The sequence below is a fragment of the Nocardioides daejeonensis genome (assembly GCF_003194585.1).
In the GTDB taxonomy this organism is placed as follows: Bacteria; Actinomycetota; Actinomycetes; order Propionibacteriales; family Nocardioidaceae; genus Nocardioides; species Nocardioides daejeonensis.
Map to the genome: position 1 here is coordinate 508,765 of NZ_QHKZ01000002.1, position 55,982 is coordinate 564,746.

52 protein-coding genes (2 of these 52 only partly in view) are annotated in these 55,982 nt (G+C 70.4%); 23 read left to right on the forward strand and 29 right to left on the reverse strand.

Translation table 11 applies throughout. From position 1 onward, the window contains the following. Positions 1 to 192, forward strand: partial view of an exopolysaccharide biosynthesis polyprenyl glycosylphosphotransferase gene (locus tag DNK54_RS07150; protein ID WP_110206249.1) — the end only. The gene continues 1,170 nt to the left of window position 1, outside the view; 192 of the gene's 1,362 nt are visible here — the last part of the coding sequence; its start codon lies off the left edge, out of view; it ends in the stop codon at positions 190 to 192. Here the strand turns inward: DNK54_RS07150 and ligD (DNK54_RS07155) are convergent. Next, positions 186 to 1,118: a non-homologous end-joining DNA ligase gene (ligD, locus tag DNK54_RS07155; protein ID WP_110206250.1), complete on the reverse strand. Its 933-nt coding sequence runs from the start codon at positions 1,116 to 1,118 to the stop codon at positions 186 to 188. The two genes, DNK54_RS07150 and ligD (DNK54_RS07155), sit on opposite strands and share 7 nt — an antisense overlap. After that, entirely contained in the window at positions 1,111 to 2,046 is a 936-nt protein-coding gene (gene ligD, locus DNK54_RS07160; protein ID WP_110206251.1) for a non-homologous end-joining DNA ligase, read from the reverse strand. Before ligD (DNK54_RS07160) ends, ligD (DNK54_RS07155) begins: the two co-directional genes overlap by 8 nt. A 275-nt stretch (positions 2,047 to 2,321) precedes the next feature. Here ligD (DNK54_RS07160) and ku point away from each other — a divergent pair, with 275 nt between their 5' ends. Genes ku through DNK54_RS07180 form a run of 4 tightly spaced genes read left to right on the forward strand, consistent with a single transcriptional unit; the run spans position 2,322 to position 6,091 of the window. Then, the gene (gene ku / locus DNK54_RS07165; RefSeq protein WP_110206252.1) at positions 2,322 to 3,179 is read left to right on the forward strand and encodes a non-homologous end joining protein Ku; all 858 of its coding nucleotides are present in this window, start codon (positions 2,322 to 2,324) and stop codon (positions 3,177 to 3,179) included. 48 nt (positions 3,180 to 3,227) lie between these two features. Further along, positions 3,228 to 3,704 (forward strand): hypothetical protein, encoded by a 477-nt coding sequence (locus tag DNK54_RS07170; protein ID WP_110206253.1) that lies wholly within the window; start codon positions 3,228 to 3,230, stop codon positions 3,702 to 3,704. Further along, positions 3,701 to 4,174 (forward strand): hypothetical protein, encoded by a 474-nt coding sequence (locus DNK54_RS07175; RefSeq protein ID WP_110206254.1) that lies wholly within the window; start codon positions 3,701 to 3,703, stop codon positions 4,172 to 4,174. The genes DNK54_RS07170 and DNK54_RS07175 overlap by 4 nt, the downstream gene beginning before the upstream one ends. A 54-nt stretch (positions 4,175 to 4,228) precedes the next feature. Then, a complete protein-coding gene (locus DNK54_RS07180) occupies positions 4,229 to 6,091 on the forward strand; it encodes a glycoside hydrolase family 15 protein (protein ID WP_110206255.1) in 1,863 nt (620 codons plus the stop codon). Here the strand turns inward: DNK54_RS07180 and DNK54_RS07185 are convergent, their stop codons facing one another. The 4 genes from DNK54_RS07185 to DNK54_RS07200 all read right to left on the reverse strand — a co-directional run bounded on the left by DNK54_RS07185 (position 6,092) and on the right by DNK54_RS07200 (position 14,041). Next, positions 6,092 to 6,988 carry an SDR family NAD(P)-dependent oxidoreductase gene (locus DNK54_RS07185; protein WP_110206256.1) on the reverse strand — a complete coding sequence of 299 codons (897 nt, stop codon included), beginning with the start codon at positions 6,986 to 6,988 and terminating at the stop codon, positions 6,092 to 6,094. Positions 6,989 to 7,040: 52 nt separating this feature from the next. Continuing rightward, entirely contained in the window at positions 7,041 to 8,192 is a 1,152-nt protein-coding gene (locus tag DNK54_RS07190) for an ABC transporter permease (RefSeq protein WP_110206257.1), read from the reverse strand. Continuing rightward, complete coding sequence (locus DNK54_RS07195; RefSeq protein ID WP_110206258.1) at positions 8,189 to 9,088, reverse strand: ABC transporter ATP-binding protein; 900 nt, start codon at positions 9,086 to 9,088, stop codon at positions 8,189 to 8,191. Before DNK54_RS07195 ends, DNK54_RS07190 begins: the two co-directional genes overlap by 4 nt. 87 nt (positions 9,089 to 9,175) lie before the next feature. Further along, positions 9,176 to 14,041, reverse strand: a complete 4,866-nt coding sequence (locus DNK54_RS07200) for an NAD-glutamate dehydrogenase (protein WP_110206259.1) — start codon at positions 14,039 to 14,041, stop codon at positions 9,176 to 9,178. A 64-nt stretch (positions 14,042 to 14,105) separates the two neighbouring features. Here DNK54_RS07200 and DNK54_RS07205 point away from each other — a divergent pair, with 64 nt between their 5' ends. The 3 genes from DNK54_RS07205 to DNK54_RS07215 are packed head-to-tail and all read left to right on the forward strand — an operon-like array spanning position 14,106 to position 15,528. After that, positions 14,106 to 14,573 (forward strand): DUF2505 domain-containing protein, encoded by a 468-nt coding sequence (locus DNK54_RS07205; RefSeq protein ID WP_110206260.1) that lies wholly within the window; start codon positions 14,106 to 14,108, stop codon positions 14,571 to 14,573. After that, positions 14,570 to 15,049 (forward strand): DUF2505 domain-containing protein, encoded by a 480-nt coding sequence (locus DNK54_RS07210; protein WP_110206261.1) that lies wholly within the window; start codon positions 14,570 to 14,572, stop codon positions 15,047 to 15,049. Before DNK54_RS07205 ends, DNK54_RS07210 begins: the two co-directional genes overlap by 4 nt. Continuing rightward, the gene (locus DNK54_RS07215; protein WP_110206262.1) at positions 15,028 to 15,528 is read left to right on the forward strand and encodes a DUF2505 domain-containing protein; all 501 of its coding nucleotides are present in this window, start codon (positions 15,028 to 15,030) and stop codon (positions 15,526 to 15,528) included. The genes DNK54_RS07210 and DNK54_RS07215 overlap by 22 nt, the downstream gene beginning before the upstream one ends. On the opposite strand, the gene DNK54_RS07220 is transcribed toward DNK54_RS07215, so the two are convergent. The 3 genes from DNK54_RS07220 to DNK54_RS07230 form a co-directional block, all read right to left on the reverse strand. Continuing rightward, entirely contained in the window at positions 15,482 to 15,724 is a 243-nt protein-coding gene (locus DNK54_RS07220; protein WP_110206263.1) for a hypothetical protein, read from the reverse strand. The genes DNK54_RS07215 and DNK54_RS07220 overlap by 47 nt on opposite strands. 72 nt (positions 15,725 to 15,796) lie before the next feature. Then, complete coding sequence (locus DNK54_RS07225; RefSeq protein ID WP_110206264.1) at positions 15,797 to 16,213, reverse strand: DUF6912 family protein; 417 nt, start codon at positions 16,211 to 16,213, stop codon at positions 15,797 to 15,799. Further along, the gene (locus tag DNK54_RS07230) at positions 16,210 to 17,667 is read right to left on the reverse strand and encodes a WS/DGAT/MGAT family O-acyltransferase (RefSeq protein ID WP_110206265.1); all 1,458 of its coding nucleotides are present in this window, start codon (positions 17,665 to 17,667) and stop codon (positions 16,210 to 16,212) included. Before DNK54_RS07230 ends, DNK54_RS07225 begins: the two co-directional genes overlap by 4 nt. Positions 17,668 to 17,770: 103 nt before the next feature. Between DNK54_RS07230 and DNK54_RS07235 the strand changes: the two genes are divergently transcribed. Beyond that, entirely contained in the window at positions 17,771 to 19,105 is a 1,335-nt protein-coding gene (locus DNK54_RS07235) for a hypothetical protein (RefSeq protein WP_204164454.1), read from the forward strand. Here DNK54_RS07235 and DNK54_RS07240 read toward each other — a convergent pair. Both DNK54_RS07240 and DNK54_RS07245 read right to left on the reverse strand, forming a co-directional pair. Beyond that, positions 19,068 to 20,324 (reverse strand): CpaE/TadZ family protein, encoded by a 1,257-nt coding sequence (locus DNK54_RS07240; RefSeq protein ID WP_110206267.1) that lies wholly within the window; start codon positions 20,322 to 20,324, stop codon positions 19,068 to 19,070. The two genes, DNK54_RS07235 and DNK54_RS07240, sit on opposite strands and share 38 nt — an antisense overlap. Further along, a complete protein-coding gene (locus DNK54_RS07245; RefSeq protein ID WP_110206268.1) occupies positions 20,321 to 20,959 on the reverse strand; it encodes a CpaB family protein in 639 nt (212 codons plus the stop codon). Before DNK54_RS07245 ends, DNK54_RS07240 begins: the two co-directional genes overlap by 4 nt. Before the next feature lie 100 nt (positions 20,960 to 21,059). Here DNK54_RS07245 and DNK54_RS07250 point away from each other — a divergent pair, with 100 nt between their 5' ends. Continuing rightward, positions 21,060 to 21,329: a helix-turn-helix domain-containing protein gene (locus DNK54_RS07250; protein ID WP_110206269.1), complete on the forward strand. Its 270-nt coding sequence runs from the start codon at positions 21,060 to 21,062 to the stop codon at positions 21,327 to 21,329. Here DNK54_RS07250 and DNK54_RS07255 read toward each other — a convergent pair. Genes DNK54_RS07255 through DNK54_RS07265 form a run of 3 tightly spaced genes read right to left on the reverse strand, consistent with a single transcriptional unit; the run spans position 21,311 to position 25,813 of the window. Further along, positions 21,311 to 22,705 (reverse strand): DUF5719 family protein, encoded by a 1,395-nt coding sequence (locus tag DNK54_RS07255; protein WP_162602335.1) that lies wholly within the window; start codon positions 22,703 to 22,705, stop codon positions 21,311 to 21,313. The genes DNK54_RS07250 and DNK54_RS07255 overlap by 19 nt on opposite strands. Then, positions 22,702 to 25,500 (reverse strand): glycosyltransferase, encoded by a 2,799-nt coding sequence (locus DNK54_RS07260; RefSeq protein ID WP_162602336.1) that lies wholly within the window; start codon positions 25,498 to 25,500, stop codon positions 22,702 to 22,704. The genes DNK54_RS07255 and DNK54_RS07260 overlap by 4 nt, the downstream gene beginning before the upstream one ends. Positions 25,501 to 25,555: 55 nt before the next feature. Next, positions 25,556 to 25,813, reverse strand: a complete 258-nt coding sequence (locus DNK54_RS07265) for a WhiB family transcriptional regulator (protein WP_110206272.1) — start codon at positions 25,811 to 25,813, stop codon at positions 25,556 to 25,558. 189 nt (positions 25,814 to 26,002) lie between these two features. On the opposite strand from DNK54_RS07265, the gene cofD reads away from it, so the two are divergent. From cofD to DNK54_RS07280, 3 genes are read left to right on the forward strand one after another with little or no spacing between them, the layout of a single operon-like run. Then, on the forward strand, positions 26,003 to 26,998 hold the full coding sequence (gene cofD / locus DNK54_RS07270; protein WP_110206273.1) for a 2-phospho-L-lactate transferase: 996 nt from the start codon (positions 26,003 to 26,005) through the stop codon (positions 26,996 to 26,998). After that, the gene (cofE, locus tag DNK54_RS07275) at positions 26,995 to 27,978 is read left to right on the forward strand and encodes a coenzyme F420-0:L-glutamate ligase (RefSeq protein WP_239459969.1); all 984 of its coding nucleotides are present in this window, start codon (positions 26,995 to 26,997) and stop codon (positions 27,976 to 27,978) included. The genes cofD and cofE overlap by 4 nt, the downstream gene beginning before the upstream one ends. A 47-nt stretch (positions 27,979 to 28,025) precedes the next feature. Then, the gene (locus DNK54_RS07280; RefSeq protein WP_239459970.1) at positions 28,026 to 28,808 is read left to right on the forward strand and encodes a DUF3105 domain-containing protein; all 783 of its coding nucleotides are present in this window, start codon (positions 28,026 to 28,028) and stop codon (positions 28,806 to 28,808) included. Between the two features lie 57 nt (positions 28,809 to 28,865). On the opposite strand, the gene DNK54_RS07285 is transcribed toward DNK54_RS07280, so the two are convergent. Next, positions 28,866 to 29,933, reverse strand: coding sequence for a nucleotidyltransferase family protein (locus DNK54_RS07285; protein ID WP_110206274.1), 1,068 nt, complete (start codon positions 29,931 to 29,933; stop codon positions 28,866 to 28,868). 45 nt (positions 29,934 to 29,978) lie between these two features. Between DNK54_RS07285 and DNK54_RS07290 the strand changes: the two genes are divergently transcribed. Continuing rightward, entirely contained in the window at positions 29,979 to 30,686 is a 708-nt protein-coding gene (locus DNK54_RS07290) for a TIGR03089 family protein (RefSeq protein ID WP_110206275.1), read from the forward strand. A gap of 5 nt (positions 30,687 to 30,691) precedes the next feature. Here the strand turns inward: DNK54_RS07290 and DNK54_RS07295 are convergent, their stop codons facing one another. The 9 genes from DNK54_RS07295 to DNK54_RS07335 all read right to left on the reverse strand — a co-directional run bounded on the left by DNK54_RS07295 (position 30,692) and on the right by DNK54_RS07335 (position 42,824). Continuing rightward, positions 30,692 to 33,610 (reverse strand): FG-GAP-like repeat-containing protein, encoded by a 2,919-nt coding sequence (locus tag DNK54_RS07295; RefSeq protein ID WP_110206276.1) that lies wholly within the window; start codon positions 33,608 to 33,610, stop codon positions 30,692 to 30,694. Between the two features lie 331 nt (positions 33,611 to 33,941). Next, positions 33,942 to 34,733: an ABC transporter ATP-binding protein gene (locus DNK54_RS07300; protein WP_110206277.1), complete on the reverse strand. Its 792-nt coding sequence runs from the start codon at positions 34,731 to 34,733 to the stop codon at positions 33,942 to 33,944. Continuing rightward, positions 34,730 to 35,614 (reverse strand): ABC transporter permease, encoded by an 885-nt coding sequence (locus DNK54_RS07305; protein ID WP_110206475.1) that lies wholly within the window; start codon positions 35,612 to 35,614, stop codon positions 34,730 to 34,732. The genes DNK54_RS07300 and DNK54_RS07305 overlap by 4 nt, the downstream gene beginning before the upstream one ends. Continuing rightward, the gene (locus DNK54_RS07310) at positions 35,607 to 37,619 is read right to left on the reverse strand and encodes a glycosyltransferase (protein WP_110206278.1); all 2,013 of its coding nucleotides are present in this window, start codon (positions 37,617 to 37,619) and stop codon (positions 35,607 to 35,609) included. Before DNK54_RS07310 ends, DNK54_RS07305 begins: the two co-directional genes overlap by 8 nt. After that, on the reverse strand, positions 37,619 to 38,800 hold the full coding sequence (glf, locus tag DNK54_RS07315; protein ID WP_110206279.1) for a UDP-galactopyranose mutase: 1,182 nt from the start codon (positions 38,798 to 38,800) through the stop codon (positions 37,619 to 37,621). The genes DNK54_RS07310 and glf overlap by 1 nt, the downstream gene beginning before the upstream one ends. Positions 38,801 to 38,833: 33 nt before the next feature. Beyond that, entirely contained in the window at positions 38,834 to 39,787 is a 954-nt protein-coding gene (locus tag DNK54_RS07320) for a glycosyltransferase family 2 protein (RefSeq protein WP_110206280.1), read from the reverse strand. A gap of 40 nt (positions 39,788 to 39,827) precedes the next feature. After that, on the reverse strand, positions 39,828 to 40,739 hold the full coding sequence (locus DNK54_RS07325) for a glycosyltransferase family 2 protein (protein ID WP_239459971.1): 912 nt from the start codon (positions 40,737 to 40,739) through the stop codon (positions 39,828 to 39,830). Between the two features lie 16 nt (positions 40,740 to 40,755). Next, on the reverse strand, positions 40,756 to 42,111 hold the full coding sequence (locus DNK54_RS07330) for an LCP family glycopolymer transferase (protein ID WP_239459972.1): 1,356 nt from the start codon (positions 42,109 to 42,111) through the stop codon (positions 40,756 to 40,758). Positions 42,112 to 42,317: 206 nt separating this feature from the next. Beyond that, the gene (locus DNK54_RS07335) at positions 42,318 to 42,824 is read right to left on the reverse strand and encodes an acyl-CoA thioesterase (RefSeq protein ID WP_110206476.1); all 507 of its coding nucleotides are present in this window, start codon (positions 42,822 to 42,824) and stop codon (positions 42,318 to 42,320) included. A gap of 40 nt (positions 42,825 to 42,864) precedes the next feature. Between DNK54_RS07335 and DNK54_RS07340 the strand changes: the two genes are divergently transcribed. The 8 genes from DNK54_RS07340 (at position 42,865) to DNK54_RS07375 (ending at position 50,748) form a co-directional block, all read left to right on the forward strand. Next, the gene (locus DNK54_RS07340; RefSeq protein ID WP_110206283.1) at positions 42,865 to 44,031 is read left to right on the forward strand and encodes an LCP family protein; all 1,167 of its coding nucleotides are present in this window, start codon (positions 42,865 to 42,867) and stop codon (positions 44,029 to 44,031) included. Between the two features lie 9 nt (positions 44,032 to 44,040). Continuing rightward, the gene (locus DNK54_RS07345; RefSeq protein ID WP_110206284.1) at positions 44,041 to 44,448 is read left to right on the forward strand and encodes a CoA-binding protein; all 408 of its coding nucleotides are present in this window, start codon (positions 44,041 to 44,043) and stop codon (positions 44,446 to 44,448) included. Continuing rightward, positions 44,445 to 45,551: an LCP family protein gene (locus DNK54_RS07350; protein ID WP_162602337.1), complete on the forward strand. Its 1,107-nt coding sequence runs from the start codon at positions 44,445 to 44,447 to the stop codon at positions 45,549 to 45,551. Before DNK54_RS07345 ends, DNK54_RS07350 begins: the two co-directional genes overlap by 4 nt. Positions 45,552 to 45,637: 86 nt before the next feature. Next, positions 45,638 to 46,849: an alanine racemase gene (gene alr / locus DNK54_RS07355; protein ID WP_110206286.1), complete on the forward strand. Its 1,212-nt coding sequence runs from the start codon at positions 45,638 to 45,640 to the stop codon at positions 46,847 to 46,849. After that, a complete protein-coding gene (locus DNK54_RS07360; protein WP_110206287.1) occupies positions 46,846 to 47,811 on the forward strand; it encodes a D-alanine--D-alanine ligase family protein in 966 nt (321 codons plus the stop codon). The genes alr and DNK54_RS07360 overlap by 4 nt, the downstream gene beginning before the upstream one ends. Continuing rightward, on the forward strand, positions 47,808 to 48,869 hold the full coding sequence (locus tag DNK54_RS07365; RefSeq protein ID WP_110206288.1) for an acyltransferase family protein: 1,062 nt from the start codon (positions 47,808 to 47,810) through the stop codon (positions 48,867 to 48,869). Before DNK54_RS07360 ends, DNK54_RS07365 begins: the two co-directional genes overlap by 4 nt. After that, positions 48,866 to 50,089 (forward strand): sensor histidine kinase, encoded by a 1,224-nt coding sequence (locus tag DNK54_RS07370; protein ID WP_110206289.1) that lies wholly within the window; start codon positions 48,866 to 48,868, stop codon positions 50,087 to 50,089. Before DNK54_RS07365 ends, DNK54_RS07370 begins: the two co-directional genes overlap by 4 nt. After that, entirely contained in the window at positions 50,086 to 50,748 is a 663-nt protein-coding gene (locus DNK54_RS07375; protein ID WP_110206290.1) for a response regulator, read from the forward strand. The genes DNK54_RS07370 and DNK54_RS07375 overlap by 4 nt, the downstream gene beginning before the upstream one ends. Positions 50,749 to 50,888: 140 nt before the next feature. On the opposite strand, the gene purE is transcribed toward DNK54_RS07375, so the two are convergent. From purE to DNK54_RS07400, 5 genes are read right to left on the reverse strand one after another with little or no spacing between them, the layout of a single operon-like run. Beyond that, positions 50,889 to 51,491, reverse strand: coding sequence for a 5-(carboxyamino)imidazole ribonucleotide mutase (gene purE, locus DNK54_RS07380; protein WP_110206291.1), 603 nt, complete (start codon positions 51,489 to 51,491; stop codon positions 50,889 to 50,891). Between the two features lie 2 nt (positions 51,492 to 51,493). Then, positions 51,494 to 52,669: a 5-(carboxyamino)imidazole ribonucleotide synthase gene (locus DNK54_RS07385; RefSeq protein ID WP_275426251.1), complete on the reverse strand. Its 1,176-nt coding sequence runs from the start codon at positions 52,667 to 52,669 to the stop codon at positions 51,494 to 51,496. Between the two features lie 18 nt (positions 52,670 to 52,687). Next, positions 52,688 to 53,695: an adenylate/guanylate cyclase domain-containing protein gene (locus DNK54_RS07390; protein WP_110206478.1), complete on the reverse strand. Its 1,008-nt coding sequence runs from the start codon at positions 53,693 to 53,695 to the stop codon at positions 52,688 to 52,690. Further along, on the reverse strand, positions 53,685 to 54,203 hold the full coding sequence (locus DNK54_RS07395; protein WP_110206292.1) for a PH domain-containing protein: 519 nt from the start codon (positions 54,201 to 54,203) through the stop codon (positions 53,685 to 53,687). The genes DNK54_RS07390 and DNK54_RS07395 overlap by 11 nt, the downstream gene beginning before the upstream one ends. A gap of 12 nt (positions 54,204 to 54,215) precedes the next feature. Further along, positions 54,216 to 55,001, reverse strand: coding sequence for a biotin--[acetyl-CoA-carboxylase] ligase (locus tag DNK54_RS07400; protein WP_110206293.1), 786 nt, complete (start codon positions 54,999 to 55,001; stop codon positions 54,216 to 54,218). Positions 55,002 to 55,074: 73 nt separating this feature from the next. Here DNK54_RS07400 and DNK54_RS07405 point away from each other — a divergent pair, with 73 nt between their 5' ends. Further along, positions 55,075 to 55,982 carry the 5' portion of an acyl-CoA carboxylase subunit beta gene (locus DNK54_RS07405; protein ID WP_239459993.1) on the forward strand. The gene runs 682 nt beyond the window's last position, so the window shows 908 of its 1,590 coding nt (coding positions 1-908); it begins with the start codon at positions 55,075 to 55,077; its stop codon lies off the right edge, out of view.

Here is a 55,982-nt window from a genome sequence, read left to right on the forward strand (position 1 = left end):
GACGTGCACCGCAGGCTCGCCGTACACCCGGGGCTGACCGGACTCTGGCAGGTCTCCGGTCGCTCGGACCTGTCGTGGGAGGAGACGGTGCGGCTCGACCTGGAGTACGTCGACAACTGGACGCCCGCGCTCGATCTGCGGATCCTGTTCCGCACCGTGCGTGCGGTGCTCGGGCACCGCGGGGCCTACTGAGCTCCCGGACCGGGCTCCGACCTGCCGTCCCCGAGCGCGCCGGCGAAGAGGTCGCCGTACTCCTCGACGCGCGCAAGCACCTCGGTGAAGAGACACTGCTCGATGCCGAGCGGGTCCTCCGCGCCGTCCACGATCTCGGCCCAGGAGCGTGGCGTGGCCACCCAGGGGCGCTCCCGCCCCCGCAGCGAGTAGGGAGAGATGGTGGTCTTCGAGCCGGCGTTCTGCGACCAGTCGAGGAACACCTTGCCCGCGCGTCGACTCTTGGTCATCGTGGCGGTGATCAGCTTCGGGTGCGCGGACTCGAGCTCGTCGGCCACCTCGTGCGCGAGCGCCGTCGTCTCGTCGGGCGTGAGGGCACCGGCCAGCGGCGCGTAGAGATGCAGCCCCTTGCTGCCGCTGGTGACCGGGTACGACGGCAGCTCTCGCTCTGCCAGTGCGTCCCGCACCAGCAGGGCGACCTCGCAGCACTCCGGCAGACCCGCTGGCTCCCCCGGATCGAGGTCGATCACCAGGCGGTTCGGCGGCAGGGGCTCACCATCGGGATCGACGGTCCACTGGTGGGTGTGGAGCTCCAGGCTGGCCAGATTGACCAGATAGGCGAGCGCCGCGACGCCGTCCACGACCGGGAAGGTCAGCTCGCCGGCGTCGCCGCCTCGCGACCCTGTGGTCGGCACCGATGCGCGGCTCAGCCACGACGGAGCGCCGGCCGGGAGGTTCTTCTCGAAGAACGACGCCTGCTGCACGCCGTGCGGCCAGCGGATGCGGGTGACGGCCCGCCCAGCGAGATGCGGCAGCAGCACGGGAGCGATCCGCACGTAGTAGTCGAGCACCTCGGCCTTGGTCGTGCCGGTGACCGGGTAGAGGACCTTGTCGAGGTTGGTGATCCGCAGCGTCCGGCCGTCGATCTCGGCCCTGATCTCACTCATCGCCGGCCGCCAGGAGGTCGACGGGGTCAAGGTCGGCGCGCACACCCTGGAAGGAGGGCTGACGCAGGCGCAGCCCGGCGCTGAGGCCGAGCGACTCCACGTCGACCACGATCTGCGGACGCACCCAGTGCGTGCCCTGCGCATCGATGGCGGGCACCGCGTCGGCGAAGGGCGAGGTGTCGAGGGCGAGTGGATCGAGGAGCTCCCGCAGGCGGGGTCCCACCTTGCCCGCGATCCCACTTCCGACCCGGCCCCGGAAGCGCAGCCCCTCGGCTGTGGGCTGCCCTACCAGGAGCGCCCCGAGCCGATGTGGCGAGCCGACCTCGGGCCGCCAGCCGCCCACGACCCAGGAGCTGCGGGAGCGATGCGCGAACTTCAGCCAGTGCCTGCTGCGGGCCCCTGGCTCGTAGCGCGACGACAGGCGCTTGCTGACGATGCCCTCGAGTCCCTGGTCACGGGTGGCGTGCCACAACAGGTCCCCGTCGTCGTACGTCGCCGGCACCTGCCAGTGCGCGTCGTCCAGCCCCAGTCCGGCAAGCACCTCGCGGCGTACCGACAGCGGTTCCCGGGTCAGGTCGCGGCCGTCCGCGCGGAGCACGTCGAAGACGAGGTACGTCGCGGGCGTGCGCTGGGCCAGACGTGCCGTCTGGCGTGGGTCGCGGGCATGCATGCGGTTGGCGAGCGTGCCGAAGTCGGGGCGACCCTCCAGCAGCGTGATCACCTCACCGTCGAGCAGGAGGTCGCGCCGCGGCAGGCCCGCGAGCTCCGGCCAGGCAGCGGTGACCTCGTTCTCGTTGCGCGAATGGAGCCGAGCCTCTCTGCCCGTTCCCAGGTCCGCGAGGATCCGCATGCCGTCCCACTTCACCTCATGGCTCCATTCGGACCCGCCCGGGACCCGATCGCCACGCGTGGCCAGCATCGGTCGCATACGCCGCATCGTAGGCGTTCGACAGCGCCCGAACCGCGCGTCGCCGTGGTCGAGCTTGTCTTCGGTGGTCGGGCTCCGGTGGTCGAGCTTGTCGAGACCTGAAGTGTCGGGGCGTGGGAGGAGGCTGGACAAGAAGATCCAAGACGCACCACCAGCAGTCGACCTCTACCCAGCACCCTTCCACCTCGACACCAGCCAGTGGGAGCGAGCAGGTCCCGACCGCTGACGCCCACTCGACGGGTGCTTGCGCGCACGCGGCGCCGTACGCTGGGGGGATGAGGGCAATCTGGAAGGGCGCTGTGTCGTTCGGGCTGGTCTCGGTGCCGGTGAAGCTCTACTCGGCAACCGAGAGCCACGACGTCTCGTTCCGGCAGGTGCATGTGGCCGACGGCGGCCGGATCCGCTACCAGCGCATCTGCGCCATCGACGGGGAGGAGGTCCCCTACTCCGACATCGCCAAGGGGTACGAGACCGAAGACGGCGAGATGGTGATCCTCACCGATGACGATCTCGCCGAGCTGCCATCGGTGTCGAGCCGCGAGATCACCGTCGAGAAGTTCGTGCCGAGCTCCCAGATCGACCCGATGCTCTTCGAGAAGTCCTACTACCTCGAGCCCGAGAAGACCGGCGCGAAGCCGTACGCGCTGCTCCGTCAAGCACTCGCCGACGCCGACCGCATGGCTGTCGTCACTGTTGCGCTGCGACAGCGCACCTCGGTCGCCGTGCTCCGGGTCCGCGACGAGGTGATCGTGCTGCAGACCATGATGTGGCCCGACGAGATCCGCACTCCCGACTTCACCGTCGAGACCGGCGAGGTCAAGGAGTCGGAGGTCAAGATGGCGCACATGCTCGTCGAGACCCTCGCCGGTGACTTCGATCCCGAGGAGTTCCAGGACGACTACGCAGCCGCCGTCGAGAGCCTCGTGAAGACCAAGGTCGAGGGCGGGGAGGTGACCCGCACGCCGACGGCGACCAAGAGCTCCGGCGAGGTGGTCGACCTGTTGGCAGCACTGCAGAAGTCCGTCGCCGCAGCCAAGGAGGCACGCGGCGAGAAGACCGAGGACGAACAACCGAAGAAGACCGCCAAGAAGAGCGCCGCGAAGAAGAGCGCGGCGAAGAAGAAGGCCAGCTGAGCGCCGGGCAGGCCGGAACCACACGCTTGCCGCAACCGTCCCAGTGACATGAAGCTCATCTCGGGTCTCCTGCTCCCGCTGGCGTTGCTCCTCCTGCTGGGAGGGTGCGGCGACCGAGGCGAGGAGAAGAGGACGGAGCGTCCCGTGACCACCACCACCGAGGTCGTCCCGGAGCAGCCGCGCCTGCTCGCCACCTGGTCCGAGGCCCAGGCCCGCGAACAGGCAGGCTGGCTCACGGCCAACGTGGCTCCGCGCCTGCTCGAGGACGACGAGGTCACGCAGTTCATCGACGGACTCCCCGAGGCGTTCGCCGCAACAGCCGACGAGCTTCAGGCAGTCGACCCGACGACGACCGCCCTCCTCGTCGCCGGATTCAGCGAGTGCGCCAACGCCGGGTTCGCCGAGATCGTCGGGGGCACCGTCAGCTATCAGGTCCGCAAGACGGCCAAGCACACCTGCGTCTGGGCTCCCACCCGGGTGCAGGTCTTCGCGGTGGCCCGCGGCCTCACCCTGTCTGCCTCATGAGGACGCTCCTCACCACGCTCGCGCTGCTGGCGGCGTCCGCGGGCTGCAGCCCGGCCGACCCGCCCATCCACGACCCCGACCGCCCGGCTCACGGGCCGCCGCCGACCGTCATCACCTCTTGGTCGCAGAGCGCGGACGATGCCGACGACGAGTGGCTGGCAGCGCACATCGAGCCGATGCTGATGGAGTCGGACGCGGAGCGCGATCGCTTCCTCGGCTCCCTCCCCCCGCCGTACGCCGACGAGGCGGCAGTGCTCCGCACCGTCGACCTGAGCCGCTACACCTTGCTGGTTGCGGGCTTCCGTCGGTGCGGGAACGTCGCCGAGGTGCAGCTGGCAGACGGCGTCGTCCTCCACACGGTCCGTCGTACGGACGAGATCGCCTGCGACTGGTCGCCGACGGAGGTCCAGGTGTTCCGTGTCACGGGCACGGGCCTCTCCCTGGGGAACCGTTCCGCTCCCGCTCCCTGACCAGCGTCGATGCAGACTGGTTCATGTCTGTGCCGCCGACGGAGAGGAGCCGGGATGCCCGCCATCGAGGAGTACGCCCTCATCGGCGACCTGCACACCGCCGCCCTGATCAGTCGCGAGGGCTCCATCGACTGGCTCTGCCTCCCGGACTTCGACGATCCGGCCTGCTTCGCTGCACTCCTCGGCGACGAGTCCGCCGGCTCCTGGCAGCTGCGGCCGGTCGCCGGCGGGCACGTCGTGTCACGCAGCTACGAGGACGACACGCTGGTGCTGCGGACCCGCTGGGAAGCCCCGGACGGCGTCGTCGACGTGGTCGACTTCATGCCGCCCCGCGACCGGGCCGTCGACCTGGTCCGCATCGTCGAAGGGGTGCGCGGCCAGGTGTCCATGCGGACGGCGGTGCGACTCCGTTTCGACTACGGACGAGTACGCCCGTGGATCCGCGCCGGCGAGCACCGGGTCGGGGAGCGCCGTCCCGGCACGCCCGAGGAGCGTCCCGCACACGGGGTCACCGAGACGACACGCATGGTCTCCGCAGTAGCCGGCCCCGACAGCGCCTGGCTCAACAGCGACGTGCCGGTCCACCACACCGGCGACCACCTGGAGGCGGAGTTCCGCGTGGAGCCGGGCGACCGCGTCGCTTTCGTGCTCACCCATCAACGCTCCCACCTGCCGCAGCCCGACGTGGCGGATCCCGTCACTGCGCTGGCACAGACCCGCCGCTTCTGGCGCACCTGGGCGAGTTCGTGCACCTATCGAGGCCGTTGGGAGCCGGAGGTACGTCGCTCCCTCCTCCTGCTCAAGGCGCTCACCTTCGCCGACACCGGCGGAATCGTCGCGGCCGCAACCACGTCTCTGCCCGAGGAGATCGGCGGAGTCCGCAACTGGGACTACCGCTACTGCTGGCTGCGCGATGCCACCTTCACGCTGCAGGCGTTCCTTGCGAACGGCTACAGCGACGAGGCGCGGGCATGGCGCGACTGGCTGGTGCGGGCCGTCGCGGGCGATCCGGCAGGACTGCAGATCATGTACGGACTCGACGGCACCCGCCGGATCCCCGAGCAGACCCTCGACTGGCTGCCCGGATACCGGGACTCGCGACCGGTGCGCATCGGCAACGCCGCTGCCGACCAGCACCAGCTCGATGTCTGGGGTGAGACGCTCGATGGGCTCTACCTGGGCCGCCAGGCGGACCTCGACATGACCGACGCCGCCTGGGACATGCAGCTCGCCCTCCTCGATTGGCTCGCGGACCACTGGGTCGACCCCGACAACGGACTGTGGGAGATGCGCGGTCCGCGCCGCCACTTCGTGCACTCCAAAGCGATGGCGTGGGTGGGCTTCGAGCGCGCGATCCGCACCGTCGAGGAAGGCCATCTCTCCGGTGACATCGACCGGTGGCGCAAGACCGCCGACGAGATCCACGCCGAGGTGTGCGCGCGCGGCTTCGACCCCGAGCGGAACACCTTCACCCAGTTCTACGGCTCCCGCGGTCTCGACGCCTCTCTCCTGCTCCTCCCCCGTGTCGGCTTCCTGCCATGGGACGACCCGCGGATCGTCGGCACCGTCGACGCCGTCTCCCGCGAGCTCGACCGTGACGGCTACCTGCTCCGCTACGACCCGACGGCCGACGGCGGTCCCGACGGTCTCCCCGGCGACGAGGGCGCCTTCCTTGCCTGCAGCTTCTGGCTGGTCGACGCCCTGCACGGCATCGGCGAGCAGGAACGCGCCGAGCGACTCTTCCGTCGACTGCTCGACCTTCGCAACGAGGTGGGCATGCTCGCCGAGGAGGTCGACCCCGCGACCGGTCACCATCTCGGCAACACTCCGCAGGCGTTCAGCCTGGTCGGCCTGGTCAACAGCGCCCGCCACCTGGGCGAGCACCGCCGCAGCGACTCCCGCGACGCCTGCGGCTGATCAGCGGCTCTCGGTCGTCGCCGGAGCGGCGGCCGCGGCTCGCGCGGCGGCCGAATCCGGGAACTGCCGGGCACCCATCCAGGCGAGCGCGTCGGTCAGGCGAGGCGCCACCAGCGTGACCACCTCGGTGAGCTTCGCGACCGGAACCGAGATCGTGATGGGCCGCTCCTCCAACGCCCGCACGATCACGTGCGCTGCCTGCTCCACCGACATCGCGGGTGCCGTGGAGTAGGCCTCGGTAGCGGCGATCATCCCGGTCCGCACCAGCGGCATCCGCACGTTGGTGAAGGTGACGTTGTCGCCGAAGGTCTCCCGACCCGCGATCCGCGAGAACGTGTCCAGCGCAGTCTTCGACGCGATGTAGGCGGAGAACTTGGGTGCCTTCATCTGCACACCCCAGGTGACGATGTTGACCACGTGCCCGAACCGCTGGGCACGCATCGCCGGAAGCAGGCCGAGGATCAGCCGCAACGGGCCGAAGTAGTTGATCGCCATCGTGCGCTCGAAGTCGTGGATCCGCTCGTAGGAGAGCTCCAGCGACCGGCGGATCGACCGGCCGGCGTTGTTGACCAGGTAGTCCACCGCGCCGTACCGAGCCAGCACCTCCTCGACGAAGGAGGCGACCGCCTCCTCGTCGGTGAGATCCACGGTCCACGCCTCTGCGGTGCCGCCGCGCTCCTCGACCGCGCGGCGCACCCGCTCGAGCTCCTCGGCTCGGCGGGCGACCAGCAGCAGCCGACCACCGCGCTCCGCCACGGCGTACGCCGTCGCCTCGCCGATCCCCGACGAGGCCCCGGTGATCAGCACGGTCCGGCCCTCGAGCGGGCTGGGCAGGCCCAGGACCGCGCCCGCAAGACGTCGCGCCACCGCGACCGGCGTCTGGAACAGCAGGTTCATGCCTCGACCCTACTGGCGGGACCGCTGTCAGGTTCCGCAACCAGCCCGATGCTCAGACCGTCTCCCATCGGAAGAGCTTGGCGGCCAGCAGACAGACCGCGATCGTGAAGGCCAGCAGGATCCCGATCGCCGGCAGCGCCGCCAGCGGGCCCTCGCCGCGCACCATGACGTCGAGCATGCCCTCGTTGAGGTGATAGAGCGGGAGCGCCTTGGCCAGCGTCTGCAGCCACTGCGGCGTGATGTCGAGCGGGAAGAAGGAGCCGGAGAGGAAGGCCATGGGCAGCACCAGGAAGTTGGCCATGTTCACCGCCCCTTCGGTCGTCTTCGCCACGGCCCCGGCCAGCAGACCCACCGCCATGAAGCAGAGCGTTCCCGCAATCACCACCGGGATCGTCATCCACCAGGAGCCGGTGAGCTGGAGTCCGAAGGCCACGGTGCCGAGCAGCAGGAAGACAGCGGCCTGCGCCAGCGCGATGGCGACCGTCACGAAGACTCGCGCGGCGACGATGGTGCGGGTCCGCACGGGCGAGAGCTGCAGGCGACGCATCAGCTTGCTCTGCCGCCAACCCTGCAAGGTGGCGGCAGCCCCGAAGGCGGCGCTCATCGCCACCGCCCAGCCGAGCAGACCGGGCGTGACGAACTGGATGGTCGAGAGCGAGTCGTCCTCGACCTGACGAGGGACGAACTCCCAGGTGGGCGGCTTGCCGGACGCCGCGACGTTCGCGCCGTCGACGAACGCCCGCAGGGTTCCGGCCGTCCGCGCGGCGGCCGTCTGATCGGTCGCCGTGTAGTGGGCGACCAGCTTGTTGCCGTCCATCTCGACGGCCCCGTCCACGTCACCCTTGCGGACCTGCGCCAGGGCATCCTCGCGGTCGTCGGTGTGCGAGACCTTGAAGGTGTCGTCGAATGCCTCCTTGGCGTCACCGCTCAACTGGTCCAGCAGCGGCACGTCGCCGATCAGCACGATCTCCGAGCGCGGTGCGTCGTTCGAGGCCAGCAGGCCACCGAAGAGGCCGAGGAACATCAGCGGGAAGATCAACGCGAAGAAGAGCGCCGCCTTGTCGCGGAGGAAGCCCTTCGCCATCGCCACCGAGAGCGCCCGGAAGCCGGGGCCCTGACTCTGTCGGGACGGCTGCCGCCCACTCGCTGCGGCGCTCCCCTCGCCTGGTGCCTCGGCGCGACTCTGCGGCGTCTCCTCGCTCATGCGCGGTACTCCCGTCCGGTCAGCTCCAGGAACACGTCCTCGAGCGTGGCGCCGTGCACCTGGAGACCCTCCAGTGCCTGCCGCTCCGCCAGCCAGGGCAGAAGCGTGGACGGCCTCTGCGTGGTGAGCACCAGGCTGCTCTCGTCCGTCTCGACGGCGTCCACCCCCGGCGCCGTGCCGGCCACCTCCGGCTCGAGCAGGTGCCGGGCGACCGCCACCCGTACGGGCGCGTCGAGACCGCGCACCAGCGCGGCGGGCGAGTCGAGCTTCAGCAGCCGACCGTGGTCCATGATCCCGACCCGGTCGCAGAGCACCTCGGCCTCGTCCATGTAGTGGGTGGTCAGCACCACGGTGCGCCCCGAGTCGGTGAGCCCGGAGAGCAGCTCCCACAGGTTGCGTCGCGCCTGCGGGTCCAGGGCCGCCGTCGGCTCGTCGAGGAAGACCACGTCGGGGTCGTGCACCAGCGCACAAGCGATCGAGAGCCGCTGCGCCTGGCCACCCGAGAGCTGCTCGGTCCGCGTCTCGGCCTTCTCCCCCAGGCCGACCCGCTCCAGCCAGTCGTCGGCGGCCGCCGACGAGGCGGCGTAGAGGGCTGCGAAGGTGTGGATCTGCTCGCGAGCCGTCAAGCGCTCGAAGAACGCCGACGCTTGGAGTTGCACACCCATCCTGGGGAGCAGCGCGGGGTTCCGCGGCCACGGTGACTCCCCGAGCACACGCACCGTGCCGGCGACCGGCCTGCGCAGCCCCTCGATCATCTCGAGCGTGGTCGTCTTGCCGGCGCCGTTGGGCCCGAGGATCCCGAAGAACTCCCCCTCAGCGACCTCGAAGCTGACGTCGTCGACAGCCCGGAGGTCGCCGTACTCCATGCATAGACCCTCGACCTCGATCGCTCCCATGTCCCAGCACGTTAGTGGGTCGCGACAACCGATCGGCGCAGTCACTCCCGCGTGGTGCGCATCCTTCGCCGGCCCGTTGCCGGCCCGTCACCCGCCCGACACCAGCGAGCGCACGAGCCGCAGCCCGACCGACATCCGCGCCAGGTCGGCGTCCTCCTCGGCGCAGATCTCGGCGACCGTGCGCACGACCCGGTCCACCACCTGCTGGTTGCCCTTGCGCCAGGCCGCCACCCGCTCCTGCGCCGCCGCCCCGGGGTCCGTCTCCGCGAGTACGTCGGCGGTGAGCCTCGCCTGGGCGCCCAGCAGGTCGTCGCGCAGGGCGCCCCGCGCGAGGCTCTGCCATTTGTCACGCCGCGGCAGGTGCTCGACGCGATGCCTGAGCGCCTCGAGGCCCAACGCGCTCTCCAGGGCGAGGTGCACCCGCGCGACCTCCTCGGCGGCCACCTCGGTGCGCAGGCTGGTCTCCACCACCGGCATCAGCGAGACGCCCATCTCCAGCAGCGGCATCAGCTCGGAGAACTCCTCGGCTCCGCGCTTCTCCCACCACGCACACTCCTCGCGGTAGCTCTCCTGCCCCGGCTCGGGGAGCAGCGTCGGCAGGGCCTCCAGCAGCGCCTGGATCGGCGCCGCGAAGCGATCCACCGCAGCCGCGGTGTCCAGCGGCAGCCGCAGGTTGTTGAGCAGCCAGCGCGCGACGCGCTCCACCTGCGTACGCATCCCGATCCGCAGCATGGTCTGAGTCGCAGCCGCCATCTGGTTGTCCCGCGCGTCGACCTGAGCCCGGAACGCGTCGGCTCCCAGGATCTCGCGGGCCGCGAAGCTCGCTCTCACCAGATCAGCGATCCCCGCCCCGGTCTCGGCCGCGAGCCGTGGCCAGTAGGTGATGCCGGCGCCGTTGACGAGATCGTTGACCACCTGGGTGACCACGATCTCGCGGTGCAGCGGGTGCTGCCGGATCGGACCCTCGAAGCGCTCCCGCATGGCGGGCGGGAAGTAGCCGGCCAGCCCAGCGCTCAGGTACGGGTCGTCGGGAACGTCCGTCTCGATCAGCTCGTCGGCGAGCACGATCTTGGTCCAGGCCAGCAGCACGCAGAGCTCCGGCGTCCAGAGACCCTGGCCTCGGTCGATCCGGCGCTTGACCTCTCGCGAGTCAGGCAGCGCCTCGAGCTCGCGGTGGAGCACACCTCGACGCTCGAGTGCCTTCATCCAGTCCTCGTGCACGTGCAACAGCTCGGGGGCGTGCTGAGCGGCGTTGGCCAGCGCCAGGTTCTGCTCGTAGTTGTCTCCCAGCACCAGAGCCGCAACGTCGTCGGTCATCTCCGCCAGCAGCTCGTTACGCTGCTTGCCGGTCAGGTCTCCGGCGGCAACCACGCCGTCCAGCAGGATCTTGATGTTGACCTCATGGTCGGAGGTGTCCACGCCGGCCGAGTTGTCGATGAAGTCGGTGTTGAGCCGGCCTCCGGCGGCGGCGTACTCGATCCGGCCGCGCTGGGTCATGCCGAGGTTGCCTCCCTCCCCGACGCACCGAACCCGCAGGTCGGCGCCGTTCACCCGGATCGGGTCGTTGGCCTTGTCGCCGGCCTCCGCCTGGGACTCGGTCGAGCCCTTCACGTAGGTACCGATCCCGCCGTTCCAGAGCAGGTCGACCGGCGCGGTGAGCACGGCCCGCATCAGCTCGTGCGGGGTCATCGAGACCACGCCGTCGTCGATCCCGAGCGACTCGCGCATCTGCGGTGTCAGCGGGATCGACTTCGCGGACCGGGAGAAGACTCCGCCACCCTCCGAGATCAGCGTGCGGTCGTAGTCCTGCCAGGAGGAGCGGGGCAGGTCGAAGAGCCGGCGGCGCTCGGCGTACGAGGTGGCGGCATCGGGGGTCGGGTCGAGGAAGATGTCGCGATGGTCGAACGCGGCCACGAGGCGGGTGTGCTCGGAGCACAGCATCCCGTTGCCGAAGACATCGCCGGACATGTCGCCGATGCCCACACAGGTGAAGTCCTCGCGCTGGCAGTCCACGCCCATCTCACGGAAGTGACGGCGTACCGAGACCCAGGCACCGCGCGCGGTGATGCCCATCCCCTTGTGGTCGTAGCCGACCGAACCGCCGGAGGCGAAGGCGTCGCCGAGCCAGAAGCCGTAGTCGGCGGCGACCGAGTTGGCGATGTCGGAGAAGGATGCGGTGCCCTTGTCCGCGGCCACCACCAGATACGCGTCGTCCCCGTCGTGGCGTACGACGTCGCGGGGCGGCACGGTCGCTCCGTCGACCAGGTTGTCGGTGACGTCGAGGAGGCCGGAGATGAAGGTTCGGTAGCAGGCCACACCCTCGGCCAGCCACGCCTCGCGGTCGCTGGGGTCGGGGAGCATCTTCGCCACGAAGCCGCCCTTGGCGCCGACCGGGACGATCACCGTGTTCTTCACCATCTGCGCCTTGACCAGCCCCAGCACCTCGGTACGGAAGTCGTCACGCCGGTCCGACCAGCGCAGCCCGCCGCGGGCGACCGCGCCGAAGCGGAGATGCACACCCTCCACCCGCGGAGAGCAGACGAAGATCTCGTACGTCGGCCGGGGCTCCGGGAGGTCCGGGATCGCGGCGGGGTCGAGCTTGAGCACCAGGTAGGGCTTGGGAACGCCGTCGGTGCCGGGCTGGAAGTGGTTGGTGCGCAGCGTCGCCCTGATCACCGCCCGGTAGGAGCGCAGGATCCGGTCGTGGTCGAGCGAGACCACCGCGTCCAGTCCTTCGCGCAGCCGCTCCTCCAGCGCCTCCACCCGCGCCGCCCGATCCGCGTCGTCGGCTGCGGCCCCAGGCGCGAACCGTGCCTCGAAGAGCTCGCTCAGGGCGCGGGTCAGCTCCACGTTCGCCAGCAACGCCTCCTCGACGTAGTCCTGGGCGAAGGGGCTCCCGCCCTGGCGTAGGTACTTGGCGACCGCCCGGAGCACGCTGACCTGTCGCCAGGTGAGTCCTGCAGCCAGCACCAGCGCGTTGAACCCGTCGATCTCCCCCAGTCCCGCCCAGATCGCCCGGACGGCGTCTTGGAAGAGCTCCTTCGCGTTGCCGGGAAGCCGTTCCCCGTAACGCAGCCCGAACTCGTAGAGGTGGGTGGGCCGCGTCAGCCCGACCAGCTCGTAGGGTCGCTCGTCGACGACCTCGACCCCCATCGAGGTCAGCATCGGCAGCACCTGGCTGAGCGAGAGGGGCGTGCCGATGCGGTAGAACTTGAGCCGAGCCTCGCCCAGCGCTCCGTCGACGACCTCGTGCAGCGCGAGGTCGATCCCGTCCTCGCCCTCGATGGCCTCGAGCCGACCGAGGTCGGCCGACCCCGCTCGCGGGGTGAAGTCCTCCTTGTAGGCCTCGGGGAACGAGTCCCCGTAGAGCCGACTCAGCCGGGCGCCGCGCTGCTCGCCGAACTCGGCACGTACGGCGCTCGCGAAGTCGTCGTCCCACGAGCGGGCGGCCTCGACCAGCCGGCGTTCCAGGTCACCGAGGTCGACCTCCTCGACGAGCGCGCCGCGCGGCGGGCGCACCACGAAGTGCACCTGGGCGAGGTGGGACTCGCTGACCCGCACCGTGAACTCCACCGACTCGCCGCCCAGGCGCTGCTTGAGGATCGCGGCAAGGCGCTGTCGGACCGTGGTGTTGTAGCGGTCCCGGGGCAGGTAGACGAGGCAGGAGAAGAAGCGGCCGTAGACGTCGCGGCGTACGAAGAGCCGCAGCTGGCGCCGCTCGCGGATGTAGAGCACGGACTCCGCGATCTCGGCCAGCTCGGCGACCGGAGTCTGGAAGAGCTCGTCGCGCGGATAGTTCTCCAAGGTGTCCATCAACGCCTTGCCGGCATGGCTGCCCGGCTCGAGGCCGATCCGCCGCATCACCTCGGTCGCCTTCTCGCGCAGCAGCGGGATCCGGGTCAGCGACTCGGTGTAGGCCGAGGAGGAGAAGAGGCCCAGGAACCGATGCTCGCCGACGACCTCGCCGCTCCCGTCGAAGACCTTGACGCCGATGTAGTCCAGGTAGGCGTTGCGATGCACGGTCGCACGCGAGTTCGCCTTGGCCAGCACCAACAGCTCGCGGTCGCGGGCCCGCTCCTGCACGGGCACCGGCAGCCTGCCGAAGGCGCCGGAGAGGTCGGGGTCCGAGCGCAGGATGCCGAGCCCGGTGCCCGGCACCGCACGCAGTCGCAGCGCTCCGGGCTCGTCCGGATCGTCCTCCAGCCGGTAGTCGCGGCTGCCCAGGAAGGTGAAGTGGTCGTCGGCGAGCCAGCGCAGCAGCTCGCTCCCCTGCTCGATCTCGTGCTCGGGCACCGGTGGCGGCGCGCTGCTGAAGCCGTCGACGACGGAGAGCACACGCTCACGCATCCGATCCCAGTCCTCCACCGCGTCGCGGACGTCGCGCAGCACCTCTCGCAGGCCGTCCTCGATCGCCCGCACCTCGTCGGCTTCGTCGACGCGGTCGATCTCGATGTGCATCCACGACTCGCGGATCGCCTGCGCATCGCTGGTCTCGGCGGTGCGCTCGTCGGCGACCCGGACCCCCTGAAGGCTGCCGGTGATGTCGCGGACCACCTCGAACTGCGGATGCACGATCTGGTGCACGTCGTGCTTCTGCCGGCCCAGTTCCATCGACACGGAGTCGACGAGGAACGGCATGTCGTCGGTGACCACCTGCACCACGGTGTGTCCGTCTGCCGACCAGCCGCTCTCCGCCTCGGTCGGCGTCAGCACCCGGACCACGGTCCGCCCCTGCGGACGCTGCTCGGCGAGCCGATAGTGGGCGGCGAGCGCGCCGTACAGGTCGATCGGGCTGCGGAGCACGACGTCCTCGGGCGGCACATGCCGGTAGTACGCCGTGAGGAGGGCTCGCACCGCCTCCTCCGAGGGGCCGCCCGACTTCCGTCGGGCGAGCGCCACCTCGGTGGCACGTGCGATCAGGTCTGCCTTGGTCTCGTCCACGGAGTTGGGCACAACCCGAGGTTATGGCCGCGGGTTGTGCCGGACAACACCCCGACGGTTACGACAAGATGTCGCCATGCACTTCACACACTCCGCGCGGTACGACGCCCCTGTCGCTGACGTCCTCGCCATGCTCACCGATCCGGCGTTCCGGGAGAAGGCCGCCCGCGCGCAGGGCGTCACCTCGGTGCAGGTCACCAGCGCCGACGGCGCCGTCAAGATCGACCAGGAGCAGCCCAACACCGACATCCCGGCGTTCGCCCGTGCCTTCGCCGGTGAGACCACGCGCTCGGTCATCACCGAGACCTGGACCGGCGAGACCGCGACGTTCGGTGTGGAGACGCCCGGGAAGCCGGCCGCGATCAACGGCACCCGCCGACTGGTTGCCGACGGTGCTGGCACCCTCGACACCTTCGAGTGCGAGGCGAAGGCGAAGCTGCCGCTCATCGGCGGCAAGATCGAGAAGCTGATCGCCGGCAAGTTCGCGGACGGCCTGGAGACCGAGCACGGCGTGGGTACGGCCTGGTTGGCGGGCGACCGATGAGCCGGGTGACCCACGACCTCGTCTACGACGGCGCCACCGTCGATCAGGTCGTCGCCATGCTGATGACGCCCGCCTTCCGCGAGGCCGTCTGCGACGCGCAGACCCACATGCTCGGCCGCGAGGTGACCATCGACGGCAACCGCGTCACGGTCGACCAGCGCCAGGACGCCGACAACATCCCCAGCTTCGCCAAGAAGTTCGTAGGCGCGGAGCTGCGGATCGTGCAGGCCGAGGAGTGGACCACGCCCACGCACGGAGACATCCACGTCACGATCCCCGGCAAGCCGGGTGACATCCGCGGCACCGCCGACGTGCGGCAGGACGGCGACCGAGTCGTGGAGACCGTGGTCTTGGACGTGGAGGTCAAGATCCCGCTGGTGGGCGGCAAGATCGCCGGGCTCATCGGCGACAAGCTCAAGCGCACCCTCGAGGTCGAGGAGCGCACGGGCCGCACGTGGCTGGCGGAGCGCCGCTGATGCGCTTCGCCAAGGAGATTCGCTTCCCGGCACCCGTTGCCGACGTGCACGCCATGCTGGTCTCGAAGGAGTTCCGGGAGCGTGTGGCGGCCCAGGCCGGCGCCAGCCGGTGGACGGTCACCGTCGAGCAGACACCGGAGGGCATCCTCTCGGTGGTCGACAGCGCCGCGCCCACCGCCGAGCTTCCCGGGTTCGTCCGCAAGGTGATCGGCAGCGAGATGCCGATCCATCAGGAGGAGCTCTACGTCTCGGAGACCGAGGGCCGGCTCACCGTAGCGATGACCGGCAAGCCGGGCAGTCTGCACGGCACGATCCGGCTCGCCGCGGACGGAGCGGAGACGGTGCAGACCGTCGAGGCGGACGTGAAGGTCTCGGTCCCCCTGGTCGGCGGCAAGCTGGAGAAGCTGATCGGCCAGGTGATGGGTAATCTGCTCAAGCTGCAGGGCCGGGTGGGCGCGGAGTGGCTCGCGGGCCGCTGACCGCGTCGCGTCCCGCCTCTGTGTCGGCCCGCTCGGCGTCGGCCCGCTCGGCCTCCTCCGCAGCCAGGTCCTGACGTCGACGGATCGCGATCACCACGCCCAGGATCACGAACGGGCCGAAGGCGATCACGGCGACGATGCCCTGCTCGTAGGCATGGAGGGCACCCATGTGCAGGGGGATCAGAGCGGACGTCATAGCCTCCCCAGTCTCCCACGCATCCCCTGGGCACCGGCCCGGCCCCTCAGTACGTGCCCGGACACGTTGTGCTCAGCGGAGACCGGCGATCTCCTGGGTGGCGAACCAGGCCAGGTCGGGAGCGTCGTCGGAGGCGACGGCCTCGGCGGTCACGTCGTCGGTGTCGACGTGCGCGCTTGCCACGTTGCGCCACACCAGGTCGTGGCGCAGCGCCACCGCGGCCGGATGCTCGCCCTCCTCCTCGACCGACTCGACATCGGCCGCCAGTACGTAGCGGCGCGGCCGGTCCTGCGGACGGCGCCGCTCCCAGGAGGCGTCGGCGGCCGCCAGCAGCGCGGCGTACTCGAGGTCGTCGTCGTCACCGTCGGGCCAGGCCTCGCGCAGCGCGGCGGTCAGCGCGTATGCCGGCCGGGGCGCCGGAAGTCGTTGCTCGTCGACCAGCACCACCAGCTCGGCCTCGGTGAGCGGCACGTAGACACGCCGGCTCATGAGGTGGTCCTCCGGTGAGATTCCTCGGTCCTCTTCTTGCGCCCGCGGGGGGCTCGCTGCCTGGCGCCGGTGGAGTTGTCCACCAGCTCTTCCAGGGCCTCGGTGATGCACTGCCCGAGCACCGTCAGGTCGGGCAGCGCGTCCCGGTCCCCGGTGATCCCGTAGTGCACGCCGCCGTCGTACGACGTCACCCCGATCGCGAGCGTCTGCCCCGGCAGCAGCGGCTGCACGGGGTAGGTCTCCAGCATCGGTGCCCCGGCGGCGTACAGGGGGAACTGCGGCCCGGGCACGTTGGTGATGGTGAGGTGGAAGCTGCGTGGCGCGGCGGCAGCGACCCGGGAGCCGAGTGCATGGAAGGTCGTCGGGGCGAAGCCGGCGATGCCGGCCAGACGGTTTGCGGCCACGCCTCGGCCGGTCTCCGCGTGGGCCTTGAAGGCGTAGGAGACCTGATGGAGGCGGACCAGCGGGCTTGCCTCACCGATGGGCAGCGTGACCAGGTGCGGCGTGACCTGCGTGCCGAGCGAGGTGGCCTCGAGATCGTCGTCGATCACCGACATCGGCACCATCGCCCGCAGGCCGCGCATCGCCGTCGACGACGTGCCTCGTGCCAGCAGCCAGTTGCGCAGCGCGCCGGTGACCGTGGCGAGCACCACGTCGTTGACGGAGGTGTCGTGGGCCTGCCGCACCGTCCGGTAGTCCTGGAAGTCGGTGCGCACCGTCACCAGGCGGCGCTGCTCGGAGACCTCGCCCGAGATCGGCGACTCGGGCGCGGGCCGCCTGCCCGCCAGCGCGTTGGCGACCGCCCCCACCCGCTGCCGCGCCTGCTCGGCGGTGTGGGCAACCCGGGTGACCATGCCACGGCCGGTCGCCAGCAGCGTGACCGGGCGACGCACCGACTCCACCACCGCCCCCGCTGCGAGGCCGAGCGGCGACGGTGGCCGGGTCGGGGACCAGTCGTCGCGACCGAGGTCCTTGGGGTCGGGACCGGTGTCGAGCAGCACCTGCCCGAGGTCCACCGTCTCCACACCGTCCACGAGGATCTGGTGCGACTTGGAGAGCACCGCCACGCGGCCGCCCTCCAGTCCCTCGATGAAGTACATCTCCCACAGCGGCCGGTTGCCATCCAGACGCCGGGAGACGATGCGGCCCACCAGGTCGCGCAACTGCTCCCGGGTGCCGGGCTGCGGCAGGGCGGAGCGGCGTACGTGGAAGGAGAGGTCGAAGCGCGGGTCGTCGATCCAGACCGGGTTGGCGAGATGGCCAGGAACCGGCCGCAACACCTGGCGGTAGCGCGGCACGAAGGCGATCCTCTTGTCCACCAGATCCACGAGTGCGCGGTAGTCGAAGCCGGACTCACCCGGATCGAACACCTCGAGCGTGGCGTTGTGCATCGGTGTCGACGCCGACTCCTCGGCCAGCAGGGCCAGATCGGCGGCTCTCAGTCGTTGCGCCATCGGCAAACCTAGCTTCCTTTCCCCCGAGGCCGGCGCATTACCGGCCCCATGGGATTCTTGCAGAGTTGACGACCACTGGACCTCAGGTCCACACCCTGTGCTGATGAGGTGCACCACCCCGATGAGGTTCACGGCCCACGGCGTCGGCGGAGCCGCCGACCTGCCGATCCCTGTCGAGTACGCCGTCGCTGGCGGCTGCGCGGCGCTCGCCATCTCCTTCTCCGTGCTCGCCCTCGCCTGGCGCACCCCCCGCTACGCGAGCGACCAGGGAAGCGCGGCACCGAACGCACTCACGCGCATCGTCGACAGCCACTGGTTCCTCGGGACGCTGCGTGCCCTGGGGTTCGCCTTCTTCCTCTTCGTCACCTCCGCTGCGGTGCTGGGCGGCGACTCGCTGCTGAACCCGGTCTTCGGAGTCTTCTTCGCCTGGCTGTGGGTCGGCATCGTCCCCGCCTCGCTGCTCTTCGGCCCCTTCTACCGGGCCGTCAGCCCGGCCCGGACCCTGAGCTGGCTGCTGGCCCGGGTGACGGGCGCCGACCCCGAGCGCGGCATCAGGACGTACCCGGCCCGACTGGGGCTGTGGCCCGCCGCCCTGGGTCTCTTCGGCTTCGTGTGGTTCGAGCTCGTCTATCCGTTCAGCAACGAGCTCGGCCCGGTGCGACTCTGGTTCGCGCTGTACCTGGGCGCGATGCTCATCGGCAGCGCCGTCTTCGGCAGCGACTTCCTGGCGAAGGCCGACCCCTTCGAGGTGCTCTCGACCCTGGTCGGGCGGCTCTCTCCCTGGTATCGCGACGATGCCGGCCAGCTTCGGATGCGCGCGCCGCTGGCGAACCTGTCGACCACACCCCCGCAGCCAGGACTGGTGGCGGTCTGCTCCGTGTTGCTCGGCTCGACGGCGTTCGACTCCTTCCAGGGCTCCACTCCGTGGACCCGGTTCCTGCTCGACTCCACGGCCTCCGAGAACCTGCTGAACCTCCTGGGGCTGCTCGGGCTGATCCTGCTCGTGGCGCTCCTCTTCGTCACTGCAAGCGTGCTCACCGGCGTCAACCACCCGACCGACCGGTGGCGCCTGCCGACCGCCTACGCGCACTCGCTGGTGCCGATCATCGTCGGCTACTTCGCCGCCCACTACCTGAGCTTCCTCGTGGAGTACGGGCAGACCACGATGCTGCACCTCAACGACCCCTACGTGAACGGCTCGAACCTGTTCGGCCTCGCCGGCCGGACGGAGTGGATGATCCTCAGCAGTCACCCGACCGCGCTGTCGGTGATCAAGGTGCTGGGCGTGGTCGGCGGCCACGTCTTCGGCGTCATCGCCGCGCACGACCGGGCCCTGGAGCTGCTCCCGCGCCGCCACCAGCTCACCGGCCAGCTGTCGATGCTGGTCGTGATGGTGGCCTTCACCGTCGGCGGGCTCTTCCTGCTCTTCGGAGCCTGATCCCCGCACGCGGAGCCCGCGGGATCTCGGGGAGCAGCGCGCACGTCACCGCCTCGAACGCACGTGACAGCTCACCGTCACCGAGTTCCGCGACGCTGCGCCCGGCGACCATCGCGCGATCCAGCGTGCTCCGCGCCTCAGGCACTAGGATCGGCTCCGTCCCGGGTGCCCACGAGGTCACCAGGGCACGGAGCTGCGCCGCATCCCAGCCCAGGGAGCGACGCACCCGATTGACCACCACCGTCGGTACGACGTCGGCACGGAGCTCGCGCAACTCGCCCAGCGCCCGCGCCAGGCGGGTGAGCCCGACCGGGTCCGCGGTGCCGACGACCACCAGCCGGTCGGCGTCGGCCAGCGCCTCACGGGTGAGGTCGTAGCGTCCAGCACGGCCGGTGTAGCCGGCCGCGGCATCGTCCTCGATGGAGGAGCCGAGATCGGCGACGACGGGCCCCTGACGCCGCCCCAGCGCCAGCAGCTCAGGCGCCAGACCCGCCGCCACCTCGGTCCATCGCTCGCCGCGGGGCAGCCCGGTCAGCAGGCGGAATCCGGCGACGCGGCGCTGCAGAGCGACGAAGCTTCCGGCGAGGTCGCCGTCGGAGAGCCGACGGCTGGCGGCAAGCAGACCCGATACGTCGTCGAGCACGCCGAGGTGCTGGGCGACCGTGCCTCCGGCCGGATCGAGATCGAGCAGCAGGGGGTCCGCGCCACGTGCGGCCAGGGCTCCGGCGAGACCGAGAGCGATCGTCGTCCGGCCAGGAGCACCCTGCGGCCCCCACACGGCGACCGCAGGTGCCGCACCGGGAGCGCGCCGGGGTGCCGGCTCGGGCGAGCGAGTGAGCTCCGTGGGAGGACGCAGTGCCTGCAGACGGGCGCCGAGCTCGGTGATCTGGGCGGCAGGCAGGAGCAGGTCGACCCCCGCCAGCCTGCCTCGTTCGGCAAGGTGCTCCGGCCCCTCGGCGGCGAGGACGACGACCACACGCACCCCCACCTGGTGCAGGTGCTCCACTGCCTGGCGGTCCAGGCCGTCTGCGCCGGCCGCGACGACCGCTACCTGGGCCTGGCCGGAGGAGGCGGTCGCCAGCAGGTCGGTCAGGTCGATGCACCGCTTCACCACCACCAGGCCGCTCCCCGGTCGCCCGGACTCGACCGCGGTCGACTCCCACGGCTCGCCTGCGCCGAGGACGAGAAGGCAGGTCGGCGGTTCGAGCACCGGTCTCACCGGCGCCTCGTGATGGAGACGGTCCCGGCGTGCGCCGCGGCCAGCACGTCGCCGACCGTCTCGGCGGCGTCGGCCGGCACCGCCACCACCACCTGCCGGTCGCCGCCCGGCCCGTAGTCGGCCTCCGCCGCCGGAACCGCCACCACAGTGACGTCGTCGAGGGCGAGGCGCGCGCGACCGTCCTCGGGGCGGACCAGCCAGACGTCGACGACCGCACCGGCCCGGACTCCCGGCGGTATCGCAACGGCGGGTGCCCAGAGCGCGACCTCGACCAGGCCCGCCTCCTCGGCTCCCAGGGCGGCGCGCGGGAGCAGCTCGCCACGCGCGACCGGACGGGTCAGCACGCTGTCGGGAGGGAGGTCGTCGCGACGCAGGAGGTAGCCGTCGGCGAGCGCTCCCCCCGCGTCGATCCGGACCGCGCGGAGGTCATCGACGTCCAGCCGGTCCCCCACGACCAGGTCCCGGTCGGCGACCCATGCCTCGACCGTCTGCGGATCGGCCCCGAGCAGCCGAGCGCCGAGCACCACGCTGGCCGCCACCAGCGCGACTCCGATCCAGAGCCGGGGGTCGCGCCAGCCCGGTGGTCGTACCCGCGCAGCACGCGGCACCTGCGATGTCCCGAGATCGACGCTCACCCGGTCATCATCACCTCAGGAACGCCGATCCGTCACGCAGTCATCCACAGCCCCGGTATGCCATCCGGCGATCGTCGCTGCCGGATGGCAGAGTGGAGCCATGGTCGGCACGCCCCGCTTCCTCACCCTGCCTGACGTCGCCGAGGTGCTCAACACCTCCACGGCGCAGGTCTACGCCCTGGTCCGCCGGGGCGAGCTGCCGGCGATCAAGATCGGCGGCCGCGGCCAGTGGCGGGTCGAGAGCGAGCAGTTGGAGGCCTACATCGCCCGGATGTACGACGAGGCACGGGCGTTCGTGGCCGAGCACCCGTTCACCGAGTCCGGCGTCGACGACGACGTCGCCCAGCAGGCTCAGGGCGAGCGCAGCTGATCCGGCTGGACCACCGGCACCCGGCGGTCCTCCCGGAGCTCGCGCAGCGGCAACCAGACCGGTCCGGTCGCGGTGCGTCCGCGGACTGCACCCAGATGCGGGGTCGTGGCCTCGACCCACGCGAGGGTGGCTCCCTTCGGCACCGGCACGACCGTGCTGGCCTGAGGCACCAGGCGGCCCTTCCACGGCTCGGCACCCTCGAAGTGGACCGTGACAGGCGTGGCTCCCGCGGTGGTCATGAGCACCAGGGTGCGCTCCGCCGTACGCGGGAGCACCACCGCCGACCGACGGGTCGCCTCGGGCACCGCGCCCAGCGTGATCGGCCCTCCCTGCGCCGTGCCGCGCACGGAGCTCACCAACGGTGCTGTCCCCTCGACGACCAGGCTGGCACCGCCGCTGCGCAGCAGCTTGCGGGTCGCCCGGTCGAGCTCCACGCTGACCACCTCACCGGCGGGCACCGGGATGGCGTCGAGGCCTGCGGGGGCGGACTCGCTGGCTGCGCCGGAGACCCTGATCTCGGCGCGTGCCGACTCCTCCCCGGGATTGCCGAGCACCAGCTGCAGCCGGGCACCAGCGCCAGGCACGCCTGGAATCACCGCGCGGGTGCTCGGCGCCTGGGTGGCCGGGTGCGCGGAGCCGCGGTCCTTCGCCTGGATCACGGTCTCGTCGTGCATCGCCGCGCCGAGACGGCCTTGTCGCACGATCACGTGCACGACGGCGTCGTCGCGCTGTGGCACGAGCTCGGAGAGGTCGAGGGCGGTCGTCCTGCCTCCGTCGACGGCGATGCCGCGCACCGCGTCGCTGGCGACCGGGCCGTCGGCGCCCCAGATCTCCAGGTCGGCGACAGCCGGCGTGTCGTCCGGGTTGGTCAGGGTCAGCGTCGAGACGTGCAGGCCACCGGCCCCGGCCGCCGCGAACCACCAGTCTCCGCCCGGCGTGACGCATTCGGCGAGCATTCCGCGATCACGGGTCGCGGCGATCAGGCCAGGCGCCCGGTCACCGGTGGCCCGGAGCACCGTGGCGTCTCGTCGAGCCGCCGGGACGACGGTGCTCGTGCCGGAGGTCAGCTCGATGGCACGCGGCTCCGCGTCGCCGCTCGTCGCCGTGAGGGCTCCCGCACCCTCGCTCTCGAGCGGCTGCGCGACGGTGATCTCGGCGCCTGCCGGGCAGGTCAGCTCCGCCTGGGTGAGGGTGGTGGCACCCGGGGTCCTCGCCTGGTCGGGCGTGTGCTGATCCGGCTCGGCGACGGTCGCCAGCGTCGCACCGGTGACGAGCACCGCCACCAGGCCGATGATCAGATCGGGCCCCGGACGCGGAATCCGGAGGCCGCGTCGGGCCGGCCGCTGCGCCACCCGGCGACCTGCTGGGCGATTCATCGTGACTCCCGCTTGCTCGGTCCGCACAGCACCAGCACCACGACCAAAGCGACGGTCTGGAAGGCGATCAGCCAGGGCAGCCAGGCAGGCCCGTCTCCGTCGAGGGCACCGGCGGGATCGCCGTCGACGACCTCCCAGGCCGAGACGGCTCGATCCGAGGTGCTGGCACGAGTCAGTCCGCTCGCGGAGTCGAGCACCTCGATCGCCGAGGGATCTCCGGGCGCAGGGAGCACGACATGCGTGACGCCGTACGACGGAAGCGCGGCCACGACGGCGTCGCTGGGGTCGGTGAAGAGGTCCGCCACGGTGCGGTTGAGCTCCGGGTCAGGCGCGGTGAGGGCCAGGATCTCGGGCTCGCCGATCCGGACTCCGTGACCGCGGTAGACCTGCCAGGTCAGTCCCTCCTCGATCGATCCGCGCACCTCGAGGACGCCGTTGTCCGGGTCCTCCGCAGCGGCATCCGCCAGGTAGGCGGGGATGTCGGAGCGGGTCGGCTCGCCGAGCAGGGTGTCACCGACCAGCCACCAGGCGAAGCCCCCCACTGGGATCACCGCGACGACGACCAGCATCGCGCCGGCGATGACTCGTTGCAGGCCCGAGCCCCGCTGTCGGCGGTCGCCGAGGCCGAGGGCATGCAGCGCGAGCAGGCAGGCGGCGACCAGGGCGAGCTGCCCCAGCACCAGCGGGAAGGCGAGGCTGACCCCGACCTCGCCCGAGGGCAGCTCGACGCGGACCCGGCTGACCAGGAGGGCCCAGGCCCCGCTCAGCGCCGCGACCACCCAGCAGAGCGACACCATCAGCCGGGTTCGGCCCGGCACCAGGGCGAGGAGCGCCGCGAGGACGAGCGCCGGGCCGAGCCACACCGGCGCGGCCGGGCCAGGGAGGCGGCCGGTGATCAGGTCCCAGCCGTCCGGGGCCCGCATCGGCAGGCCGGCCTCGATGAGCAGCCCCGCGAGATCGTGCTGCGCGAGCCCGATCGCCCCCGGCAGGAGCAGGATCGGGGTGACGACCATGGAGGCTGCTACCGGGCCCCAGCCCGAGGGACGAGCCAGCGCCCGGGGGGCGAGCAGCGCGCAGCCGAGGACAGCGGCGACCATCAGCAACAGCGCGACCAGCCAGGCGCCGGGCGTGAAAGCCGTCACGACCGCAAGCAGGAGCCCGGTGCGCCACCCGGCACGCCAGCGCCGGTCGGCCGAGGCCGAGAGCAGCCCCAGGCTGGCACCCGCCAGCCACGGGAGCAGGGCCGTCGAGACGACCACCCCCAGGCGCCCTTGGCCCCAGGCGCCGCTGGCAAGCGGCACGACGGCATTGGCCAGCGCCGCCCAAGCGCGCACCCAGGAGGAGGCCTCACGGCCGGTGGCAAGCCGGGTGAGCCTGCCGGCGAAGCGCCAGGCTCCCCAGGCTCCCAGCGGGACGGCGAGCAGCAGCAGCGCCGAGACCGCGGCGGTCGCGCTGCCGGTGAGCAGCGAGCCCAGTACAGCAAGCGGGAGCAGGTAGGAAGGGGCCGGGGCGTCGGTGCCCTGAGCGAGCGGATGCCAGCCCTCGGTCAGCAGCCGCCACCAGTCGGACGCCGCCGGCGGTGCCGGGGCCAGGGCGCCACCGGCAACCTCGCCGAACGCCTCACGTGCGCCCCACCAGAAGAGAAGGAGCACGACGACGGCACCGAGCGCGACGGGGCTGGTCACCAGACGGACCAGCCACCCGGAGTCGTCCGCGAGATCCTCGTCGTCCGCGTCGAGCACGGATCCTCGGCGCCCGTCGGAGGCGTCTTCGCGCCGTCTGTCTGCGACGTCTCGCCCCTGGCTGATGGCCGCTGAGGCCACGTCAGAGACGTAGTCGAGGCCATGACGGGCAGGCAGCCACCACGGCGCCAGCAGCCCTTCCGGGGTCTCTCCGAGGGTGCGCCGGGCGGCCCGGGCGCGGCGCAGTCGGGCCGGACGGCCGTGCACGGCCGCCAAGGCGCCGATCTCGTCGGCGGCCGCACGCGGGGCGCGGGCAAGCAGGAGTCCCAGCGCGCGGAGCAGCCCGGAGACCAGGAGTCGGATCCAGCGCCACGGGAGCGCGCGTCCGGGGACGTTGGCCAAGGCAAGGAACAGCGCCGCCTCGCGCTCGGCGAGGTGCGGGCGGAACGACGGGTCGCGTTGCCGGTTGCGGGAGGCCTCCACATGGAAGACGACCGCCTCGGGAGCGACAACGACGCGGTGCCCGGCACGGGAAGCACGCCATCCGAAGTCGAGGTCCGCCCCGATGACGGGCAGCTCCTCGTCGAAGCCGCCCAGCGCGGCCAGCACGCTGCGGCGCACCAGCATGCCGGCGGTGTTGACGGCCAGCACCCTGCGGACCTGATCGTGCTGGCCCTGGTCGTACTCGCCGCGCTCGAGGCCCGTCTCCCGGCGCCCGGCTCCGGTGATCGTGACGCCGACCTCCAGCAGCCTGCGCAACGAGGGCCATTCCCGCAGTTTCGGCCCGACCACGTCGGCACCGGTCTCCTCCGCTGCGCGCAGCAGCGCGGCGAGCGCCTCCGGAGCCGGGTTGGCGTCATCGTGCAGGAGCCAGACCCACTCGGTGTCGAGCTCGGCCAGCACGTGCTGGACCGCGGAGGCGAAGCCGCCCCGGACCTGCCGTACCTGCTCGAGGCCGAGGGCGGCGACCAACAGGTCCGTGGACTCGTCTGCACTGCCGGTGTCGACGGCGAGCACGCGCTGCGGCGGGTGCTGCTGGCTCTGAAGTCCAGCCAGCACCGCCGGCAGCCAACGCGCGCCGTCGTGGCTGACCAGGAGGGCAGTGACCGTCACGACCGACAACCCTACGGCCCGCCCCTCAAACGCAGGAGGCTGGCTCAGTGCGTACTCAGACCGCCCGCTTCTTCAACTTACGACGCTCGCGCTCCGACAGACCGCCCCAGATCCCGAACCGCTCATCGTTGAGCAGCGCGGACTCCAGGCACTCCTGGCGGACGTCGCACGTCTGGCAGACCTTCTTGGCCTCCCTGGTGGAACCACCCTTTTCTGGGAAGAACGCTTCGGGGTCTGTCTGGGCGCACAGCGCCCGCTCCTGCCAGCCCGAGTCTTCGGCGTCGTCCCCGTCGAGGAGGAACAGCTCGCGCACGGTACTCCCCTTTCGACCCTTCGGCCGGACCCGATTCTCCGGGCCCGGTGTCCCCTCCGCCGAAGCGGAAATGACGATGTTGGAATTACATGCCTGTCATACCCGGGAAGTCAAGCCCGGATCTGCTATAACCGTCCGGATCTGCCAGGCCCTGCGCCACGCTCACCGCCCGTCGGGCAAGGTATCCCCATGCGTGCAATCACTGTGCTCTCCGGCGGGATGGGTGGAGCAAAGTTCCTCACCGGCCTGCGCCATGCGGTGCGTGAGCGCCTCCTCCCGGAAGTCGCACCCGACGCCGAGATCACGGTCGTCGCCAACACCGCCGACGACTGGTGGGTGCACGGGCTGAAGATCTGTCCCGACCTCGACACCGTGATGTACACGCTCGGCGACGGGATCGACCCGGAGCGAGGCTGGGGACGGCGCGAGGAGAGCTGGCACGTCCTCGAGGAGCTCAAGGAGTACGGCGTCGAGCCGACCTGGTTCGGCCTGGGCGATCGCGACATCGCCACCCATCTCGTGCGGACCCAGATGCTTGAGGCCGGCTACCCGCTCTCCGCTGTCACCGAGGCACTCTGCCGCCGGTGGAAGCCGGGGGTGCGGCTACTGCCGATGAGCGACGACCGGGTCGAGACGCATGTCGCCGTCGCCGATGCTGAGGCACCCTCCGGACGCCGGGTGGTGCACTTCGAGGAGTACTGGGTGCGGATGCGTGCCCAGGTGCCGGCCGAGCAGGTGCTCGTCGTCGGCCTGGAGCAGAGCACACCCGCGCCCGGCGTCGTCGAGGCCCTGACCGGCGCCGATCTCGTCATCGTGCCGCCCTCCAACCCGGTCGTCTCCGTCGGCACCATCCTCGGCGTGCCCGGCATCCGCGAGGCGCTGCTCGACACCCCGGCTCCGGTGGTCGGGCTCTCCCCCATCGTCGGCGACACACATGTGCAGGGGATGGCGGAGCAGATGCTCACCGCGATCGGGGTCGAGGTCACCGCCGCCGGCGTCGCCGGTCACTACGGGGCCCGGTCACGCGGCGGAGTGCTCGACGCCTGGCTCATCGACGCAGGCGACGCCCACCACCTGCCTGCCGTCGAGGCGCTCGGGATCCGGAGTGCCGCCGTACCGCTGATGATGACGGACGTCGAGGCCACCACCGCGATGGTCGTCGCGGCCCTGGAGCTCGTGAAGTGACAGACCCACAGACCACCCCCCCGACCGGGATCCGCATCATGGCGCCCGAGGGCGTGGGCGAAGTACTCGAGGGTGCCGACCTCGCAGCGTTGCTGCTCACGGTCTGCGCGCTCGAGGACGGAGACGTGGTCACCGTCACCAGCAAGGTCGTCAGCAAGGCGGAGGGACGACGGGGTCACGGCGACCGCGAGGTGGCGCTCGCCGCCGAGACCGACCGCGTGGTGGCGCGGCGCGGGCCGACCGCGATCGTGCGCAACCATCTCGGCCTGACGATGGCCGCGGCCGGGATCGACAACTCCAACGTCGCGGCCGGCGAGCACCTGCTGCTCCCCTGCGACCCCGATGGCTCGGCGCGCACGCTCCGCTCGGCCCTGCGGGAGCGGACCGGCCGCAACGTCGCCGTGGTGATCACCGACACCGCGGGGCGCGCCTGGCGGCACGGGCAGACCGACATCGCCATCGGGGCTGCCGGCCTGCTGGTGCTGGAGGATTTCAGCGGGCGCACCGATCCCTACGGAAACCTGCTTGCGGTGACCGCTCCCGCCGTAGCCGACGAGATCGCCTCGGCCGTCGAGCTCGCCACGGGCAAGCTGGGAGGCCGCCCCTTCGCGGTCCTGCGCGGCCGAGCCGACCTGGTGCTGCCACACGACGACCACGGGCCCGGGGCCCGCGCACTCGTCCGCGAGGACGGCGAGGACCTCTTCGGCTTCGGCTCCCGGGAGGCGGTCGTGGCCGCCCTGACCGGCCGCGACGCCCTGGCCTTCGGTGCACCCGCGCCGTGGGAGGACCTGGCGCGCGCCCTCGACGAGCTGGCTCCCGGAGGTTCCGAGGCGGACGACGACGGAGCCGTCTGGAGCCCGCGTGCCGACGCCGTGCTCCCTCCCACCGAGGTCCTCGCAGCCCTTGCCTTCGCGCACGGCTGGCGCATCGTCGCAGCGGACCTGCCGGTCTGGCTCCGCATGCAACCGGTCGTTCCGTAGACTCTGCCCCCGTATCCCGCAGTCCTGTCGTCCAGAAAGCCTGATCCGTGGCCACTTCCAAGAACTCCCGGCGTGAACGCGCGCAAGAACTGCTCTCGCAGCAGAAGCGCGCAGACAAGCGCCAGGGCATGATCATCGTCGGCGTCTGCGTCGGTGTCGCCGTGCTGATCATCGGTCTGGCCGCGTTCCGGCCCATCAAGGACTGGTGGGATCTGCGCGATCTCAAGGGCAAGGACATCGACCAGATCGGTGCACCCGCCTCGGTCTGCAGTCCGCTCATCACCAAGGCCGCCAGCGGCAACCAGGAGCACGTCGACCCCGGCACGAAGATCGACTACCCGGAGGCGCCTCCCGCCTTCGGCAAGCACGAGGTCTACCCGGACGACATGGTCCGCAAGCTCTACACCAAGACCGATCGTCCCAACATCGAGCAGCTCGTGCACAACTCTGAGCACGGCTACACGATCCTGTGGTTCAAGGACATCGACCGCGGCAGCGACGAGTGGGACAACCTCAAGGCGATCGCCACCAAGCTCAAGGGCACCAGCAACCTGCGGCTGAAGTTCAAGGCCGTCGAGTGGACCGACGACGACCCGAAGTGGTCCGACGACGGCAAGGCGTGGAAGACCCCGGACGGCAAGGACGTCGACACCGACAAGATGCACGTCGCGCTGACCCACTGGTCCAAGGGCGGCGAGGACGCCGACATCTCCGACACCTCCAAGCAGGTCGGCGTCTGGCAGTTCTGCTCCGAGGTCTCCGGGGCCGCTCTCCAGGACTTCATGCTGAAGTACCCCTACCTGGACTCCCCCGAGCCCAACGGCGGCTGACCGTCGGGTACGCGCCCCTCGCGGGTCGAGTGCGCGCAAACGACCCGTCGAGTGCGCTCAGACGGTCGTCGCGCAGTCGACCCGCGTCCCCGGCTCCAGCCGTACGCCGGCAGTCACCCGGGCGTCGTCGCCGATAGTGCTGCCCTCCACGACCGCGTCGCTCCCGACCACGGCGCCGGGACCGACGACGGAGTCAGTCACCTGCGCACCGGCCCCGATGCGGGCACCGGTCATGATCACCGACCCGGAGACCACCGCACCGTCGTCGATCCGGGCGCCGGCCATCACCCCGCTGCCGCCGGCGACGGAGGCAGCTGCCGCCACCCGGGCGGCGGGGTCGATCCGGGCCTCGCCTGCCGCACCAATCGCCGGCGTGGGCGCTATCCCGCGCACCACGTCGCGGGACGCATCCACCAGCGCCTGCGGAGTGCCCACGTCTCGCCAGTAGGCGGTCTCGACGTAGCCGACGACGAGCCGGCCCTCCCCCACCAGTCCCGGGAAGGTCTCGCGCTCGACCGACACCTCACGCCCGGTCGGGATGGTGTCGATCACCGAGCGCCGGAAGATGTAGCAGCCGGCATTGACCTGGTTGGTGACCGGGTTGTCGGACTTCTCGACGAAGTCGAGAACGCGGCCGTTCTCGTCCGTAGGAACACAGCCGAACGCACGGGCATCGGCGACCTCCACGAGGTGGAGGGAGACGGCGACCGACTCCTCGCCCCGCGGGGTGTCGAAGTCCTTCAGCTGGGCGGCCAGGTCATGACCAGAGAGGACATCGCCGTTGAGGATCACCACGGCCCCGTCCGGGTCCGGATCGAGTGCGTCGGCGACGTTGCGGATCGCACCACCGGTACCGAGCGGCACCTCCTCCAGGACGTAGCTCAGCCGGATCCCCCACCGGGACCCGTCACCAAGGACGGGTTCGAACTGGTCCGCGTGGTAGGAGGTGGCCAGGACCACGTGCCGCACGCCGGCCTCGGCCAACCGGGAGATCTGGTGCTCGAGGAACGGCACACCGCCGACGTCGAGGAGATGCTTGGGCCGGCGGGCGGTCAGCGGGAGCAGCCGGGAACCGAACCCCCCGGCGACGATCACCGCCTCGGGCGCCTGAGATCGATCCGTCATGGGCCGCACCCTAGCGGTGCGGGCGGGGAGTGGAAGACTGACGGCATGGCTGAGACCTTCCCCGCTCTGGTGTCCGACCTGCTCCGGGCCGACCCCGGCCGGCCCTTGGTCACCTTCTACGACGACGAGAGCGGGGAGCGCACCGAGCTCTCCGTCGCGACCTGGGCGAACTGGGTCGCCAAGACCTCGAGCCTCCTCGTCGAAGAGCTCGACCTGGGCAGAGGCGACCGCCTGCACCTCGACCTGCCCACCCACTGGCTGGGCGCGGTCTTCCTGGGCGCCGCCTGGACGGTGGGCCTGGTGGTGGTCGACACCCCGGAGACCGCGGACCTGATCGTCTCAGGCCCGTCGGGCCTGGAGGAGCACGCCGAGCGCGACATCCCGGTGATCGGCTGCGCCCTGCTGCCTCTGGGCGTCCGGTTCCCGGACGGCGTACCGGAGGGGGTGCACGACTTCGGCGTGGAGGTCTGGTCGCAGCCGGACTCCTTCCTGCCCTGGGACCCGCCGGGCCCCGACGACGAGGCCTTGCCCGGCCGGACCCAGCGCGATCTGCTGACACCCACCGCCGGCGAGGAGATCCTCGCCGACGGCGGGCGCCTGCTGACCACGGCGAATCCCGCTTCCCCTTCGGGTCTCGCCAGCTTCACCGAGCCCCTGGTCAGGGGCGGCTCGGTGGTCTGGGTCCGCAACGCGGACCCAAGCCGTTGGCAGGAGAGGTACGCCGCCGAGCGGGCCACCTCGACCTGGCCCTGATGCGATCACCCCGCCCGGTCATACTTCTTGAATCCCTGGGCGAGGAAGAGCGGCGCACCGAAGCCCTTGGCGGTGCCCGGCAGCACCCAGAGATAGCCGTCGCCCGTCGAGCGCACCACGAGGTCCTGGCGCCCGTCGCGGGTCACGTCGCCGGGACTCATCACCAGGTCGTAGCCGCTCAGGCTGGTGCTGATCTTGCTTGGCGCACCGGTGAGGCCACCGGGGCCGTTGCCGTGGTACCAGGTCAGTTGGGTGCCGTTGCGGATCAGCACGTCGGGAGCGCCGTCGGCGTCCCAGCGGCCCAGGCCGTACTGCGCTGTGCCAGCCAGGCTCCCTCGCGCGATGAAACTCGCCCGGAAGCCCTTGCCCGAGCCCGGATAGACGCGCATCGCACCGCCCTTCGGCTGGCCCATCAGGTCTGGATAGCCGTCACCGGTCACGTCGCCGACGGCGGCCAGCAGACCGACCGAGCCGAAGCCCGTGGCAACCCGGACCGGCGCCGCGAACCTGTTCTGCCCCAGCCCGCGGTGCAGCCGCAGGTTGCCGGAGGTATCGCGGGTGATCACGTCTCCGAAGCCGTCCCGGTCCCAGTCGCCGACGTTCAGCAGCACGTCGCTGTTGGCGAAGTCGGAGCCCAGCTTCACCCGGCTGCCGATGTTGCGCGTGCCGGCATGCGGCAGGACCCGGACCTTGCCTCCCGAGACCCCGACCAGGTCCGGCCGCGAGGTACCGCCGACAGCTCCCGCGGTCAGCGAGGCGAGTCCGCTCAGCCCCGTGATCGGACCGACGGCGTGCTTGAAGTCGCCCTTGCCGTTGCCCGGCAACACCCAACCCTGTTGGGTGCTGCGGGTGCGCACCAGGAGATCCGCCTTCCCGTCGCCGTCCAGGTCGCCGAAGCCGCTGATCTGGTCGGCCCCGTCCCACGAGCCCGCGACGGCGCGTCGGGCTCCGAGTGCGATCGTCCCGGTGCCGGGGTGTAGCCACAGCTTCCCCGCGCGATCGCGAGCGAAGAGGTCGGGCAGGCCGTCGCCGGTGACGTCGCCGGTCGCCGCCGTGGCGTCGTACGAGCTCCAGGAGGCGAGTGGCTTGCCCTTCTTGATGCCGCCCTTGCCGTTGCCTCGGAAGAGGTAGAGCGTGCCGGTCTTCGGATTGCGTGCGACGAGGTCGTTCCGCTTGTCGCCGTTGAGGTCACCGACCGCGGTGACCTGGTCGAGGCCGACGAAGCGGGTGCGCTTCTTGATCGGCGCGGCGAAGCCGCTGCCGGTGCCGGGCAGCACCCAGCTGGTGCCGTCGGCGGCCAGCGCCACCAGGTCGGCGCGGCCGTCACCGGTCAGGTCGGGGCTGGCAACGACACTCTTGTAGCTGCCCGAGATCGAGTTCTGGCTGAGCGGGGCCGACCAGCGCAGCATCCCGCCCGTCGGCACCGCGAACACCTTGCCGTTGCGCTTGCGCAGCAACAGGTCGGGCTCCGGCGAGCCGACGATGTTGGTTGCCAGGTCGCGCCCGCTCCAGTCGCTCTGGTGCTTCGCCGCAAGCTTGCGAATCTTCGGGATCTTCGCATAGAGGTAGCGCCCAGGGCAGGCCGTGGCAGCGGCGTCACGGTGGCCGTTGATCGCCTGGAAGCTGCGGGCGCCGACCTGCTGCTTGGTGCTCGAGGCATCCACGCCGTGCAACGAGAGCTTCCACGCCATGAGCTTGCCGTAGGCCTTCACCATCACCCCTGGTGGCTTGGTGATGTCGAAGTTTCCGATCGCGGACATCGCGAAGGCGTAGTTGTTGTAGTTCAGGGTGTGCGCGCCAACGACCGGCAGGTCCACGCCGCCGTACCGGCCCTCCCAGATCCGTCCGAAGCGGTCGACGAGGAAGTTGTAGCCGATGTCGCTCCAGCCGCGGGAGCGCGTGTGGTACGCGTAGATGCTGCGGATGATCGCCGGGACGTCGTCCTTGCTGTAGTTGTTGGCGTTGACCGTGTGGTGGACGAAGCCGGCGTGCACCTCGTAGTAGCTCGGCGAGCCGTCGCGCATCTTCTCGTTGGCGCCCCACTGCGCGCGGGAGAAGATCTGCGGCTTCTCGGTGACGGTCGTCGTGGCTTGAAGTGCGAGGTCACCCTCGTCACTCGGCAGTACGGCGCCCTCGCCCCCGGCCTCGCCCTGGCCCTCGCCCTCGCCCTCGTCCTGGCGGAGCTTCGCAGTGTCGATCGCCGGCGCCTCGGTCTCCGTGGCCCGGGAGTCGCCGGGCGCCACGACGGCCAGGCGCAGGTCGGCGGGGCTGGCCACGCCCTCCGCCGTCGTTGCCCGTGCCTGCACCTCGTCAACGGCGCCGACCAACAGGGCGTCCGTGCCGGGTCGTGCCTGCTGCCCTTCGGCGCTCTCCGGGTCCGGGCCGTGTTCCTCGTGGTACTCGACCGTGGTCCACTCCGACCAGACGCCAGCCTTCCGCGTCCTCACCTCCACCGAGATCTGGTCGTCGTCCAGGCGCTCCTCGGAGCTCCAGGTCACCCCCACGGCTCCGTAGCCGTCGACCTTCTCGGGCGCGCTCACCATCGTCCGCTTCGCCGGAGAACCCTCGGAACCACGCCGTGGCGGTGCCGACCGGTCCTCTGGTGCGGCGCCGGCTCCGGCATCTGCCTCGGAGGCCGGAACCATCGGGTACTCCTCCACGACCGGCTCCACCGGTTCGGTCTCCACTGTCGCCGGCTGTGCGTCGCTCGGCTCTGCACCACGGTCCGTGGGCACGCCGCTGATGGCGCCCCGAACCGAGGAGGGCAGTTCCGGCTGGCCGACCTGCGGCGACGCCTCCCTCGGCAGCGCTGCGATCACGTCCAGCGAGATGACGTTGGCGGCTGGTGCGAGCACGGCGAAGACAGCACCGAGGGCCAGCAACTGCTGGCAGACGGTGACGAATCTGGCCTTGTTGGGGCGCATGTCGGGTCACTCCGGTGTGGGGGAAGGTTCACACGAGTCCCAAGTTTCACACCAGTCACACCCCTCCTGGCAAGAGGAAGTGAGTAACTACAAACGTGTAATTTCCAGTCGACACGCCGACGTGGTTCAGATTCTCTGGTTTTCTCGCCGCGCCACTGCGCCCGTCGGCGCCCCGCCCCCTCCGTCACACCAGCACCACTGGTATGCGAAAACCCCCGCTTGTGGGCCGTAGCTACAGCCCACAGGCGGGGGTTTCCCCGCCCGGGCGGGGAAACTGGTGTCCGTGCTTCTGGCGGCTGGCGGCCGCGCTCGCGGGCCCGGCGGGGGGCGGTCAGATATCGGCGCCGAGGTCCTCGTCGTCGTCGACCTCGGGGGGCATGTCCTCGTCCGGGTCGTACTTGAGGTACTTGATGCCCTCGTTGACGTCTCCGTCGAAGCCGAGGCGGCCCTGCTCCAACACGATCACGCGGTCGCACATCTTGCGCACCGAGCCGGCGGCGTGGCTGACGTAGAAGAGCGTGCGCCCCTCGGCGCGCACCTCCTGCATCCGAGCAAGGCACTTCTTCTTGAAGGGCTTGTCGCCTACGGCGAGGACCTCGTCGGCCAGGAAGATGTCGGAGTCGACGTGCACCGCCACAGCGAAGCCGAGACGAGCGAACATGCCGGAGGAGTAGTTCCCGACCGGGGTGTCCAGGAACCGGCCGATGTCGGCGAACTCCACGATCTCGTCGAACTTGCGCCGTGTCTCCGCCTCGGTCATACCGAGGACGGCCGCGTTGAGGAAGACGTTCTCGCGCCCCGTCAGCTGCGGGTGGAACCCGGCGCCGGTGGCGATCAGGCCGGCGATGCGGCCGCGCGTCAGCACCTTGCCGGAGTCCGGCCGCATGATGCCGTTGACCAGCTTCAACAGGGTCGACTTGCCGGAGCCGTTCAGGCCCATCAAGCCGATCGACTCACCCTGCTCGACGGTGAACGACACGTCGTCCACGGCCTTGAAGGTGTCGGTGATCTCCCGCCCCTTCACCGCGGCGACGGTCATCTGCTTGAGGGTGCGCTGGTAGCGGAGCGTGAAGTACTTCGTCACGCCGTCCACCACGATCGAGGTGCTTGCCGAGTGACTCACGTCAGCCGCTCCGGGATCTTGTTCTCCAGCCTCCGGAAGATGAACTGGCCGATCGCCAGCATCACCAACGAGGTTCCCAGTGCGAGGAACGAGTAGGCGAAGAGATGGTCGGGGATGTGGTGCTCCTGCATCTGGGTCGGGTGGTCCGTCGTACCGATCCAGAAGGCCTGCTGGACCAGGAGCACCGCGTCGGCGATCGGGTTGAAGAGGTAGTACGCCGCCGCTGGCCCGAACCGCTCCTCCACCATCGTGAACGGGTAGATCATCGGGGTGCCGAAGCGGACGAAGTTGGTGAGGATCCCGACCAGGCTGCCGACGTCGCGGAAGAAGACGTTCGCTGCGCTGAACATCAGCGCAAGCGCCGTGCCCAGGATGCCGATGATGACCACCGCCAGCAGGAAGCCGGCCATGCCGATCAGTGTCGGCGTCCAGCCCATGGCCAGGCAGATCACCAACAGGATCAGCACCTGCGGGCCCATGTGGTAGAGCGAGACCAGCATCGAGGCGACGGGGAACATCTCCCGAGGCATCGCCATCTTGCGGACCAGCGCCTTGTTGCGCACGATCGACCGGGTGCCGGCCCCGAAGGTCTCCACGAAGAACTGCACCACGATCAGGCCACAGAAGACGTGGATGGCGAAGTTCTCGGTGCCGCGGCCCATGATGATGCCCATCACGAACCAGAAGATGAACAGCTGGCTGAGCGGGTTGATGTAGGACCAGATCAGGCCGAGCACCGAGCCCTGATAGCGCGCCGAGACCTCCCGGCGCACCAGCAGCCGGAGCAAGTAGCGTCGTCGGAAGACCTCCAACAGGCCCGCGTCGGGGGACGGCGGGCGCAGCGGGGCGTCGACGACCCGGACCGGGTGGGTCTCAGCCATCGGCACCGTCATCGGCCTCGGTGTCTGTCAGCCCGAAGGTCGCTGCCCAGGCATCCGGCGAGGTCATCTCGGCGAGGTGCGCCCGGTAACGCTCGGCGAGCGCCGGCCACTCCTGACGGAGCCGGTTGTGCATGGCGACGGTCCGGCGCAGCAGGTCGCGGTAGCGGTCGGGGTCGCGCCGGTAGAGCGCCGCCGACGTCCCGTCCGGCATGGAGACGACCGCGGAGTCGTAGCGAGCGAGCCGGTACCAGCGTGCGTCCATCGCCGTGATCTCGGCCTCGGGGAACTCACCGGCGAGCTCGCGCGGCTTGCGGAACTGGCGCAGCGGGGCGAGGGCGGCCGCCATCAGCTGGGCCCTGCGACCGGGTACCTCGAACTCGTCCTTCCCGCGTTTGGGGGGCTTGTGGCGGCGTACCGGCGGGAACGCCTCGCGCTCGACCTTCAGCTGGGCGTCGGAGAACGGCTTGACGTACTCCCGGACTGCGCCCAGCTTGATCGGCAGGTCGGCGTGCAGCTGCTCGGGCCCCGCGAAGACGTCCTCGAGGGCCATGTGCCGCAGCTCCACCGTCGAGTACTGCATCGACACCAGGTGCGAGAGCTGGTGGTTGAAGCTCTCCAGGATCATCCGCCCGCCCTTGGGGTAGGTGGAGTGCAGCAGCGCCGCGACGAAGCGGTTGCGCTGGTGGAAGTAGGCCTGCCAGTCCAGCGCGTCGTTCTTGTCGCTCCACGGCACGTGCCAGACCGCCGCGCCGGGGAAGGTCACCGTCGGATATCCCGCGGCCTTGGCGCGCAGGCCGTACTCGGAGTCGTCCCACTTGATGAAGAGGGGCAGCGAGAGCCCGATCTCGGCGATCACCGAGCGCGGGATCAGGCACATGAACCAACCGTTGAAGTCGACGTCGGTGCGCTGGTGCAGCCACCGGGCAGAACGCAGGTTGCGGGCGCCGAAGTCCCAGTCGTTGACGGCGTACGACGGCGACATCCACCAGAACCGGTAGGGCTGGATGATCTCGCCGAAGGAGTGCAAGCGGGAGCGCGCGTAGAGGCTGAACATGTGGCCACCGACGAGCGTCGGGCGCTTGCACAGGTCGCCGAAGGTGACCGCGCGGATGATGCCCTCGGGCTCGCAGACGACATCGTCGTCCATCATCATCGCGTAGGTCGCGGTGCCCTTGCGCAGCGACTCGAACTGGCCCCGCGCGTAGCCGCCGGAGCCGCCCAGGTTGGCCTGCTCGATCACCCGCAGCTTGCCTGCGAGCGCCTTCTCCGCCGCCGGGAAGACCGCCGACCCGCTCACCTTGTCGGTGCCCTGCTCCATCACCAGCACCTCGTCGAGGTACGGCGCCAGCTGCTCGTCGTCGCCGAGCTGGCCGAGGAGCTCGGCACAGAAGTCGGGCCGGTTCATCGTGGTGATGCAGATGTCGACGGTGCCGTGCGCGGCCCGCTCCTCGGGCACCTCCGCGGACCATTCCGCCTGTTCGACGACGGCGCCGTCCTCGCCGGCCACGACGTCGTACCAGTACCAGCCTCCGTCGACGAACGGCTTGAGCGTCAGCTCGAAGCGGACGCTCTCGGCTTCGCTGCCGGTCACGGTGACGGAGTCGACGCGCTGGGAGCGGCCGTTGGCCATCGACTTGTAGACGGTGACTGCGGTGCCCGCGCCGCGCACCAGCACGTCGAGCGTGACCGCGTCGACGATGGTCCACCGACGCCAGTAGCTGGCCGGGAAGGCATTGAAGTAGGTGCCGAACGAGAGCTTCTCCCCCGCCGCCATCCGCAGCGCGGTGCGGGAGAGGATCTGCTCGGGATGGATGCCGTCGCCGCTGGAGATCGACTGGCGCAGCGCGGCCCGGTTCAGCTCCTTGGCCGCGTGGGTGCCACCCACCTCGTACTTGTCGGCGTCCAGGATCGCCGGATCCGGGTCCACGTACAGCGGGAAGACGTCGGTGTCTCGGTCGAGCGGGAAGACCTGCCGCTGCAGGAGCCGGCGCGCGGTGCTCGTCATCAGGCGTCCACTCCCCCGCTCTTCAGCGGCTCACCGTCCGCGAAGTGCGGTCGCAGCTTGTTCTCGAACATCGACAGCGCCGAGCCGATCGCCATGTGCATGTCGAGGTACTTGTAGGTGCCGAGTCGGCCGCCGAAGAGCACCATCGGCTCCTCCTTCGCGAGATCGCGGTACTTGAGCAGCTTGGCGCGGTCCTCGGCGGTGTTGATCGGGTAGTACGGCTCGTCGCCCTCCTCGGCGAAGCGGCTGAACTCGCGAACCACGATCGACCGGCCCTTCTTGTACGTCGCCGCACGCTCCGGGTGCAGGTGCTTGAATTCGAGCTCGCGCGTGAACGGCACCTCGGGGTCGTTGGCGTTCACCACGCCGGTGCCCTGGTAGTCGTCGACGTCGAGCGTCTCCTGCACCAGGTCGACGGTGCGCCAGGAGAGCCGGCCCTCGCAGTTGCCGAAGTACTCGTCGACCGGGCCGGTGTAGACGATCGGGACCTTGCCCTTGAACTCGTCAGCCACGGCGAAGAAGTCGGTGTCGAGACGCACCTCGATGCGCTCGTGGTCGGCCATCCGCTCCAGCCAGGCGGTGTAGCCGTCGGTCGGCAGGCCCTCGTACTTGTCGTTGAAGTAGCGGTTGTCGAACGTGTAGCGGACCGGGAGGCGCGTGATGATGTCCGCGCTCAGCTCCTTGGGATCGGTCTGCCACTGCTTGGCGGTGTAGCCCTTGATGAACGCCTCGTAGAGGGGGCGTCCGATCAGGGAGATCGCCTTCTCCTCCAGGTTGGTGGCGTCTTCGGTGCGGATCTCGCTGGACTGCTCCGCGATCAGTGCGCGCGCCTCGTCGGGCGTGTGGGACTTGCCGAAGAACTGGTTGATCAGGCCCAGGTTCATCGGCAGGGAGTAGACCTGCCCGCGGTACTTGCCGAAGACCCGGTGCTGGTAGTTGGTGAACGTCGTGAAGCGGTTGACGTACTCCCAGACCTTCTCGTTGCTGGTGTGGAAGAGATGGGTCCCGTACTTGTGCACCTCGATCCCGGTCTCCGGGTCGAACTCGCTGTAGGCGTTGCCCCCGATGTGGTGCCGGCGCTCCAGCACGAGCACACGGAGGCCGAGCTGCTCGGCGCAGCGCTCAGCGATGGTCAGACCGAAGAATCCGGAACCGACGACGACTAGGTCTGGTGCAGACAAATCAAACTCCTGGCGTTTCGGGGCGGGGTGAGTCTAGTCGGCGGTTGCCCGGGAACCCGCCTTCGCGACGCCGGGGAGCTGCCGCATTCCCCGCGCTGAGCGGATGGCCTTCATCACGTTCGAAGCCTCCCGGCGCCCTCCACGAAGGGGGCTCAGCAGCACCACCATCAGGGTGATCAGCCAGGGCTTGGCGCGCACCAGCGGGTTCTCGCCGTACCGGAAGTGCACCACGAAGAGGTTCCGGAACATGTAGAACCCCTTCCAGGTGTCGAGTGCGTGCTGCTGGTCGAAGTCCAGCTGCCGCACCATCACCGCGTCGCGGACGCCACGCACGTCGAATCCGGCGCGACGGGCCCGGATCACGAAGTCGACGTCGTCGTAGAAGATGAAGAAGGTCGGATCGGGGAGGCCGATCGCGTCCACGACCTCCCGCTTCACCAGGAAACCCTCGAACGCCACGTTCTCCAGGGGCACGGTCTCCGGCAGCGCGGCACGATCGGGGTACGCCGAGTCGACGCTCGCCGTCTTCGGCCGGATCCGCAGCGGGTTGGCGAGGTCGAACCGGAGTGCGGCCTTCTCGACCAGCCGCCCGGCCCGATCCTCGCGGATCGCCGCCAGGCACGGGGTGTCGTGGCCGAGCAGCACCTCGAGACAGTCGGGTGCGGGCACCACGTCGTCGTCCATGAGCCAGATCCGGTCGACGCCCAGGCCGTGGGCGTGGCGCATGCCCTGGTGGAAGCCGCCTGCACCGCCGGTGTTCTCGGTGCTGCGGAGCACCTCCAACGGCAACGCGGAATGCTGGGCGAGGACGGCGGCGGTGTGATCCGTGCTCGCGTTGTCGACCACGACCACCGCGTCAGGTCGTCGCGTCTGGGCAGCGAGGCCGGTCAGCGTCAGCTCCAGCAGGTCGGCGCGGTTGTAGGTGACGATCACCACGGCGACCGACTCCCGGTGGCCCGAGCCTGTCGACGGACCGAGACCACTCATCGCAAGAACCTCCCCCGGTAGTCGAGCCTGTCGAGACCACTCATCGCAAGAACCTCCCATGTCCTGTGAAGTCGTTGCGAAGCCCGGCCCGGATCCCCGAGGCACTCAACCGCAGCCGCTTCGCCGACGGCCGGGTGACGGTGTAGAACCAGGCGGTCTTCACGATGAACGCCAGCACGAAGAGCCAGCCGCGGTGGTTGCGGAGGTTGACGACGTTGTTGCGCGACATGCAGTAGTGCTTGAGGTCCGACGGCGAGTGGTTGTAAGTGGTCCGGCCGAACATCATCGGAGTGCCCAGCTCCCCCACCGAGGGATGCCGGACGACGGCGTCGACGACCGTGGCGATCTGGGCACCCGCCTCCTCCGCGCGCAGCCGGTAGTCGTGATCGTCGCCCCAGATGAAGAACTCCGAGCGCGGCAGCCCGATCCTCGTCACCAGCTCCCGCGTGACGAGGACGCCGTTGAACGGGATCACGATGTCGTCGATCCGGCCGGCTCGAGCCGCACTCCTGGCGTCGTCCACGCTGTGCACGGTGCGGGCCCCGCCGGGCAGCCGGATCGGGAAGACCAGTTCCTGGGGCGCCTCGCGGTCCACGACGAGCGGCCCCCAGAAGTCCAGGCCGCGGTGCTCCAGGAGGGTAGCCAGGCACTCTGGGTCGGGCAGTCCGTCGTCGTCCATCAACCAGACCAGGTCGGCGTCGAGCTCCATCGCCCGCCGGACCCCCTCGTGGAAGCCTCCGGCGCCGCCGCGGTTCTCCGGCAGCATCACCGGCACGAGGGGTACGCCGTCAGCCCGCTGGGCCTCGTCGCGCAGCCACTCTCCGGTGCCGTCCGTGCTGGCGTTGTCGACGATCAGGATCGAGGCCAGGAGGGGGTTCACGCGCAGCGTGGCGACCAGCTCGCGGAGCAGGTCGAGCCGGTTGAAGGTGACCACGACCGCGACGATTGACACGGCGCCCACCCTACGGTCAACAGGCGGCCGTGAGGTCGTCGGCCTGATTGGCGGCGTACCCGTTGTCGTTGTCGCGCAAGGAGCCGCCGCGCTGGGTCTCGGTCGGCTCCTGGCCGGCCTGCTTCGCCTTCGGCGCTCCACCGTCTGGCTTCTTGCCCTCGGCCTTGTCGATGCCGGCCTGCACCATCCGCCGGATCTTGGCGAGGTCCGGGTCGGCGGTGTTGATCGCGGGCGGCACGAGAGAGACCGTCGAGATCTTCTGGTCCTTGGCCTTCAGGGCCAGCTCGACGAACGTCGCGAACTGACTGCGCGGCAGGTTCGTCTCGACCAGCCCGGTGGTCGCCTTGGTGATCTCCTTGTAGTGCTTGAGCATCGTGGCGGGGCTGATCTGGGCTGCCATCGCGCTCATCACGCACTTCTGCCGCGCCATCCGCGAATAGTCGTCCGAACCCTCGCGGGCGCGAGCGAACCAGAGAGCGTCGTGGCCGTTGAGCTTGCGCTGGCCCGGCTCGATGTAGCCGGTGACGTCGCTGCCCAGACCGCCGACCGGGATCCGGTCGCGCACGTTGAGCTCGACACCGCCGACGGCGTCGACCATGTCCTCGAAGCCCTGGAGGTCGACCATCGCCCAGTACTGGATGTCGAGGTCAGTGATCCCTTCGATCGCCTCGATCGTCGCCTCCACTCCGGGGTTCTTGGACTTGCCGAAGAGCTCGGTGTTGTCCTGCGCCCAGGTGCTGACGCCGTTGAGGTAGCAGCCGTCGCAGTCGAAGCCGTCGGGGAACTGCTCGGCCATCACCGAGCCGTCGCGGAACTTGAAGTTCGCGAGGTTGCGCGGCAAGCCGATGAGGACAGTCCGGCCCGTGTCGGCGTCGATGCTCGCCACCGTCATCGAGTCGGTGCGCAGCCCCCAGCGGTCGTCTCCCGAGTCACCACCCAGCAACAGCACGTTGTAGCGACCGTGGGAGGCGTCCTTGGCCGGGCCGTCGGCGAAGGTGAGCATGAAGTCGCGGTGCACGGTCACCAGGTGCGCGCTGAAGAGAAGCACCCCGGCAACGCCGAGCACCAGGAAGCCATTGACGCCCACCACGGTCAGCCGCTGCCGGCGGACCAGGCTGAGCGGCTGCCCCAGGCGCCAGGCATCCACGAAGAGCGCCGCCCATCCGACGGCCAGCAGCATCAGGACGAAACGCAGCAGGTTGAGCCACAGTGGGCTGGTGCCGAACCGCAGCGCCAGGCCGGGCCACATCCAGAAGAGCAGGCTGCCGGCCAGCCCCAGCCCGACAACGACCGCGGCGACGCGCAGGGCGAGCCGACCGACGTCCCGGCGTCCGGCGACCAGCTGCGCCGAGCCGGGCAGGACGAGTGTCATGAGCATGAGGGTGAGCGCACGCCGGAAGCGCACCTTGGCGGCACGGTCGGTCGTGCGGCTGCGACCGTGTCCACTCGGCGACCCGGGGGAAGTGACGGGTTGCATCGAGGATGCCTTCCTGGTGTGGGGCGATGTGCTCGCCAGTATCACCAGTCACACCCGTCACATCCGGGTACGACGCGCCGACACGAGCCACCGGGAGTCGATCACTCCCCGTTGCGACCCGCCTCGATCTCCTGGCGTCGCGCCAACCGGTGCGCCCGACGGATCTCAGCCTCCCGCCACCGGCGCCGGTCGACGTCGGTCAGCAGGTCCAGTGGCGGCACGCTCCGGGACCGGCCGTGCTCATCGATCGCGACGAAGACGAAGTACGCCGTAGCCACCGTGTGAGGCTTCCGGGAGACGTCACCCCACGGCTCAGCCTCGACGCGCACGCCGACCTCCATCGAGCTGCGCCCGGCCCAGTTGACCCGTGCCGACGTGCGCACGATGTCGCCGACGTGCACCGGCTCGAGGAAGAGCATCTCGTCCATCGCCGCGGTGACCGCCGGGCCCTCCGCGTGCCGGCGGGCGGCGGCGCCCGCCGTGCTGTCGGCGAGCTTCATGATCTCGCCGCCGTGCACGTTGCCCAGCAGGTTGGCCTCGGTCGCGTGCATCAGCGTCGCCAGCGACACTTCGGAGTAGGTGGGCGTGCGGCGTACGACGTCACTCATGTCGTCAGGGTAGTGGTGACGCTCCGGTACCTTGGCCGGCATGGCTGACCGACCTGGGCCCGAGCCGGGCACCCCCGAATACGACTGGTTGTACGGCGACAAGCGCCGTCCCGTCGACGACCCCACCCAGGTGCTGCCGAGCCAGTCGCCCCAGTTCCCGCCGCCCCAGGCCCCGCGTCAGCAGCCCGCCTGGCAGCAGCCGTACCGCCAGCCGCCCCCTCCGGGCACGCCGCCGCCCAGGACGCAGGGCGGCTTCCGGATGCCGCGGCCACGCTTCCGTCCTCTCCGGTGGATCCTGCTGCTGCTCGCGCTCTGGCTCGTCTTCCTCGCCGTGGTGCCGTTCTTCGCGCTGCGCAAGGTTTCGACCGTCGACGCCTTCCCCGACGGCAAGCGTCCGGCGGAGCAGGACGGCACGACGTACCTCATCGTCGGCAGCGACTCCCGCGAGGGGCTGAGCAAGGAGCAGCGCAAGAAGCTCGGCACCGGCGACGCCGGGGGGCAGCGCACCGACACGATCATGCTCCTGCACACCGGCAGCGGGCCGAACGTGCTGACCTCGATCCCCCGCGACTCCCTGGTGCCCATCCCCGATCACGGCACCAGCAAGATCAACGCCGCCTACGCCTGGGGCGGACCGCAGCTGTTGATCGAGACGATCGAGGACAACACCGGGATCCGGATCGACCACTACGTCGAGATCGGCTTCGGCGGCTTCGTCGACGTCGTCGACGCCGTGGGCGGCATCGAGATCTGTCCCGAACGGCGGATGCGGGACAAGGACGCCAACCTCAACATCAAGAAGGGCTGCCAGCAGGCCGACGGCGTCGTCGCTCTCGGCTACGCCCGCTCTCGCAAGACCGATCCTGCCCTGGGCGACATCACCCGGGCCCGCCATCAGCGTGAGGTCGTGTCGGCGGTCGGCACCAAAGTGCTCTCGCCCTGGACCGTGGTCAACCCGTTCCGCTACTGGAAGCTGAACATGGCGGCTGCCTCGACACTCAAGGTGAGCGAGGGCACCGGGGCCTTCACCCTGGGCAAGTTCGCGATGGCGATGACGAGCGTCGACAAGACCTGCGGCATCCCGATCTCCGACCTGGCGGTGCACTGGGACGCGGACCGCTCGAAGCGGTTCTTCCAGCACATCATCGAGGACGACACGGCGGGCCTCGGCAAGGACCTCTGCACTCCTTCCGGTCTCCCGGGCTAGCGTGGGCGCATGTGGCGCGAGCAGGAGACGGTCGACCGGATGCTGGACGAGTGTGAGACCTGGGCGGTGGTCGGCCTCTCCGGCGATCCGTCCCGGACCGCCTACGAGATCGCCTCACTGCTGCAGACCCGCGGCAAGCGGATCGTGCCGATCCACCCCACGGCACCCACGGTTCTCGGCGCGCAGGGCTATGCCTCGCTGGCGGACGTGCCGTTCCCGATCGACGTGGTCGACGTGTTCCGTCGCTCAGAGGCGGCCGGCGAGTTCGTGGACCAGGCGATCGCCGTCGGAGCGAAGGGCATCTGGCTCCAACTCGGCGTGGTCGACGAGGCCGCCTTCACCCGTGCCACCGAGGCCGGCGTGCCCATGGTGATGGACACCTGCCCGGCGATCGAGTGGGCGCGGCGGGAGCGATGAGTCAACCTGCGGACGAGACCGACGAGAGTCCGCCAGCGCCGTCCCGATTCCGCTCCTTCCTCCACCGTCACCGTCGAGCCGGATGGATCGCGCTCGCCGTCGTGCTGGCGCTGCTGCTCGTCGTCGGCGGCTACGCCTGGCGGCTCAACTCGCACCTCTCCGACATCGACCGCTTCTCGACCTCGACGATCAAGAACCGTCCGGCGAAGGCGCCGACCAAGGCGCTCAACATCCTGCTGCTCGGCTCCGACAAGGGGCAGCCGGTCGCGGGGGCGGAGCACACCACGCTGGCCGAGGACGCTGTCGCCGACAGCTGGCCGGTCGGCAAGTACCGCAGCGACACGCTGATGGTGGTGCACATCTCGGCCGACCGCGAGCACGTGCAGGTGGTCTCGATCCCGCGCGACAGCTTCGTCATGATCCGCGACTCCGCGGGCACGGATCAGCACCGCGAGAAGATCAACGCCGCCTTCTCCGACTGGGGGCCGAACGGCGCTATCGCGACCGTCGAGGCGTTGACCGGGCTCCGCCTCGACCATGTGGCGATCATCGACTGGGCCGGCTTCCGCGACCTCTCCACAGCGGTCGGCGGCGTGCCGGTGACCGTGCCCGAGGAGGTCTACGACTCCAAGCAGAAGAAGCTGTGGAAGGCGGGCGACTACCTGCTCAAGGGCGAGGAGGCGCTGCAGTACGTGCGGATGCGCTACGGACTGACCCGCAGCGACTTCGACCGCATCGCTCGCCAGCAGAACTTCCTGCGCTCGCTGATGCGGGAGATCCTGGCCTCGGGCTCCCTGACCAAGCCACTCGAGTTCGACCGGATGCTGGGCGCCCTCACAGAGAACCTCACCATCGACGAGGCCTGGACCAACGGCGACCTCCGCTCCCTCGCCCTCGGACTGCGCGGGATCAGCGAGGGTGACGTCGACTTCCTGACCATGCCTATCGGCCAGGAGCGCACCGACCCGACCTACGGTGCAGTGCTGGAGGTCGACACCGCCAAGGCGAAGGAGCTCTTCACCGCGCTCCGGCAGGATCGGATGAGCCGCTATCTGAAGAAGTACCCCGACGACGTGCTGGCGGAGGACGACCAGATCAGCTGACCGGCACCCCGGCTCCTCCCGGAGTCGGAGCTGGTCGGTACGCAGGGTGGAGGTGGCGGCGGCCCGGGATTCCTAGCGTGGACCGCATGATCGCTCCCCTCCACGACCCCGGCGCCGGGCCGCGCAGCCGGCCGGGCTCCGTCGTACATCTGGATGCCGTCGCCGCCAACACGCGGAGCTTCGCCGACCGGGTACCCGGCCACCTGATGGCGGTGGTCAAGGCGGACGGCTTCGGGCACGGCGCTGTCGAGGTCGCACGCACGGCCTTGCTGCACGGCGCCACGTGGCTCGGCGTCACCTCGTTGGAGGAGGCACTCGGCCTGCGTGACGCGGGCCTCGTCGCTCCGGTGCTCAGCTGGCTGAACCCGGTCGACGCGGACTTCGCCACCGCCGTACGACGCAACGTGGACGTCGCCGTCTCCGACCGCGACCACCTGCTGGCGGTGGCGCGGGCCGGGCGGACCGCCGGGCGCCGGGCCCGGGTGCACCTGCATCTCGACACCGGCATGGCACGCGACGGCGCCGCGCCCGGCACCTGGGCAGCGCTCTGTGCCGCTGCCCGGGTACAGGAGTTGGCCGGGACCGTCCAGGTCGTCGGTGTGATGGGCCATCTGGCTTGTGCGAGCGCCGGCTCCGATGCCAGTGGTCGAGCAGCCTTCCGGGTCGGGGTAGCCCTCGCTCGGCGCGCCGGGCTGCGCCCCCAGCTGCGCCATCTTGCGGCCACCGCTGCGACGCTGACCGACCCGGAGAGTCACTACGACCTGGTGCGAGTCGGCGCCGGGCTGGTCGGCATCGACCCGTCCGGGACCACGTCCCTCGCACCGGCACTCACGCTGACCGCTCCGGTCATCGGCATCCAGCGGGTGCCTGCCGATACCGGTGTCGGGTACGACCACACGTTCCGGACCGGGCGTGCGACCACACTCGCACTGCTCGGCGTGGGGTACGCCGACGGTCTCCCGCGCATCGCCTCCGGGCGCGCGGAGGTCTGGCTGGCTGGCGCTCGCCGTCGGGTGGTCGGTCGGATCTCCATGGACCAGACGGTCGTCGACCTTGGTGACGACGGCGTACTCCTGGGTGCCGAGGCGACCGTCTTCGGCCCGACCGCCGGCGCCCCGGCGGGCTCTGCACCGACCGTCGACGAGTGGGCCGAGTGGGCCGACACCATCCCGCACGAGATCGTCACCGGCCTCGGCGCGCGCCTCGGGCGCCTCCACCGCGGTGGTGCGGTCAGCCTAGGCGCGATCGAGTCGGCCAGCGCGGCCGTGGTTCCTGCCGCCTTGAGGAGCGTCCGATGATCCGCGTCGCCCTGGTCGGCGGAGGAGCCAACTGCGAGCACGAGGTCTCCCTCGCCTCGGCCGCATCGGTCGCGGCAGCGCTCCGCACCGCCGAGGTCGCCGGCACGCCGGTCGAGGTATTTCCGCTCACCATCGGCACCGACGGCGTCTGGTCGGCGGAGGGGACGGCGCTGGCCGCCACCCGCGAAGCCAGCCTGGCCGCCGCCGTACGGTTGATCGGCTCCTGCGACGTCCTGCTGCCGATGGTGCACGGACCACACGGCGAGGACGGCACGCTGCCGGCGCTGGCGGACCTCGCCGGGGTGCCCTGCGTCGGCTCTGCGCTGGGCGCGGGGGCGCTGGCGATGGACAAGTGGGCGACCAAGCTCGTGGCCGGCGCGGTCGGCGTCGACGTGGCGGCCGGACGGCTGGTCCGACGTGGCGAGCCGGTCACCTGGAGCGGGCCGGTGGTGGTGAAGCCCGTCGCCGCAGGCTCCAGCCACGGCGTCGGTCTCGTCCGCCGCGCCGAGGAGCTCGGCCCCGCCCTCGCCGCCGCCTTCGCCCTCGACGACCGGGTGCTGGTCGAGGAGCTTCTCGAGGGCCGGGAGATCGACGTGGCCGTGCTCGCCGGCCGCGACGGCCTGCGGCTCTCCCCGCCGCTGGAGGTCAGCGTCCGTGCCGGCACGCTCTTCGACACGGCGCAGAAGTACGACGGATCCGCTGAGTTCCTGATTCCGGCACCGCTGAGCGACGTGCAGCTCAAGGCCCTCCACGATGCCGCGACTGCGGTCTTCGGCGCGTTGGGCTGCGCCGGAGTGGCACGCGTCGACTTCTTCCTCACCGACCGGGGTTGGGTGCTCAACGAGGTCAACACGGTGCCGGGCATGACGGAGCACTCGCAGGTGCCCCGGATGTTCGCCGCCGACGGCCTCGAGTACGCCGACCTGCTGGCCGAGCTCGTTCTCACGGCCCTGACAGCGTGACACAGCCGACGGGCCGGCTCGTCGGCCTGGACCTGCTGCGCGGGCTCGCCATCGGGCTGGTGCTGCTCCGGCATGCCCTCCCCGACCTGTTCCCCGGCGCCGGCGTGGTCGGCGTCGTGATGTTCTTCGCCTTGAGTGGGCATCTGATCACCGGCGTCCTGCTGGCCGACCGCAGGTCGAGCGGACGGATCCGGCTGGGACGCTTCTACGCCCGCCGCGCCACGCGGCTCCTTCCCGCGCTGGTGACCATGCTGCTCGCGGTCATCGTGCTCACCCTGACGGTGGATCCCTTGCATGATCGCGCGGAGCTTCCCCGAACAGTGCTGGTGGCGCTCACCTGGACAGCCAATCTGCCCTTCGACCATGGCAGTGACGCCACCTTCCACCTCTGGACCTTGGCCGCAGAGGAGCAGTTCTACCTGCTCTGGCCGGCGCTCCTCGGCTGGGCATGCGGCCGGCGCGGAACGACACCAGGCCTGCGGCTCCGCTGGCTGCTGATCGGTTCGACTGCGACGAGCCTCCTCGCCTGTTCGGCCACGTTGCTCTGGCTCGGGGAAGCGCCGGATCTCGCCTACGCCCTGCCCAGCTCGTGGGCGATCTGCTTCGTGATCGGCGCCGCGAGTCGGCTGGCCGCCGACCGGCTCCCGGTCCCCGGCCCGACGGCGGTCACCATGGCGTTGCTGCTCATCGGCGCCCTGAGCGTGGTTCCATTACGGGGCCACGCCCTCACCTACCTGCTCGGAGGACCCACCATCGCCGCATCGACCGCCGTGCTCGTGCTGGCCGCCCGCACGCCCGGACGCGCGGAGCACTGGTTGGAGCGAGCGCCGCGACTGTTCGGCTCCTTGGCGTGGTTGGGCACCGTCTCCTACGCGGCGTACCTCTGGAACTACCCGATCACCCTGTGGCTGCGGGCATCATGGGGGGCCGGGGCCCTGACCGGGCTGGTAGCCACCGGCCTCACGCTCGGATGCGCCGCGGCCACCTGGCGGTGGGTCGAGGCGCCGGTGCTCCGACGCCGAGACCTGAGGGACCGGAAGCAGGAGACGGTGCGATGACCCGCAGCGCGGTTCCGGCCTGGCTGCCGACCGCCGTACTCGGTCCGGTCGTCGCCTTCCTGGGAGCGTGGGAGGCCACTGACGGGTTCAGCCTCTTCGGTCCGTGGGAGCGCGACCAGCTGCTGGTGGCCCTGGTCATGGCGGCCGCGGTGGCCAGCTACCGCTTCGTGCCGGCTCTCGGGCTCGCGATCGTCTGGGTGCTGCTCCCCATGCATCTGCTCCAGCCGGTCGAGGTGCTGACCGTGGAGCTGTTCGTCGCGGTGCTCGCCTACGGCCTGGCCAGATACGGGAGCTGGCCGACCGTCATCGCCAGCGCCGTCTCGGTGCCGGCCGCGGCCCTCGTCGCCTGGGCGTTGATCATCCGGGCGCCGCGCGACCTCGTGGTCGCCGACTTCTACATCGACATCACCGGGGTCGACTACGGGAGCGACGTCCAGCGCGTCCTCGGCCTGCTCGCCTTCGTCGTGCTGGCGATCCCGTGGCTGCTCGGCATGCTGCTGCGCACCACCCGCCGGGCGACGCAGGCCCGCTCCGAGCGTGAGGTCGCCGAGCTGGCCAGGGTCCGGGCCGAGGAGGACCGGGCCCAGGCACAGGAGATCGCCCGGCTACGCGAGGGACAGACCCGGCTGGCCCGTGACGTGCACGACGTCGTCGGTCACTCGCTGGCGGTCATCCTGGCCCAGGCCGAGTCAGCCCAGTTCCTGCCGGACGACGACCCGCGCCGCCTCAAGGAGACCTTCGCGACCATCGCCGACTCGGCCCGCGAGTCGCTCCGATCGGTCCGTCAGGTGCTCTCCTCCACGGATCGGGCCGCGCCGGCCGAGGACGGCGTCCCCGAGGGCGGGATCGAGAGCCTCCTCGACGGCGTACGCACGGCAGGGCACCCGGTGCACGTCGAGGTCGCCGGCACCCCGCGGCCCTTGCCTCCCGAGCTCTCCGTCGTCGCCTTCCGGGTGCTGCAGGAGATGCTGACCAACGCGCTCAAGCACGGTCGGCGTGGCGGCCCGGTCTGGGTGCGTCGGGCCTGGTCCGATGACCTCACCATCGAGGTCGTCAACGAGGTCGCCGGCAGTCCCACCGCCGACGGTGCCGGACAAGGGCTGGAGGGGATGCGGCGGCGCCTGGAAACGGTCGGCGGCAGGATGCAGGCGAACCAGGAAGGAAGTCGATTCAGCGTGAAGGCGACGATGCCGGCAGGTGCCGCCGAGGGCCGGGCATGAGCACCCCGATCCGGGTGATGCTGGTGGACGACCAGGAGCTCTTCCGCGCCGGTGTGTCGGTGATCATCGACGCCCAGCCCGACATGGAGGTGGTCGGCACCGCAGGTGACGGTGTCGAGGCGGTGCGCGTCGCCACCGAGCTCGAGCCCGATGTGGTGCTCATGGACATCCGGATGCCCGAGATGGACGGCGTCGAGGCCACCCGGCAGCTCTTCACACCTCAGCGCGTCTCCGCGCGGAGCAGGCCGTTGCGCGTGGTCGTGCTCACCACCTTCAACCTCGACGACCGAGCCGCCACGGCGATCAAGCACGGCGCATCCGGATTCCTGCTCAAGGACGCGACACCGCAGATGCTCACCGACGCCATCCGCACGGTCCATGCGGGCAACGCCGTCATCTCACCCGCCGATCTCACGCTGCTCATGGACGGCACGTTCCGCGAGCGGCGGCCAACGCCGGCCACCTTCGACCGCCTCACGGAGAAGGAGCGCGAGGTCTTCACCGCAGTCGCCCGCGGCCTGAGCAACCCCGAGATCGCCGAGACCGCCTACATCAGCGAGTCGACGGTGAAGACCCACGTCGGCTCCATCCTCCGCAAGCTGGAGCTCCGCGACCGCGTACAGATCGTGGTCTTCGCCCACGAGCACAGCCTCACCTAGCAACCCGCGACCGTCGAGCCGGTCACCCGGTGGTCGAGCCGGTCATCCGGTGGTCGAGCCTGTCACCCTGTGGTCGAGCCGGTCATCCGGTGGTCGAGCCTGTCGAGACCCTCAGCCGGCCCCGGCAGCCCGGACCCGACTCAGAAGCCGAACCTCCGCGGCCCGGAGGCGGCCTCACGGACGACGGCGCCCTTGGCGTGGGCGGCATCGCGCAGCGATGCCTGGAACTCGACCATCCGCTGCTGCAGGCCGGGGTCGGAGGCAGCCAGGATCCTGGCGGCCAGCAGGCCGGCGTTACGGGCGTTGCCGATCGAGACGGTGGCGACCGGGACCCCAGCGGGCATCTGCACGATCGAGAGCAGCGAGTCCATCCCGTCGAGGTACTTCAGCGGCACCGGCACCCCGATCACGGGGAGCGGCGTGACCGCAGCCAACATACCGGGGAGGTGCGCTGCTCCCCCGGCACCGGCGATGATCACCGAGAGGCCACGCCCCGCGGCATCGCGCCCGTAGTCGAGCATCTCGTCGGGCATCCGGTGCGCGGAGACCACGTCGGCCTCGAAGGCGATATCGAACTCACGCAGCGCCTCGGCGGCTGCCTGCATCACCGGCCAGTCCGAGTCGGAGCCCATCACGATGCCGACGCGGGGGGTCTCGGCAGGCTCGACCACCGGGCCCTGCTCGGCCTCCGGACTCTGCTCTGATACCGGGCCCTGCTCGGCCCCCGACTTGCGTTCCGTCATGCTCACTCGCTCTCGTTGCCGAGGTCGCCCGCGAACCAGGCCGCCGCATGGCGAGCTCGCTCCAGACAGTCCTCGAGGTCGTCACCGTAGGTGTTGACGTGGCCCACCTTGCGGCCTGGACGCAGCTCCTTGCCGTAGAGATGCACCCGCAGCCGTGGATCGCGTGCAAACGCGTGCGGGTAGCCGTCGTAGAGCGGCGCCGCGCCCGGGCTCTGCTCCGCTCCACCGAGGATGTTGACCATCACCGTCCAGCGCTCGCGCGGTGCGGGCGACCCCAACGGCAGGTCGAGTACGGCGCGCAGATGGTTCTCGAACTGGCTGGTGACCGCCCCGTCCTGGGTCCAGTGTCCGGTGTTGTGCGGCCGCATCGCCAGCTCGTTGACGAGGATCCGCCCGTCGTTGGTCTCGAAGAGCTCGACCGCCAACACACCGACGACGCCGAGCTCACCGGCGATCCGCAGCGCGATCTGCTGCGCGGAGAGGGCCAGCTCCTCCGCCAGGTCGGGCGCCGGGGCGATCACCTCGTGGCAGATGCCGTCCCGTTGCGTGGAGGCGACGACGGGCCAGGCAGCCGCCTGACCGCTGGGCGATCGGGCGACCAGGGCCGACAGCTCCCTGCGGAAGTCGACCAACTCCTCGGCCAGGATCCGTACCCCGGTCGCGGCGGCCGCAGCGAAGGCGTCTCCGCAGTCCTCCTCGCGGCGGACCACCCAGACGCCCTTGCCGTCGTAGCCGCCTCGGGTGGTCTTGAGCACGGCCGGGAAGCCGAACGTCGTCACCTCCTCCGGGGTGGTGACGATCGCGTTGCGCGGGCAGGGCACACCGAGTTCGGCCAGCCGCTCGCGCATCACGCCCTTGTCCTGGGCATGCACCAGCGCCTCCGGCCCCGGCCGTACGGCGATCCCCGCCTCCTCGAGAGCGTGCAGGTGCTCGGTGGGCACGTGCTCGTGGTCGAAGGTGACGGCGGCGCAACCGGCGGTGACCTGACGCAGGGCATCGAGGTCCCGGTGGTCGCCGACCAGCTGGTCGGGGATCACCTGCGCCGCGGAGACGCCCGGCGCTTCGGCCAGCAGACGCAGCGGAATGCCGAGAGCGGCTGCAGGCTCCGCCATCATCCGGGCGAGCTGGCCGCCGCCGATGACGGCCACGGTCGGGGCGAGGGGTCGCGGATCAGCCACAGCCGGGATTCTAGGAGGTCAGCGCCGGCGGACCGTGATCGGCTCGACGATGCCGAACCCACGCACCGGACGGGCCGGCATCGGGCGGGTCTCCCAGCGGTCCTCGGGCAGCAGTGTCGCGGTGTGCTCGTCGATGATGATCCGGTTCTTGCGTGCCACCGTGGTCAGCCGCGCGGCCATGTTGACCGGTGGCCCGAAGACGTCGCCCATCCGCATCACCACGGAGCCGGTGGCGAGCCCGAGCCGGACGTCCGGCATCCGGGGGTCGCGGCCGATCACCGAGACGATGCCCTCGGCGATCTCCATCGCGGCGATCGGTTCGAGCGCCACGAAGAGCACCGAGTCGCCGAGGCTCTTGATCACCCGTCCGTGGTTGCGGGAGACGACGTCGTGGCAGCGGGACTCGAAGACCTCGACCAGGTCGCCGATCTTGATCTCGCCGATCTCGTTGGTGAGGGCGGTGAACTGGACCAGGTCGGCGAACCCGACCGTCAGCTCCAAGCTCGGCTGGGTCTCCGAGCCGAGCTCGAGCGCCTCGGTGCGAGCCACCGCGACGGCGATGTGTCGACGCCACGCATGCAGCAACAGCTGCTCGAAGTCCTCGGCGACCGTCTCTGCCAACAGCGCAGCCAACGAGATCCTCTCGTCCGACCCGTCCGGGGCGGGCGGCATGGTGGCCGCCACCTCCTCGAGGCGGGGCGTGAGCGTCGCGACCTCCCAGTCCGCGAGTCGGGCCATCGTCTGGCCGACTCCCCGGGTCAGGTTGAGCGCGGTGTCCAGGGTGAACATGCCCGAGTCGATGAGGCGGTTGAGGATGGCCATCGCCTCGACGTCGCCGTCGGTGAAGAGCGGCTCCTCCGAGCCCGGCTCCGGGAAGCCGAGGGCGCGCCAGATCCGCTTGGTGCGCTCCGGACTCGTGCCACTGCGCTCCGCGACGTCGTCCGCGGTCCACTGGGGAGTGTCCCGCAGGAGGGCCTGCTCCAGGCGGCTCCGCCCGACGTCGTCGTAGCGGGGATCAGGTCCCATCGTCGGCGCGACCACCCGTCGCCTGGCGGTGCAGCTCCTCGGAGACCACCTTCTGCACCTGCTCGACCCGCGGGATGTCGTGCAGCTCGACCCGACCGGCCTCGCTGGCATCGGTCACCACCAGCGTGCCGCAGCCGAAGATGCGGTCGAGCAGGTCGATCTCGAAGTCCACGCCGCTGATCCGGTTGAGCGGGATCGTGCGGCCCTCCTTGGCGATGAACCCGGTGCGGAACATCAGCCGCCGGTTGGTGAAGGTGTAGGTCGTGGTCCACCACTTCAGGAACGGACGCACCACCCACCACACCGCGACCGCCGCCATGATCACCCATGCGGCGTAGTTGATCGTCTTGTCGACCGTGTCGTTGCCGATCTCGAGAACGGTCAGCACGATGCCGCCGATCAGCACCAGCAGCAGCACGACGATCGGGCCGAAGAGGGCCTTCACATGGGTGCGGCAGGAGACGACGATGCGCTCGCCATCGTTGAGCAGCTTCGGGGAGATGGCCATGACCGCATCATGTCACTCAACTGGTGCGGGTCGCACGTGGACGACGTCCCCGGCGCCGACTGCGGTGACCTCGTCGCCGGCTGCGACCAGGAGGCGACCGGTGTCGTCGATGCCGACCGCGGTGCCGACGAGGGGGCTGCCGGCGGGCAGCTCCACCCGCACCGCGCGGCCGATGGTGAGGCACCGCTCCTGGTAGCGACGGCGCAGCTCCGGAACGTCGTCGAGCAGGGGCAGCTCCCGCTCCAGGGTGTCGAGCAGCGTCGCGAGGAGCGCCGTACGGTCGGCCGGCTCGCCGGTGCGCAGACGCACGCTGGTGGCGTTCGGGATCGGCAGCTCGTCGGCGGTCTGGTCGGCGTTGAGGCCGATGCCGAGTACCGCCGCCGGGCCGTCCGGTGTCTCCACCCGCTCGACGAGGATGCCGCAGAGCTTGTGTCCCTCCGGCTCGACGAGAACGTCGTTGGGCCACTTGAGCGCCACTCCCGGCACGGTGTCGACCAGGGACTCACGGACGACGTAGCCGGCGAAGAGCGGGAGCCAGGGCCAGTCGGCGGCGGCGAGCTCGGGGCGCAGCAGGGTCGAGAGGGTGAGCGCCGCGCGCTCCGGCACCGACCAGGCCCGATCGAGCCGTCCGCGCCCCTCGGTCTGCCACTCGGTGGTCAGCGTGGTGCCGTGCGGTGCGCCCTGGCGGGCCTGGGCGGCGAGACCGGCGTTGGTGGAGCCGATCCGGTCGACGATCTGGACCGTCGAAGGCAGTCGGGAGGGATCAAGGGGTGGGCGCGCGTCGGGGTTGGCAGGCATGGGCACTAGATTGACCCACGCAACCAGGAGGAGGCCAGAACACGTGAGCGCAACCATCGGTGAAGGCACGGACGTGCCCGACGACATCGACGTCCACACCACCGCCGGAAAGTTGGCGGACTACGACCGCCGCGTCCATGAGGCCGTCGAGGCGCCTGCCGCCAAGGCGCAGGAGAAGCAGCACGCCAAGGGACGCAAGACCGCCCGCGAGCGCATCGAGATGCTCTTCGACGAGGGTTCCTTCGTCGAGCTGGACGAGCTCGCCCGGCACCGCTCGACCGCCTTCGGCCTGGAGAAGAACCGGCCCTACGGCGACGGCGTGATCACCGGCTACGGCACGGTCGAGGGTCGCCAGGTGTGCGTCTTCTCGCAGGACTTCACCGTCTTCGGCGGCTCGCTGGGCCAGGTGTACGGCGAGAAGATCGTCAAGATCATGGACCTCGCCATCAAGACCGGCTCGCCGATCATCGGCATCAACGAGGGTGCCGGCGCCCGGATCCAGGAGGGCGTCGTCTCGCTGGGCCTGTACGGCGAGATCTTCCAGCGCAATGTGCATGCCTCCGGCGTCATCCCGCAGATCAGCCTGATCATGGGCAACTGCGCCGGCGGCCACGTCTACTCCCCCGCCGTCACCGACTTCACGATCATGGTCGACCAGACCTCGGCGATGTTCATCACCGGCCCTGACGTGATCAAGACCGTCACCGGCGAGGACGTCACCATGGAGGAGCTGGGCGGTGCGCGCACGCACAACACCAAGTCCGGCAACTCGCACTACATGGCGGCCGACGAAGAGGACGCCATCGACTACGTCAAGGCGCTGCTCAGCTACCTCCCCCAGAACAACCTCGACGAGGCTCCGGCCTTCGACGAGGAGGCCGACCTCACGGTGACCGACGTCGACCTGGCGCTGGACACGATCATCCCGGACTCGCCCAACCAGCCCTACGACATGAACGATGTCATCAAGTCGGTGCTGGA

What these genes read in the sequence shown, in the direction of transcription:
- DNK54_RS07230 (WP_110206265.1), bottom strand. Translation starts at nt 17,667, where the DNA reads ATGGCGCAACGACTGAGAGCCGCCGATCTGGCCCTGCTGGCCGAGGAG.
- DNK54_RS07320 (WP_110206280.1), bottom strand. Translation starts at nt 39,787, where the DNA reads ATGAGTGGTCTCGGTCCGTCGACAGGCTCGGGCCACCGGGAGTCGGTC.
- DNK54_RS07210 (WP_110206261.1), top strand. Translation starts at nt 14,570, where the DNA reads ATGAGCCGGGTGACCCACGACCTCGTCTACGACGGCGCCACCGTCGAT.
- DNK54_RS07220 (WP_110206263.1), bottom strand. Translation starts at nt 15,724, where the DNA reads ATGACGTCCGCTCTGATCCCCCTGCACATGGGTGCCCTCCATGCCTAC.
- DNK54_RS07190 (WP_110206257.1), bottom strand. Translation starts at nt 8,192, where the DNA reads ATGAGCGAGGAGACGCCGCAGAGTCGCGCCGAGGCACCAGGCGAGGGG.
- DNK54_RS07205 (WP_110206260.1), top strand. Translation starts at nt 14,106, where the DNA reads ATGCACTTCACACACTCCGCGCGGTACGACGCCCCTGTCGCTGACGTC.
- DNK54_RS07180 (WP_110206255.1), top strand. Translation starts at nt 4,229, where the DNA reads ATGCCCGCCATCGAGGAGTACGCCCTCATCGGCGACCTGCACACCGCC.
- ligD (WP_110206250.1), bottom strand. Translation starts at nt 1,118, where the DNA reads ATGAGTGAGATCAGGGCCGAGATCGACGGCCGGACGCTGCGGATCACC.
- DNK54_RS07370 (WP_110206289.1), top strand. Translation starts at nt 48,866, where the DNA reads ATGACCCGCAGCGCGGTTCCGGCCTGGCTGCCGACCGCCGTACTCGGT.
- DNK54_RS07305 (WP_110206475.1), bottom strand. Translation starts at nt 35,614, where the DNA reads ATGGCTGAGACCCACCCGGTCCGGGTCGTCGACGCCCCGCTGCGCCCG.
- purE (WP_110206291.1), bottom strand. Translation starts at nt 51,491, where the DNA reads ATGACGGAACGCAAGTCGGGGGCCGAGCAGGGCCCGGTATCAGAGCAG.
- DNK54_RS07350 (WP_162602337.1), top strand. Translation starts at nt 44,445, where the DNA reads ATGAGTCAACCTGCGGACGAGACCGACGAGAGTCCGCCAGCGCCGTCC.
- DNK54_RS07345 (WP_110206284.1), top strand. Translation starts at nt 44,041, where the DNA reads ATGTGGCGCGAGCAGGAGACGGTCGACCGGATGCTGGACGAGTGTGAG.
- DNK54_RS07335 (WP_110206476.1), bottom strand. Translation starts at nt 42,824, where the DNA reads ATGAGTGACGTCGTACGCCGCACGCCCACCTACTCCGAAGTGTCGCTG.
- DNK54_RS07310 (WP_110206278.1), bottom strand. Translation starts at nt 37,619, where the DNA reads ATGACGAGCACCGCGCGCCGGCTCCTGCAGCGGCAGGTCTTCCCGCTC.
- DNK54_RS07250 (WP_110206269.1), top strand. Translation starts at nt 21,060, where the DNA reads ATGGTCGGCACGCCCCGCTTCCTCACCCTGCCTGACGTCGCCGAGGTG.
- DNK54_RS07395 (WP_110206292.1), bottom strand. Translation starts at nt 54,203, where the DNA reads ATGGCCATCTCCCCGAAGCTGCTCAACGATGGCGAGCGCATCGTCGTC.
- DNK54_RS07295 (WP_110206276.1), bottom strand. Translation starts at nt 33,610, where the DNA reads ATGCGCCCCAACAAGGCCAGATTCGTCACCGTCTGCCAGCAGTTGCTG.
- DNK54_RS07400 (WP_110206293.1), bottom strand. Translation starts at nt 55,001, where the DNA reads ATGCCTGCCAACCCCGACGCGCGCCCACCCCTTGATCCCTCCCGACTG.
- DNK54_RS07340 (WP_110206283.1), top strand. Translation starts at nt 42,865, where the DNA reads ATGGCTGACCGACCTGGGCCCGAGCCGGGCACCCCCGAATACGACTGG.
- DNK54_RS07255 (WP_162602335.1), bottom strand. Translation starts at nt 22,705, where the DNA reads ATGAATCGCCCAGCAGGTCGCCGGGTGGCGCAGCGGCCGGCCCGACGC.
- DNK54_RS07290 (WP_110206275.1), top strand. Translation starts at nt 29,979, where the DNA reads ATGGCTGAGACCTTCCCCGCTCTGGTGTCCGACCTGCTCCGGGCCGAC.
- DNK54_RS07170 (WP_110206253.1), top strand. Translation starts at nt 3,228, where the DNA reads ATGAAGCTCATCTCGGGTCTCCTGCTCCCGCTGGCGTTGCTCCTCCTG.
- ku (WP_110206252.1), top strand. Translation starts at nt 2,322, where the DNA reads ATGAGGGCAATCTGGAAGGGCGCTGTGTCGTTCGGGCTGGTCTCGGTG.
- DNK54_RS07225 (WP_110206264.1), bottom strand. Translation starts at nt 16,213, where the DNA reads ATGAGCCGGCGTGTCTACGTGCCGCTCACCGAGGCCGAGCTGGTGGTG.
- DNK54_RS07390 (WP_110206478.1), bottom strand. Translation starts at nt 53,695, where the DNA reads ATGGGACCTGATCCCCGCTACGACGACGTCGGGCGGAGCCGCCTGGAG.
- DNK54_RS07360 (WP_110206287.1), top strand. Translation starts at nt 46,846, where the DNA reads ATGATCCGCGTCGCCCTGGTCGGCGGAGGAGCCAACTGCGAGCACGAG.
- DNK54_RS07330 (WP_239459972.1), bottom strand. Translation starts at nt 42,111, where the DNA reads ATGACACTCGTCCTGCCCGGCTCGGCGCAGCTGGTCGCCGGACGCCGG.
- DNK54_RS07235 (WP_204164454.1), top strand. Translation starts at nt 17,771, where the DNA reads ATGAGGTGCACCACCCCGATGAGGTTCACGGCCCACGGCGTCGGCGGA.
- DNK54_RS07195 (WP_110206258.1), bottom strand. Translation starts at nt 9,088, where the DNA reads ATGGGAGCGATCGAGGTCGAGGGTCTATGCATGGAGTACGGCGACCTC.
- DNK54_RS07185 (WP_110206256.1), bottom strand. Translation starts at nt 6,988, where the DNA reads ATGAACCTGCTGTTCCAGACGCCGGTCGCGGTGGCGCGACGTCTTGCG.
- DNK54_RS07375 (WP_110206290.1), top strand. Translation starts at nt 50,086, where the DNA reads ATGAGCACCCCGATCCGGGTGATGCTGGTGGACGACCAGGAGCTCTTC.
- alr (WP_110206286.1), top strand. Translation starts at nt 45,638, where the DNA reads ATGATCGCTCCCCTCCACGACCCCGGCGCCGGGCCGCGCAGCCGGCCG.
- ligD (WP_110206251.1), bottom strand. Translation starts at nt 2,046, where the DNA reads ATGCGACCGATGCTGGCCACGCGTGGCGATCGGGTCCCGGGCGGGTCC.
- DNK54_RS07175 (WP_110206254.1), top strand. Translation starts at nt 3,701, where the DNA reads ATGAGGACGCTCCTCACCACGCTCGCGCTGCTGGCGGCGTCCGCGGGC.
- cofD (WP_110206273.1), top strand. Translation starts at nt 26,003, where the DNA reads ATGCGTGCAATCACTGTGCTCTCCGGCGGGATGGGTGGAGCAAAGTTC.
- DNK54_RS07285 (WP_110206274.1), bottom strand. Translation starts at nt 29,933, where the DNA reads ATGACGGATCGATCTCAGGCGCCCGAGGCGGTGATCGTCGCCGGGGGG.